Source organism: Rossellomorea oryzaecorticis (assembly GCF_038405515.1).
GTDB classification, from domain to species: domain Bacteria; phylum Bacillota; class Bacilli; order Bacillales; family Bacillaceae_B; genus Rossellomorea; species Rossellomorea oryzaecorticis_A.
The window spans coordinates 1-48,870 of sequence record NZ_JBBYAF010000035.1; the positions used below are offsets into that span (position 1 = coordinate 1).

52 protein-coding genes and 1 other annotated feature are annotated in these 48,870 nt (G+C 40.6%); of the genes, 40 read left to right on the top strand and 12 right to left on the bottom strand.

Annotated elements, in window-relative coordinates:
• Together AAEO50_RS21425 and AAEO50_RS15885 are read right to left on the bottom strand one after the other, a co-directional pair.
• Positions 1-193: transposase (locus tag AAEO50_RS21425; RefSeq protein WP_425383210.1), on the bottom strand; the 193-nt coding region annotated here is incomplete at its 3' end.
• Positions 194-361: 168 nt separating this feature from the next.
• The gene (locus AAEO50_RS15885; RefSeq protein ID WP_425383211.1) at positions 362-1,171 is read right to left on the bottom strand and encodes an undecaprenyl-diphosphate phosphatase; all 810 of its coding nucleotides are present in this window, start codon (positions 1,169-1,171) and stop codon (positions 362-364) included.
• A 197-nt stretch (positions 1,172-1,368) separates the two neighbouring features.
• Here AAEO50_RS15885 and AAEO50_RS15890 point away from each other — a divergent pair, with 197 nt between their 5' ends.
• The gene (locus AAEO50_RS15890; protein ID WP_032089181.1) at positions 1,369-1,548 is read left to right on the top strand and encodes a YjzC family protein; all 180 of its coding nucleotides are present in this window, start codon (positions 1,369-1,371) and stop codon (positions 1,546-1,548) included.
• 125 nt (positions 1,549-1,673) lie between these two features.
• Positions 1,674-4,271, top strand: a complete 2,598-nt coding sequence (clpB, locus tag AAEO50_RS15895) for an ATP-dependent chaperone ClpB (protein ID WP_341985279.1) — start codon at positions 1,674-1,676, stop codon at positions 4,269-4,271.
• A 303-nt stretch (positions 4,272-4,574) separates the two neighbouring features.
• On the opposite strand, the gene AAEO50_RS15900 is transcribed toward clpB, so the two are convergent.
• Positions 4,575-4,760 carry a YjzD family protein gene (locus tag AAEO50_RS15900; RefSeq protein ID WP_341985280.1) on the bottom strand — a complete coding sequence of 62 codons (186 nt, stop codon included), beginning with the start codon at positions 4,758-4,760 and terminating at the stop codon, positions 4,575-4,577.
• A 245-nt stretch (positions 4,761-5,005) separates the two neighbouring features.
• On the opposite strand from AAEO50_RS15900, the gene AAEO50_RS15905 reads away from it, so the two are divergent.
• The 8 genes from AAEO50_RS15905 to AAEO50_RS15940 all read left to right on the top strand — a co-directional run bounded on the left by AAEO50_RS15905 (position 5,006) and on the right by AAEO50_RS15940 (position 12,252).
• Positions 5,006-5,749 (top strand): hydrolase, encoded by a 744-nt coding sequence (locus AAEO50_RS15905; protein WP_341985281.1) that lies wholly within the window; start codon positions 5,006-5,008, stop codon positions 5,747-5,749.
• A gap of 21 nt (positions 5,750-5,770) precedes the next feature.
• Positions 5,771-6,490, top strand: a complete 720-nt coding sequence (locus AAEO50_RS15910) for a hypothetical protein (RefSeq protein ID WP_341985282.1) — start codon at positions 5,771-5,773, stop codon at positions 6,488-6,490.
• A gap of 126 nt (positions 6,491-6,616) precedes the next feature.
• Positions 6,617-7,585 (top strand): BMP family ABC transporter substrate-binding protein, encoded by a 969-nt coding sequence (locus tag AAEO50_RS15915; protein WP_341985283.1) that lies wholly within the window; start codon positions 6,617-6,619, stop codon positions 7,583-7,585.
• Positions 7,585-7,773, top strand: coding sequence for a ComZ family protein (locus AAEO50_RS15920; RefSeq protein ID WP_341985284.1), 189 nt, complete (start codon positions 7,585-7,587; stop codon positions 7,771-7,773). The genes AAEO50_RS15915 and AAEO50_RS15920 overlap by 1 nt, the downstream gene beginning before the upstream one ends.
• A 203-nt stretch (positions 7,774-7,976) precedes the next feature.
• Positions 7,977-8,909 carry a beta-ketoacyl-ACP synthase III gene (locus AAEO50_RS15925; protein WP_341985285.1) on the top strand — a complete coding sequence of 311 codons (933 nt, stop codon included), beginning with the start codon at positions 7,977-7,979 and terminating at the stop codon, positions 8,907-8,909.
• Between the two features lie 41 nt (positions 8,910-8,950).
• The gene (gene fabF, locus AAEO50_RS15930) at positions 8,951-10,192 is read left to right on the top strand and encodes a beta-ketoacyl-ACP synthase II (RefSeq protein WP_341985286.1); all 1,242 of its coding nucleotides are present in this window, start codon (positions 8,951-8,953) and stop codon (positions 10,190-10,192) included.
• 120 nt (positions 10,193-10,312) lie between these two features.
• Positions 10,313-11,116 (top strand): DUF2268 domain-containing protein, encoded by an 804-nt coding sequence (locus AAEO50_RS15935; protein WP_341985287.1) that lies wholly within the window; start codon positions 10,313-10,315, stop codon positions 11,114-11,116.
• Positions 11,117-11,502: 386 nt separating this feature from the next.
• Positions 11,503-12,252 carry a YjbA family protein gene (locus AAEO50_RS15940; protein ID WP_341985288.1) on the top strand — a complete coding sequence of 250 codons (750 nt, stop codon included), beginning with the start codon at positions 11,503-11,505 and terminating at the stop codon, positions 12,250-12,252.
• Between the two features lie 90 nt (positions 12,253-12,342).
• Here AAEO50_RS15940 and trpS read toward each other — a convergent pair whose 3' ends face one another.
• Both trpS and AAEO50_RS15950 read right to left on the bottom strand, forming a co-directional pair.
• Positions 12,343-13,344: a tryptophan--tRNA ligase gene (gene trpS / locus AAEO50_RS15945; protein ID WP_341985289.1), complete on the bottom strand. Its 1,002-nt coding sequence runs from the start codon at positions 13,342-13,344 to the stop codon at positions 12,343-12,345.
• A gap of 48 nt (positions 13,345-13,392) precedes the next feature.
• Positions 13,393-13,633, bottom strand: a binding site (T-box leader).
• A gap of 39 nt (positions 13,634-13,672) precedes the next feature.
• Positions 13,673-14,056: a DUF3899 domain-containing protein gene (locus AAEO50_RS15950; RefSeq protein WP_341985291.1), complete on the bottom strand. Its 384-nt coding sequence runs from the start codon at positions 14,054-14,056 to the stop codon at positions 13,673-13,675.
• Between the two features lie 510 nt (positions 14,057-14,566).
• On the opposite strand from AAEO50_RS15950, the gene AAEO50_RS15955 reads away from it, so the two are divergent.
• From AAEO50_RS15955 to AAEO50_RS15980, 6 genes are all read left to right on the top strand, one after another.
• Entirely contained in the window at positions 14,567-16,228 is a 1,662-nt protein-coding gene (locus tag AAEO50_RS15955; protein WP_341985292.1) for a peptide ABC transporter substrate-binding protein, read from the top strand.
• A 173-nt stretch (positions 16,229-16,401) separates the two neighbouring features.
• The gene (opp3b, locus tag AAEO50_RS15960; RefSeq protein WP_341985293.1) at positions 16,402-17,331 is read left to right on the top strand and encodes an oligopeptide ABC transporter permease; all 930 of its coding nucleotides are present in this window, start codon (positions 16,402-16,404) and stop codon (positions 17,329-17,331) included.
• A complete protein-coding gene (opp3C, locus tag AAEO50_RS15965) occupies positions 17,331-18,356 on the top strand; it encodes an oligopeptide ABC transporter permease (RefSeq protein ID WP_341985294.1) in 1,026 nt (341 codons plus the stop codon). Before opp3b ends, opp3C begins: the two co-directional genes overlap by 1 nt.
• 21 nt (positions 18,357-18,377) lie before the next feature.
• Complete coding sequence (locus tag AAEO50_RS15970; protein WP_341985296.1) at positions 18,378-19,451, top strand: ABC transporter ATP-binding protein; 1,074 nt, start codon at positions 18,378-18,380, stop codon at positions 19,449-19,451.
• Positions 19,451-20,386 (top strand): ABC transporter ATP-binding protein, encoded by a 936-nt coding sequence (locus AAEO50_RS15975; protein WP_341985297.1) that lies wholly within the window; start codon positions 19,451-19,453, stop codon positions 20,384-20,386. Before AAEO50_RS15970 ends, AAEO50_RS15975 begins: the two co-directional genes overlap by 1 nt.
• Before the next feature lie 255 nt (positions 20,387-20,641).
• Positions 20,642-21,844 carry a putative glycoside hydrolase gene (locus AAEO50_RS15980; RefSeq protein WP_425383212.1) on the top strand — a complete coding sequence of 401 codons (1,203 nt, stop codon included), beginning with the start codon at positions 20,642-20,644 and terminating at the stop codon, positions 21,842-21,844.
• A gap of 301 nt (positions 21,845-22,145) precedes the next feature.
• Here the strand turns inward: AAEO50_RS15980 and AAEO50_RS15985 are convergent, their stop codons facing one another.
• Positions 22,146-22,352, bottom strand: a complete 207-nt coding sequence (locus AAEO50_RS15985; protein ID WP_341985298.1) for a hypothetical protein — start codon at positions 22,350-22,352, stop codon at positions 22,146-22,148.
• A 72-nt stretch (positions 22,353-22,424) separates the two neighbouring features.
• Between AAEO50_RS15985 and AAEO50_RS15990 the strand changes: the two genes are divergently transcribed.
• From AAEO50_RS15990 to pepF, 6 genes are all read left to right on the top strand, one after another.
• Entirely contained in the window at positions 22,425-22,997 is a 573-nt protein-coding gene (locus AAEO50_RS15990) for a GNAT family N-acetyltransferase (protein WP_341985299.1), read from the top strand.
• A 313-nt stretch (positions 22,998-23,310) separates the two neighbouring features.
• Entirely contained in the window at positions 23,311-23,706 is a 396-nt protein-coding gene (gene spxA, locus AAEO50_RS15995; protein WP_032089161.1) for a transcriptional regulator SpxA, read from the top strand.
• Between the two features lie 743 nt (positions 23,707-24,449).
• On the top strand, positions 24,450-25,121 hold the full coding sequence (gene mecA, locus AAEO50_RS16005; RefSeq protein WP_341985301.1) for an adaptor protein MecA: 672 nt from the start codon (positions 24,450-24,452) through the stop codon (positions 25,119-25,121).
• A gap of 136 nt (positions 25,122-25,257) precedes the next feature.
• A complete protein-coding gene (gene cls / locus AAEO50_RS16010) occupies positions 25,258-26,763 on the top strand; it encodes a cardiolipin synthase (RefSeq protein ID WP_341985302.1) in 1,506 nt (501 codons plus the stop codon).
• 384 nt (positions 26,764-27,147) lie between these two features.
• Complete coding sequence (locus AAEO50_RS16015; RefSeq protein ID WP_341985303.1) at positions 27,148-28,335, top strand: competence protein CoiA; 1,188 nt, start codon at positions 27,148-27,150, stop codon at positions 28,333-28,335.
• Positions 28,336-28,422: 87 nt separating this feature from the next.
• The gene (gene pepF / locus AAEO50_RS16020) at positions 28,423-30,246 is read left to right on the top strand and encodes an oligoendopeptidase F (RefSeq protein WP_341985304.1); all 1,824 of its coding nucleotides are present in this window, start codon (positions 28,423-28,425) and stop codon (positions 30,244-30,246) included.
• 786 nt (positions 30,247-31,032) lie between these two features.
• Here pepF and AAEO50_RS16025 read toward each other — a convergent pair.
• The 4 genes from AAEO50_RS16025 to AAEO50_RS16040 all read right to left on the bottom strand — a co-directional run bounded on the left by AAEO50_RS16025 (position 31,033) and on the right by AAEO50_RS16040 (position 33,801).
• Positions 31,033-31,899: a ClpXP adapter SpxH family protein gene (locus AAEO50_RS16025; RefSeq protein ID WP_341985305.1), complete on the bottom strand. Its 867-nt coding sequence runs from the start codon at positions 31,897-31,899 to the stop codon at positions 31,033-31,035.
• A complete protein-coding gene (locus AAEO50_RS16030) occupies positions 31,892-32,293 on the bottom strand; it encodes a globin (protein WP_341985306.1) in 402 nt (133 codons plus the stop codon). The genes AAEO50_RS16025 and AAEO50_RS16030 overlap by 8 nt, the downstream gene beginning before the upstream one ends.
• Before the next feature lie 219 nt (positions 32,294-32,512).
• Positions 32,513-33,151: a lytic transglycosylase domain-containing protein gene (locus AAEO50_RS16035; protein WP_341985307.1), complete on the bottom strand. Its 639-nt coding sequence runs from the start codon at positions 33,149-33,151 to the stop codon at positions 32,513-32,515.
• 68 nt (positions 33,152-33,219) lie between these two features.
• Entirely contained in the window at positions 33,220-33,801 is a 582-nt protein-coding gene (locus tag AAEO50_RS16040; RefSeq protein WP_341985308.1) for a CYTH domain-containing protein, read from the bottom strand.
• A 128-nt stretch (positions 33,802-33,929) separates the two neighbouring features.
• Between AAEO50_RS16040 and AAEO50_RS16045 the strand changes: the two genes are divergently transcribed.
• The 4 genes from AAEO50_RS16045 to AAEO50_RS16060 all read left to right on the top strand — a co-directional run bounded on the left by AAEO50_RS16045 (position 33,930) and on the right by AAEO50_RS16060 (position 36,776).
• Entirely contained in the window at positions 33,930-34,301 is a 372-nt protein-coding gene (locus AAEO50_RS16045) for a hypothetical protein (RefSeq protein WP_341985309.1), read from the top strand.
• A gap of 72 nt (positions 34,302-34,373) precedes the next feature.
• Positions 34,374-35,039 (top strand): GTP pyrophosphokinase family protein, encoded by a 666-nt coding sequence (locus tag AAEO50_RS16050; protein ID WP_341985310.1) that lies wholly within the window; start codon positions 34,374-34,376, stop codon positions 35,037-35,039.
• A gap of 20 nt (positions 35,040-35,059) precedes the next feature.
• Positions 35,060-35,857, top strand: coding sequence for an NAD kinase (locus tag AAEO50_RS16055; RefSeq protein WP_341985312.1), 798 nt, complete (start codon positions 35,060-35,062; stop codon positions 35,855-35,857).
• The gene (locus tag AAEO50_RS16060; RefSeq protein ID WP_341985314.1) at positions 35,850-36,776 is read left to right on the top strand and encodes an RluA family pseudouridine synthase; all 927 of its coding nucleotides are present in this window, start codon (positions 35,850-35,852) and stop codon (positions 36,774-36,776) included. The genes AAEO50_RS16055 and AAEO50_RS16060 overlap by 8 nt, the downstream gene beginning before the upstream one ends.
• Before the next feature lie 69 nt (positions 36,777-36,845).
• On the opposite strand, the gene prpE is transcribed toward AAEO50_RS16060, so the two are convergent.
• Positions 36,846-37,583, bottom strand: a complete 738-nt coding sequence (prpE, locus tag AAEO50_RS16065) for a bis(5'-nucleosyl)-tetraphosphatase PrpE (protein WP_341985315.1) — start codon at positions 37,581-37,583, stop codon at positions 36,846-36,848.
• 235 nt (positions 37,584-37,818) lie between these two features.
• Here prpE and mgtE point away from each other — a divergent pair, with 235 nt between their 5' ends.
• From mgtE to AAEO50_RS16090, 5 genes are all read left to right on the top strand, one after another.
• Entirely contained in the window at positions 37,819-39,216 is a 1,398-nt protein-coding gene (gene mgtE / locus AAEO50_RS16070; protein ID WP_341985317.1) for a magnesium transporter, read from the top strand.
• Between the two features lie 21 nt (positions 39,217-39,237).
• Entirely contained in the window at positions 39,238-41,100 is a 1,863-nt protein-coding gene (locus AAEO50_RS16075) for a monovalent cation:proton antiporter family protein (protein WP_341985319.1), read from the top strand.
• A gap of 112 nt (positions 41,101-41,212) precedes the next feature.
• Positions 41,213-41,698, top strand: coding sequence for a DinB family protein (locus AAEO50_RS16080; protein WP_341985320.1), 486 nt, complete (start codon positions 41,213-41,215; stop codon positions 41,696-41,698).
• Between the two features lie 80 nt (positions 41,699-41,778).
• A complete protein-coding gene (fabI, locus tag AAEO50_RS16085) occupies positions 41,779-42,555 on the top strand; it encodes an enoyl-ACP reductase FabI (RefSeq protein ID WP_341985321.1) in 777 nt (258 codons plus the stop codon).
• 242 nt (positions 42,556-42,797) lie between these two features.
• A complete protein-coding gene (locus tag AAEO50_RS16090; protein ID WP_341985323.1) occupies positions 42,798-43,310 on the top strand; it encodes a CotO family spore coat protein in 513 nt (170 codons plus the stop codon).
• 67 nt (positions 43,311-43,377) lie between these two features.
• Here the strand turns inward: AAEO50_RS16090 and AAEO50_RS16095 are convergent, their stop codons facing one another.
• The gene (locus AAEO50_RS16095) at positions 43,378-43,818 is read right to left on the bottom strand and encodes a CotY/CotZ family spore coat protein (protein ID WP_341985324.1); all 441 of its coding nucleotides are present in this window, start codon (positions 43,816-43,818) and stop codon (positions 43,378-43,380) included.
• Positions 43,819-43,953: 135 nt separating this feature from the next.
• Here AAEO50_RS16095 and AAEO50_RS16100 point away from each other — a divergent pair, with 135 nt between their 5' ends.
• The 9 genes from AAEO50_RS16100 (at position 43,954) to AAEO50_RS16140 (ending at position 48,748) form a co-directional block, all read left to right on the top strand.
• Complete coding sequence (locus AAEO50_RS16100) at positions 43,954-44,310, top strand: DUF1360 domain-containing protein (RefSeq protein ID WP_341985325.1); 357 nt, start codon at positions 43,954-43,956, stop codon at positions 44,308-44,310.
• 271 nt (positions 44,311-44,581) lie between these two features.
• Entirely contained in the window at positions 44,582-45,049 is a 468-nt protein-coding gene (locus AAEO50_RS16105; RefSeq protein WP_341985326.1) for a sporulation protein, read from the top strand.
• A gap of 12 nt (positions 45,050-45,061) precedes the next feature.
• Positions 45,062-45,532: a stage V sporulation protein AC gene (gene spoVAC / locus AAEO50_RS16110; protein ID WP_341985327.1), complete on the top strand. Its 471-nt coding sequence runs from the start codon at positions 45,062-45,064 to the stop codon at positions 45,530-45,532.
• Positions 45,532-46,548 (top strand): stage V sporulation protein AD, encoded by a 1,017-nt coding sequence (gene spoVAD, locus AAEO50_RS16115; RefSeq protein WP_341985328.1) that lies wholly within the window; start codon positions 45,532-45,534, stop codon positions 46,546-46,548. The genes spoVAC and spoVAD overlap by 1 nt, the downstream gene beginning before the upstream one ends.
• 21 nt (positions 46,549-46,569) lie before the next feature.
• Positions 46,570-46,926, top strand: a complete 357-nt coding sequence (gene spoVAE, locus AAEO50_RS16120) for a stage V sporulation protein AE (RefSeq protein WP_341985329.1) — start codon at positions 46,570-46,572, stop codon at positions 46,924-46,926.
• A 15-nt stretch (positions 46,927-46,941) separates the two neighbouring features.
• Complete coding sequence (locus AAEO50_RS16125) at positions 46,942-47,640, top strand: DUF421 domain-containing protein (protein ID WP_341985330.1); 699 nt, start codon at positions 46,942-46,944, stop codon at positions 47,638-47,640.
• Between the two features lie 72 nt (positions 47,641-47,712).
• On the top strand, positions 47,713-47,826 hold the full coding sequence (locus AAEO50_RS16130) for a YjcZ family sporulation protein (protein WP_341985331.1): 114 nt from the start codon (positions 47,713-47,715) through the stop codon (positions 47,824-47,826).
• Positions 47,827-47,996: 170 nt separating this feature from the next.
• Complete coding sequence (locus tag AAEO50_RS16135) at positions 47,997-48,257, top strand: stage VI sporulation protein F (RefSeq protein WP_341985332.1); 261 nt, start codon at positions 47,997-47,999, stop codon at positions 48,255-48,257.
• A gap of 209 nt (positions 48,258-48,466) precedes the next feature.
• Entirely contained in the window at positions 48,467-48,748 is a 282-nt protein-coding gene (locus AAEO50_RS16140; RefSeq protein ID WP_341985333.1) for a hypothetical protein, read from the top strand.
• Positions 48,749-48,870: the final 122 nt, after the last annotated feature.

Below are 48,870 nucleotides of genomic sequence, written 5' to 3' on the forward strand. Positions count from 1 at the left end.
AAGGATAGTTTGTATAGGGAAAGGTAAAAGCTTGATCCCCGTGGTGACGAACTAACATCACCCAGTAACGGAGAATGGAATCATGAACACCTACTCGATTCGCTAGATCTCGATAACTGACTAATTCATTAAGGTAACGCTTGGCAACTTGAAGCTTAAATTCTTGGGAAAACTTAGCCCTTGGTGCGGGCACCTCCTATTGTTGGTTAGGTGTCCAACAATAGGGGTGCAGCACAGGTACGACCGAGGAGGCTCACAGGTCACCCGCGGAAAGCGAAGTCTTGCATGGAAATCAACTGCGGTATTTCACAGACTTAAAAATGCCCTTTTTCAATTGAAAAGGGGCATTTTTAATATCAGATCAAATAAATATAACAACCAATATTCCTACGATTAAGCAATAGAAAGCGAAATATTTTAAATTCCCCTTGGCCATAATATTCATGAACCATTTCAATGAGAAGTAAGAAGCAACCAATGAACCGAAAAATGCCAATATATAAGGCATTGTCATGGATGCAGCTGGCGGAGTTTCAATCAAATCTTTGATACCGAGCAGCATAACCCCGAAACTTACGGGGATATATAAAAGGAAGGAATAGCGCAAAGCTGTTTCTGCCTTCATTCCGCGGGCCATGGCAGCAACGATTGTTGCACCTGAACGGCTGATCCCTGGAATCAGTGCGACTGCTTGAGCGAGACCGATGATCAAGGCATCCTTGACGTTCAGATCTCCATCGTTTTTTCTTCCCCTAAGATTACGGATAAGCCATAATGCCGTACCGGTAATGATGAGAGTGATCCCAATCGTTACAACGGAAGAAAGGTGCTCTTCGATTACATCTCCGAATAATACCCCGATTACCCCGGCTGGAATCGTTCCGATGATAAGATACACAATAAAATGAAAATCGCGTTTGTTTTCTGGTGTTTTTTCTTTAAAGTAGCCTAATCCATTGACGATCAAACGCCAAATATCTTCTCGATACACTAATAATACTGCAAATAGAGAAGCTGTATTCACTAATATTTCGAAGGTCAATCCAGGTTCTTCAATTCCCAGGAAGTACTGAGCTAAAACAAGATGGCCGCTCGACGAAATGGGAATTGGCTCAGTGAAACCCTGGAAAATCCCTAAAAATAAATATTTCAATATCACATAAAAATCCATTACATATCCTCCAAGCATAATTTCTCCACATTTTTTTATTTAACACCAAATAGTGACAGACTGTAAAGACTTTTTCCGAATGTTAACCAAACCGTAATCTAATTATCAAGAAGATACCTTCATCTGGCATGCATGAACCTCGACATGAAGAAGAAAATAAAGAAGAAGCCATGGCTTCAAATAGAGGAGGTATCACAATGGGACAACCAAGACATTTCAGGGGCGGAGAAAAAGCTCCGAATAATGGGATCTATATTGAGATTGGTGAAACCGGAAGCAATGTAAACAATCCTCAAAAGTTGAAAATGAAAGCGGGAGATCGGTTTCCTGAGAATTCCAACCATAACCGCCACTGGACATACATGAGAAAACCTTAGGAGGTTTTTCAAGAACAAGGAATACCGCTTTTAGGTGATTCCTTGTTCTTTTTCTTTTTAATTATCGTGAAAAGGTTATATAATAGAAGAAAGGTCAATAAAGGTCAAAAAGAGGTGATGAAGGTATGAATTTTGATTCTATGACACAGAGCATTCAAGAAGGGCTGGCTGCAGCAGGACGACTTGCGAAAGATCATAGGCATACGGATATTCGAACATTGCACCTATGGAACGTTTTTATTGAGAACCGGGACGGTCTTCTTCCTTCCATCTATGAAAAAGCTCGGATAGACACGTCTGATCTTCATGATTTTCTTCACCAAAAGCTAAAGGATCTTCCTGCGGTAGAGGGTTCCGGGGTACAGTATGGACAATATATATCCAATGATGTTAACCGCCTGTTCCAAGAGGGAGAAAAGCTTCAAAGACAATGGGGGGATGATTACTTATCAATCGAACATTTAGTTCTTGCATTATTTGAGCAAACGGGACATCCCGTGACTAAATATTTGAAGAATAAAGGAATTACTAAAGAACAGCTGACAACGATCATTACATCCATTAGAGGAGGAAAAAAGGTGAACACACAAAATCCTGAAGTTACATATGAGGCGCTTGAAAAGTATGGCAGGGATCTTGTAGCGGAAGTTAAGTCCGGCAAACTTGATCCTGTTATAGGCAGGGACAGTGAAATCCGCCATGTCATCCGCATCCTTTCGAGAAAAACAAAGAATAATCCTGTGCTGATCGGTGAACCTGGCGTGGGCAAAACAGCAATCGTGGAAGGTCTGGCCCAGCGAATTGTAAGAAAAGATGTTCCGGAAGGGCTGAAGGATAAAACCATATTTGAACTCGATATGAGTTCACTCGTGGCAGGTGCAAAGTTCCGTGGGGAATTTGAAGAAAGATTAAAAGCTGTCCTTGCAGAAGTGAAAAAAAGTGAAGGGAAGATCCTTCTCTTTATTGATGAACTGCACACGATTGTCGGAGCGGGAAAAACAGAAGGTGCGATGGATGCCGGTAACATACTCAAACCGATGCTTGCGAGAGGTGAACTTCACTGTATTGGAGCCACTACACTGAATGAATACCGTAAATATATTGAAAAAGACCCGGCATTGGAACGCCGCTTTCAACAAGTGATGGTACAGGAGCCTGACGTGGAAGATACCGTCTCCATTCTAAGGGGATTGAAAGAACGATTTGAAATCCACCACGGAGTCAATATCCATGACCGCGCAATCGTTGCAGCGGCAAGGCTGTCCGACCGGTATATTTCAGATCGTTTCTTACCCGATAAAGCGATTGACCTGATCGATGAGGCATGCGCAATGATTCGGACGGAAATTGACTCGATGCCTTCTGAATTGGATGAAGTTACACGTAAAGTGATGCAGCTCGAAATTGAGGAAGCGGCCCTCACGAAAGAAAAAGATGAACAAAGTATGGAACGGTTGAACCGTATCAAGGAAGATTTGAGTAATTTAAAAGAAAAAGCTGATACGATGAAGCTTAAATGGCTAAAAGAGAAAGAGAGCATAGGGGTCGTCCAGGAAAAAAGGGAGGAGCTTGAAAAGCTGAGACGCCAGCTTGAAGAAGCGGAAAGCGACTATGATTTAAATAAAGCAGCAGAACTGAGACACGGCAGGATTCCTGCAATGGAAAAGGAACTTCAGGAACTTGAACAGGAAATGTTGAAGGAACAAGAGGGAAGGCTTGTCAGAGAAGAAGTGACGGAAGAAGAAGTTGCAAACATTGTAGCCAGATGGACCGGAATCCCTATAACAAAGCTGGTTGAAGGAGAAAGGGAAAAACTATTGAAGCTCGAAACAATCCTCCATGAACGTGTCATCGGGCAAGATGAAGCAGTCGAACTTGTCAGCGATGCAGTGATCCGTGCAAGGGCCGGGATCAAAGACCCGAACCGCCCAATCGGCTCTTTTATATTCCTTGGTCCTACCGGAGTGGGAAAGACAGAGCTTGCCAAAACACTTGCTCATACATTATTTGACAGTGAAGAACAGATGATAAGGATCGATATGTCCGAATATATGGAAAAACATGCGGTCTCAAGACTTGTCGGGGCACCCCCGGGTTATGTAGGCTATGAGGAAGGCGGTCAGCTGACAGAAGCCATCAGGAGGAAACCTTATTCCGTGATTCTGCTGGATGAAATCGAGAAAGCTCATCCTGAAGTGTTCAATATATTACTGCAAATGCTTGATGACGGACGCATCACCGATTCACAAGGAAGAACGGTTGATTGCAAAAATACAGTCATAATCATGACTTCCAATATTGGATCATCCTATTTATTGGATAGAAATAAAGGGGCGGAAGAAATTGATGAGGATACGAAAGAGCTGGTCATGAAGCAGTTGAGGGGTTCGTTCAGACCTGAATTTCTGAATCGTGTTGATGACATCATCCTTTTCAAACCGCTCAGTATCGAAAATGTCAAAGGGATTATTGAAAAGCTTCTTACAGAATTGCAGTCCCGTGTAGAAGAACAGCAGATCTTAATAAGCATGACTGAAAAAGCAAAAGAATTTATAGCAGAAGCCGCATACGATCCAGTATACGGAGCACGTCCTCTAAAGAGATACCTCCAAAGGGAAATCGAAACAAAGCTTGCAAGAGAACTGATTGCAGGCAACATCGGAACAAATAAAGAAGTGCTGATTGATACAGGTAATGAAGGGCTGAATTTTACGGTTATTTAGTAACTAGCTGTTGATTGGAGTGGAAGATGAAGACTCCTGCGGGAGAAGTGGCCAATTCGAAAAGCGGAAGGGCTTTGCTCAGAGGCGGTTGGCATAAGGCGAACCGACCTAGAAGGCGCTATTTGCCTTCTTGGACGGTTTGACTTATGACATGTGCCTCTAAGCCCTGCAGCTAGACATGTGAGACCCCGCAGGCGCAGCCGAGGAGGCTCAAGGGTCACCCGCGGAAAGCGAAGTCTTCCATGGAAATCAACAGCGGTATATAAAAGGTAAAATAAAAAGCAGCCTGTGACAGGCTGCTTTTTAATGATGATCTTCTACAGGGTCGTTCGGAATAATCGTCGTAATGACAAAAAGTAAAATCGTCACACCGATTGAAAGAATAAATCCTGTTTCAAAATGAAAAGCTGATCCATTCATTGAACTTACCACGTAAGTTAACATTTCTGTTAAAACAAATGCCCAGAAAAATGTCCAGAAAAATCTCACGCCAGTCACCTCATTCCTCTATATTCATCCATATGTAGATGGGTTTCAACCATTTTCAATCATTTTTATCATACCATACCCATAATAAATAATAAATGACGAATATGTGAAAGTGTAACCCTTATCATTCGCTTTGCAGCAGCAAATGACTTGTTCACATTTTTTCATTTAATAGGCAAATTTCCTTTCAAAAAATTTTCCTATACATAAACTGTAATGACTCACCATGTAAAAGGAGAATTTATATGAATCAGCGATTGTTTCAATTAGATCAAGAGTGGTGCATGATTCATTATCCTGAAAGACCAAATGGGTTTGCTGTAATGATTCTTGGTGATCATCACCAGTATGTAGATGAAAAAAACAGTTTTTGGGACCAGCACGAAGCCAGGAAGAAGTGGATTAAAGATCTAACGGCAAAAGGCTACATTGTTTTCTATAGCAATCTATATGGCGCCAATTGGGGTAGTGGTCAGGCAGTAGAGTTAGCCGGCAGGCTCTATCAATATGTAAAACGAACAGAGATCATCAACGCCAAGGTTCATATTTTGGCAGAAGGTATGGGTGCACTCGTGTTCAAAGAACTCTATTCCAGAATGGAAAACAATATACGGGGAGTCGTAATGCTCACACCCTGTCTCTCTCTATATGAACTTATTCAGCAGGAGAAGGAACAAAAGTTTTTTTATAAAAAGCTGGTGAAAGAATTAGCTCAATCGCGAGGAGTAAAGAAAGAAGATTTTGACCCGGCTTCCTTGCAGTCTGATAAGGATTATGAGGTGTTTAAGGACATCCCCATTCCGCTTTATATTGTTCAATCATATAACGTTAATCGTTATAAAAATCAATTCCCTCTCATAAAAGATATATATAAACATCGTTTAGAGAAAGGATTTTCAACCGAGCTCTTTTATGTACTGCCTGAAAAAAGATATTCACTTGGATTGAAATTTGCCTCTTACTTTTCTTTACACGAGAAAGAATTATAGTTTTGATTAGGAGTGAGTGATTTGAATCACGCAATTGTGATGGCTGCCCAGCAATTTTTGGGGTTTGAACTCTGTAGTGCACTGCTGGAAAGAGGATGGACTGTCACGGCCGTTGATGACGATGAAGAACCAAAGGATAAATGGATGGAAATAGGGAGAAACGCAAACATTCAATACGTTCCTTCACACGCATGGAATCGTGAACTGCCGGCTGAATGCAGACTGTTTCTCCCTTATTATGACCAATACAAAGGGAACAAGCTCGAATGCATTTCTTTGATCGACCATATTTATGAAAATAACGAAGATTTTCCGGAGATCGTTCAAATATTCTCCAATCTTACTGAAAGAACCAGGGAAATTAAATCCCGTAAAACTGCAGTGGCCACTTTTTATCTCCCAACACTTTATGGGGTGCATCAACCTTCACATTTCTTATTTTCTCAGGTACTGCAGGGAAGGGAGGATGAGGAACTTCATTATGCTGATGACCCAAGTGGTGCCATCTATGTAAAGGATGCAGCAAAATGTATCATTAAACATTCAGGGAAGCATGGAACATACTCCTTGAAACCCCTCTCAGATAACAGCTGGAAAGAAGCCCTTTCCTATATAACCGATGAAACAATCACACCATCTATGCAAGCAGGAAGGCTTAAAGGCGATTCAATCACTGTCCATCCTTCTAAATCACACGAATCCATTCTGAATGAACAGAAAGAAAGAATGAACGCATTGTGAAAATAGAATAAGAAAAATTTCTCTTTAATATGAATACCGATGAAGGTAAAATAGACATATTGATGTAATATTTTTCTATTGATTCTTTTTATCGGCGCTGCATGAGCTTTAAAGGAGTTGCTGCACATGAAAAAGAAACTGCACTTTCTCATTTTGGCGTTTTTAGCACTGGGAATAAGCGGATGTATGAATGGAAATGCATCCGGTGAATTAGAAAATGTGGGTTTGCTCGTCCCTGAAACAGTAAATGATGGTGTCTGGGGAACGAAAGGGTACAAAGGATTATTAAAAATACAATCAAATCACGATGTAGACGTATTTTATAAAGAGAGCATGATCAATGATACATCAATAGAACAGGCAATTAAGGAATATAAAAAAGACGATGTTAACTTGGTATTTGGTCATGGAAGTGAATATTCAGAGGTATTTAATCATTTAGCTGAAAAATATCCAGAATTCCATTTTGTAAGTTTTAACGGGGATGCTTCCGAGAAGAACACGACCAGTTTGAAGTTTAAAGGTTATTCAATGGGGTTTTTCGGTGGCATGATAGCAGCCCGTCATACGAAAACGGATAAAATTGGGGTAATTGCTGCATTTGATTGGCAGCCTGAAGTGAAGGGGTTTGTAGATGGTGCAAAGTATCAGAATAAAGATATTGAGATATTCGTAGAATACACAAGAGATTGGAACGACAAACCAAAGGCTCTGAAACGATTGGCATCATTAGTAAGTAAAGATACGGATGTTGTGTATCCTGCTGGAGATGGCTATAATGTAGGTGTAATCGAAGAACTTAAAGAGCGGGGATTATTCGCGATCGGGTATGTGTCTGATCAATCGGATTTAGGTGAGTCTACTGTTCTCACCAGCACTGTTCAGCATGCAGACAAGCTATATGAAGTGGTGGCGGATAAGTTTTCCAAAGGCGAGCTGCCTTCAGGGAACCTCGAGTTCGACTTTAAGGACGGGGTTATATCGATGGGGAAATTCAGTCCGTTAGTCCCTGAGGATTTCCAAACCACGATTAATCAGCATGTAAAACATTATATCGAAACAGGTAAATTACCAAACGGGAAGGAAGCAAAGTAATGAATCAAGACAAATCGATGGAATTTATGCAAATCGCAATGAAGTATTTACCACAAGCAAAGCAGACACTAGATGAAGCGGGAATTGAATTATCTCCTGAAATGCTCCAGCCTTTTATGACCCTTTTCACTCAGGTCATGGGAGAAGCATATGAATTAGGCAGGAAAGATGCCATACATAACGACTAATAGTAAAAAAGACTGTTCATTACTGAGCAGTCTTTTTTATTTTAAAGGATTGTACAAATATGGACGCAAGTAAAGATTATTGAGATCACAAAAACATTGCACAACTAAAGGAATTTCGTTAAAATTAGTACCAAGTCATAATAATTGATAATAAACTTATAGTATAGGAAGAGCGAAATTTAAAGAAAGCAGGGGATGCCAGTATGAATGCAGGAATAATCGGAATTGGGCGTTACCTTCCTGAGAAAGTTTTAACAAATGCTGATCTAGAAAAAATGGTCGATACTTCTGATGAATGGATTCGTACAAGGACCGGGATTGAAGAAAGACGTGTGGCCGGGGAGGATGTAAACACTTCTGATATGGCTTATGAGGCCGCAAAGAAAGCAATATCAGACGCCGAAATTTCAGCCGAGGATCTTGATTTGATACTAGTTGCTACGGTTACACCGGATCAGCCTTTTCCATCGGTGGCCTGCTTGCTCCAAGATAGACTGGGAGCAAAAAAAGCAGCGGCCATGGATATCAGTGCGGCCTGTGCAGGATTTATGTATGGTATGATTACCGGAAAGCAATTCATTGATAATGGTGTTTATAAAAATGTGCTCATTGTCGGGGTGGAAAAACTCTCGAGGATTACTGATTGGGACGACCGAAATACAGCTGTATTATTCGGTGATGCCGCAGGTGCTGCTGTCCTCGGACCTGTACCGGATGGAAAAGGAATTCTTGCCTTTGAATTGGGAGCGGATGGTTCTGGAGCAAAACATTTGTATCAAGAAGAAAACATTGTGATGAACGGCAGGGAAGTATTCAAGTTTGCAGTTCGCCAAATGGGTGAATCGAGCGTAAATGTAATCGAAAAAGCAGGTTTGAAGAAAGAAGATGTGGACTTCCTCATTCCCCATCAGGCAAATATCCGTATTATGGAAGCTGCCAGACAGCGATTAGAGCTGCCTGTAGAAAAGATGTCCAAAACGGTTAATAAATATGGCAATACATCAGCAGCCTCCATTCCTGTTTCACTTGTCGAAGATTTACAGGATGGAAGAGTTAAGGAAGATGATGTCGTGGTCATGGTAGGATTCGGCGGCGGCCTTACATGGGGCGCGATTGTAATGCGCTGGGGTAAATAAGAATGTATTCTTCTATAACTTGTTAAAAGGAGATGGACAATATGAACAATAAACGTGTAGTTGTAACTGGACTGGGAGCCGTTACACCATTAGGGAATAATGTAGAATCAACCTGGAAAGGCATCCTTGAAGGGAAAACCGGAATCGGGCCGTTGACAAGGCTGAATGCTGATGATTACCCGGCGAAGGTGGCAGCGGAGTTAAAGGATTTTGATATTGAAGAATATGTTGAACGTAAAGAAGCAAGGAAGATGGACCGCTTCACTCACTATGCGGTGGCAGCTTCAATGATGGCAGTAAAAGACTCTAATTTGGAAATCAGCGATGAAAATGCTCACCGGGTCGGGGTGTGGATCGGCTCAGGTATCGGTGGGATGGAGACATTTGAAAATCAATATGAAACATTCCAAAAACGCGGTTACCGCCGTGTGAGTCCATTCTTCGTACCGATGATCATTCCGGATATGGCAACGGGACAAGTTTCCATCATGCTGGGTGCCAAAGGTGTGAATTCCTGTACGGTGACTGCTTGTGCCACTGGTACTAATTCTATAGGTGATGCGTTCAAAGTCATTCAACGCGGAGATGCCGATGTCATGATTTCAGGGGGGGCAGAAGCACCAATCACGAAAATGTCCGTTGCCGGGTTCTGTGCCAATACTGCACTCTCAACTAATACAGATCCTGAGAAAGCTTCACGTCCATTCGATGCAAATCGTGACGGGTTTGTAATGGGAGAAGGAGCAGGGGTAGTCGTATTGGAAGAGCTTGAACATGCTTTAAAGCGCGGAGCGACCATCTATGCTGAAGTGGTGGGATACGGAAGCACAGGAGATGCTTATCATATCACAGCTCCTGCACCAGCCGGAGAAGGCGGGGCAAGAGCGATGAAAATGGCACTTGAAGATGGTGGAGTAACCCCTGAGGAACTTGATTATATCAACGCTCACGGTACGAGTACTCCATATAATGATAAATACGAAACAATGGCAGTCAAGGAAGTGTTCGGGGAGCATGCCTACAAACTGGCCATGAGCTCGACTAAATCCATGACCGGGCATCTATTGGGAGCAGCTGGAGGAGTGGAAGCCATCTTCACCGTATTGGCAATGAAAGACAGTGTCCTTCCTCCGACCATTAACCTTGATACTCCAGATCCGGATTGCGACCTTGATTATGTAGCGAATGAAGCAAGAAAACAAGACGTCAATGTTGCAATGAGTAACTCGCTGGGCTTTGGCGGCCATAATGCCACACTTGTGTTTAAGAAATATACAAACTAAAAAGTATTGAAGAAGCGTGCGGATGAATTCTCCGCACGTTTTTTCTTTATTGCCCGGATGACGCTGCGGTTACTAATTTCTCTTTTCCTACATATATATTTAAAAAAGAGAAAAAGAGGGATGAATGTGACAATCGCTCCTACCGATGACTGGCTGGCTCAGTCGCTGGATGATCCTTTAGCTATATTAAAGAAAACAAAACAGGGAAAATCAGACGTCGAATCCCTGTACCGTTACCTCATGAAGCATGGAATGTACCGGCCTGCACATAATGCTAAAAAAATTTATGAGTCCATGAAGGAAAATAAACTGTGGGATTTATTTATGAAATTTGAAAAAACATATAAAAATAAATGGAACGGTCCGGATGTTCCTGTATATTTGCTTCCGGTACAGGGAAAAAGAGGATTGTTTCAATCTTCAATGAAAAAATCAGGCGTTTGCTTCAAAGATGAAATCTATTTGTTTTTGAATAAACAGGAGGATTTAAAAGAATATGAATCATTATTCGTCCATGAGTATCACCATTGTGTAAGGATGGCCCGGTTGAAAAAGAAAGATGAAGACTATACTTTGATGGATTCCATCATTTTTGAGGGTCTGGCTGAACATGCTGTACGGGAGTACTGTGGAGAAGAGTACGTGGCATCGTGGACGACAGCTTATGAAGATAACAAGCTCTCATATTACTATGAAAAATGGATTCAGCCAAACCTTGACATTACAAGAGTGAATCCCCTGCATGATCATTTACTTCTTGGTCAAAAAAATTACCCGAAGATGCTAGGCTATGCTGCAGGTTATTATCTGGTCAAGAAAGCTCTTAAAGATAAGAAAAAGATCACGAATTTGTTCATCGGGAAACCCTCCACCTTCTTCATTCCGGAAAACAAACTGATGCGGCCGCTGAATAGCAATAGGTAAACACCCGTTTTCGTCATATATCCCTCTGTTGCACATAGACTAATATAAAAGGACAAGCAAAAAGAGGGTAGAGGCGGAAGGCATGGTGTTTCGTATGTTCATATTATTTATTGGTTTTGGACTTGCTGTTTCGGGAGGGGTAAGTCTAATCATTTATTTAAACCTTCTTACAACAGGAATGACCATTATGGAGTATCTCTTATTTGTATGTACACGAGTGGAATGTTATCTCTTTCTTGTCGGCATTCTCATCATTACCTTAACGATCTATTTACCTCGAAGGAAAAATAACAACTATCTATAAAAATGACGAATCAGGAATATTTTTACTCTTAACTGCCTATACTGATTGACAAATAAGATTGAAGCAAAGCGAGGGGTCAATCATGTTATATCTTCATGATGTATGGGTAAATTGGTTCGAAGGCGAAGAAAATGGCTACAATGTGTGTCATTTTCACGAATGGAGAAAAGAAGATGTCATTGAGTTATTAGATCAAGTTCCTTTAATGAAAGTGGATAACTCCCTTTTTCACTACATCGAGAATGATTTATCAGAATTACCTCAGCAATTGCTGAATGATGTATACCAAAAAGCATACTTAAGAAAGAATCACGAACGTATCCAGATGGACTATTGCTTTATTATTACAGATGGGACAGGCATTATGGCAGTCGATACTATTGGTTATACCGTACCTATTCGAAAAAGCAGGCTCATTCCAAGGCAGGAACAGCTTGTATTTGAAATGGTGGAAGGTCACGAAGCGACTCTTTATTCGATTGAGCATGATCTTAAACGGGAGAACGCCTACCACATTCTTTCCCCCAGTCCCTATATGATGAACGGATTGACAAGGAAGGAAAGACAATTGAAACAGTTGTTATTCATGGCGCTGGATCAGCTTCACGGCTCGAAAAACACGGCCGAGATCCGTTATTGGTATACGGAATGGGCTCCTGAACAGTATCGGGTCATTCAGGATATGGATTTTGAAGATGTCTGGAATATGCTGTATGAAGAAACGAAATATGGATGGTCAAATAAACATCTCTCCCTATGCGAAAATCTGATTAAAGGCCAGCCGTTTTTCGAAAAACTATGGGAAGTGGAAAACCGGCCTAAAGTGAATTAAGCACATTACCTTAAGTCTAAAAAGGACTTGAGGTTTTTTTATGGAGAAAAAACTCCCGGAGCCGCTTGGCACCAGGAGTTCCTTGTACATTTATTTTCTTTTTCTCTCTTTACGACCCAGTCCCATGGCCTTTTCCATTTTCATCAGCATCTTGCGCGCTGCTCGATTGGCTTTTTCAGCACCCCGGTCGAGAATGTCATCCAATTCATCTGAGTTAATCAGTTCATTATAGCGGTCCTGAATAGGTTTGATGGCGTTAATGACAACTTGAGCCAAGTCCCCTTTAAATTCTCCATAGCCTTTTCCTTCATATTTTTGTTCAAGTTCTACTATTGATATATCCTCTAGGATGGAATAGATGGACAATAAATTAGCGACGCCAGGTTTGTTTTCTTTGTCGTATTTAACAATACCGTCTGAATCCGTCACAGCACTTTTGATTTTCTTCTCGATTTGTTTAGGATCATCAAGCAATGTGATAAACGCTTTCTGATTTGCATCAGATTTACTCATTTTCTTTAAAGGATCCTGAAGGGACATGACGCGTGCACCGACTTTAGGAATCCTGACTTCAGGAACGGTGAAGATGTCATTGTATTTGTTATTAAAGCGTTCTGCCAGATTACGGGTTAATTCCAAATGCTGTTTTTGATCTTCGCCGACAGGTACTAAGTCAGTTCCATACAGCAGGATGTCGGCTGCCATTAATGGCGGGTAAGTCAAGAGACCTGCTGATACAGCTTCCTTACCATGGGATTTATCCTTGAACTGTGTCATTCGCTCAAGCTCGCCGATATAGGTTACACACTGCAGGATCCATCCTGCCTGTGCATGTGCAGGAACTTCTGACTGAATGAATAGTGTTGATTTTTCCGGGTCGATTCCGCAAGCGATATAAAGCGCGGCCAAGCTCTTTATATTTTTACGCAACTCCATCTTATCCTGCTGTACTGTAATCGCATGCTGATCGACGACACAGAAGTAACAGTTATACTCATTTTGCAATTCTGTAAACTGTTTCATAGCCCCGATATAATTGCCAAGTGTGATCGTACCGCTTGGCTGAATTCCGCTAAATATTGTCTTCATCACTTTTCCTCCTATATTTACACAAAATAAAAAACCCATTCATCCTTTTAATATAGGGACGAATGGGATTATATCCGCGGTGCCACCCTAAGTACTCAAAAAACTGAGTCAGCTTAGTCCATACATATCGCATGGGACCTCTGTAACGTGAGGTAAATCCGTTATTCGCTACTGGTACATTTCACAAATAAAGCTCAGAAGTCCATTCCCTAAAAAATGAATACTTGTTTACACCAGCCACAAGCTCTCTAGAAATCACTTTATAGGTACTACTCTCCATCAGCGCCGATACTTATCATCATAACTATTATATTGAATTGACAATCTTAATTCAAGTATAGAGAAGATAAGATAGAGCCAAAGAAATGACAAGAAGGGTACCTCCTATAATAAGCAGGGACCGGGTGATCTTATATGATCGGACCACAGTGTATTCTTCATGAGCTTCCCTAGTTGAATCAATGTCATCGAACTGAGAAAGGAACTTTCCCTGTGTGGTACTTTTTCTGAATCTCTTTAAAGCATAAACGATACCATTAAAGAAACCCTTCTGAAAGATATACATGAAAGCACCGCAGATCAGATAAATCATCCCTGTGACGAATAAGCCGTTAAGTAAGGAAAGAATGAAAGGATCACCCTGGGAAAGTGAAGAGACCAGGAAGATGATCAAAATCATAACCGCAATCAAATAAATAGATAATGTACGTTTCATAATACTCCTTTATTCCTTTTTTATAGAAAGTATACATGAAGCAGGCGTTGTATTTCAATTGAATTTCATATATATACACACCTTACGTCATTGTGTTACCCAAACAAACAATCATCTATAATACGCGTACACTATTGGAATTATTAGAAATATTTCCATTCAATAAAAAGCTCATTAGAATGAACAGATTTAATAAAGATACAAAAAAAAATATAAATATAATAGAAGAAAAGTACAATCTATTATTTATCATTATCTATGAAAGGTTAGTCGAGAAATATGTAAGTGGTTTATTGTAACAATTGTAATAGGACAAACACACTATAAATGGACACTCAAACCTTGTTATATCAATGTTTTAACGTCATATGACCTATTAAACTGATAATTTTGCAAAAAAACTGTTAAATTAATATTGCAAAAATTTCTCTATCATGTATAATAAGTAACAAATCTTCTGAAAATTAGAAGATAAATAAATATGAGATTTACGAGGAGGTCAATTTCAAGATGAAGAAAAAGTTTTCATTCTTGCTGGTTCTTCTTCTGGCTCTTAGTACTTTCTTAGCTGCTTGCGGCGGCGGAGACAGTGCTGGAGGGGACGAAGGAAAATCAGGTGACAACGGCGGCGATAAGCCTGCTGAAGGTAAAGAGCAAGTACTTAACTTGATCGAGGGTTCTGAGATCCCATCAATGGACTCTACACTGGCAACTGACTCTGTTTCATTCAACGTAATGAACAACGTATTCGAAGGTCTTTACCGTTTAGGTGAGAACGACGAAGCAGTTCTGGGAATGGCTGCTGAAGAGCCGCAAGTAAGTGAAGATGGTCTTACTTACACATTCAAACTGCGTGATGCTAAATGGTCAAACGGAGATCCCGTTACTGCTAACGACTTCGTTTACGCTTGGCAAAAAGCTTTAAATCCTGATACTGGTGCAGAGTATGCGTACATCATGTACGATATCAAAAACGCTGCTAAAGTTAATGCTGGTGAAGTTCCAGTTGAAGAATTAGGTGTTAAAGCGGTTGATGATAAAACATTAGAAGTAAACCTTGAAGGTCAAGTACCATACTTCAATGCATTACTTTCTTTCGCAACTTTCTATCCTCAAAACCAAAAATTCGTTGAAGAACAAGGCGAACAATATGGTCTTGAAGCTGATAAAGCACTTTATAATGGTCCATTCACACTTTCTGAGTGGAAGCACGAACAAAGCTTCAAATTAACTAAAAATGATGGTTACTGGGATGCAGAAACTGTCAAGTTAAAAGAAGTTAACTTCAACATCGTTAAAGACACTGCAACTGCAGTTAACCTTTATGAAACTGAAAAGGCAGATGTAACTGGTCTTTCTGCTGAATTCGTTGATAAGTACAAAGATGATCCAAACTTCAAAACTCTAGCGGATACTGCTGTTTACTTCCTTCGTTTAAATCAAAAGAACGAATTAATGGCTAACGTACACGCTCGTAAAGCAATCGATGCTGCTTATGATAAAAAAGGTATGGTTGAGGTTCTTATGAACAACGGTTCAATGCCTGCTTACTACCTAGTACCAAAAGATTTCGTTTCAGGTCCAGACGGAGCTGAGTACCGTGAAACTGTTGGCGATTTCGGCAGTTACGATACTGAAAAAGCTAAAGAACACTGGGCTAAAGCGAAAGAAGAGTTAGGTAAAGATACGTTCGAAATCGAACTATTAAACTATGACTCTGAAAGCTCTGGGAAAGTCGGAGAATTCATTAAAGAACAATTGGAAACAAACCTTGAAGGTCTAACTGTTTCTATCAAAGCACAACCGTTCAAGCAAAAGCTTGAATTAGAATCTAAGGGTGACTATGACTTCGCATTCGCTGGATGGGGTCCTGACTATCCAGATCCGATGACATTCATTGACATGTTCGTTACAGATGGAGCTCATAACCAAATGGCTTACTCTAACCCAGAGTATGACAAGTTAGTTGAGCAAGCTAAGGGTGAACTAGCTGATGATTTAGAAGCTCGTTGGCAAGCAATGATCGACGCAGAAAAGATTCTATTCGAAGATCAAGCGATCAGCCCAATGTACCAAAGAGGTAGTTCTTACCTAGAGCGTCCATACGTTAAAGGTATCCTTCGCCATTCATTCGGTGCGGATAATTCTTACAAGTGGGCTTCTGTTGAGTAAATCATAGCTCAATGAACAAACCTTAAAAGGGAGAGTGTATGCATGAGCATACGCTCTCCTTTTCCACTGAATGTCGAAAAAAGTCTAAAAAGTAAAAATAGATTGAAAATTTGTCGGATATCTATATAATTATCTATGTAATGAAAAAATAGACAAAAAAGGGGGGCTAAAGAATGGTCAAATATACAATTCAAAGACTCGTTTATATGATCATCACTTTGCTTATCATTGCTACCGCTACTTTCTTTCTGATGAAGCTCCTGCCTGGATCTCCACTACAAAATCAAGAAAGGCTGTCTCCGGAACAACAACAAATCATTTTGGATAAATACGGTCTGAATGACCCGCTGCCAGTACAGTATGTAAACTATATGACTGGACTTGCTCAAGGTGATTTAGGTTTATCATTCCAATACGATAACCGCCCGGTTACACAAATCATTGGAGACCGTATTGGACCTTCCGCACTTCTAGGATTCCAAGCTATGGTATTAGGAACGTTTTTAGGATTATTAGTAGGGATCATTGCAGCTATCAGACATAACACATGGCTGGATTATGGTTCAACAATAGTCGCTGTTTTAGGGATATCCATCCCGTCTTTCGTATTCGCGGCATTAATGCAGTATTATATTGGCGTAAAGCTCGAATGGCTGCCGGTTGCTCTTTGGGGAGAATATAAGCACACGATTCTTCCAACGCTGGCGCTTACTGTAGGTGTAGTGGCAACGATTGCGCGTTTCATGCGTACTGAAATGCTAGAGATATTAAACTCTGATTATATTTTACTTGCAAAAGCGAAAGGGATTTCAAAAGTCGGAACTGTAGTAAAACACGCAGTACGGAACGCAATGATCCCGATCGTAACAATTTTAGGACCGATGACTGTAGCCGTAATGACTGGATCATTAGTTGTTGAACGTATCTTTGCAGTTCCTGGACTGGGTGAGCAGTTCGTACTTTCAATTAATATGAATGACTATACAGTCATAATGGGTATTACATTATTTTTTAGTGCTTTATTCATTGGGGTAATCTTCTTGGTTGATATCCTATACGGGATTATTGACCCACGTATTCGTTTGGCTGGAGGGAAGAAATAATGGAATCAAACAAAAGAAAATTAGATCAGCTTAGTCCAGATCTCTTCCAGCATCATAAAGCTAGCGAAAGTGAAGCTGAAAGAATCGAAAGACCGAGTTTGAATTTTTGGCAAGACGCCTGGATCAGATTGCGTAAGAGTAAAGGTACAATTGTCGGGATGATCATCACGGCAATCATAATATTCTTTGCCTTATTTGGGCCAGGAATGAATGAACATAGTTTTAAAGATCAGGAAATCAGACATGCTAAGCTGCCTCCTAAAATTGAAGCGCTTTCAGGAATCAGCTGGCTTCCGTTCGACGGAAAAGATAAAGATGGATTTGATATGTACGAAGCCAGAGGTGTAGAAGTCAACTACTGGTTCGGTACAGATGATTTGGGAAGAGATTTATGGACCAGAACCTGGACAGGGACCAGAGTTTCCCTTTATATCGGTATTTTGGCAGCGATCATTGATTTCATCATCGGTATCTCTTACGGCGGTATCTCTGCTTACTATGGCGGTAAAGTCGATGATGTCATGCAGCGTATCATTGAGATTCTTGTAGGTATACCAAACTTGATTGTCGTCATTCTCTTCATCCTGATTTTTGAGCCTGGGATATTCTCGATTACCATGGCGATGGTAATAACCGGGTGGACCGGCATGGCCCGGATCGTTCGTGGTCAGGTCCTTCAATTAAAGAATCAGGAATTCGTCCTTGCTTCCCGTACTTTAGGGGCGAGCAGCAACAGATTGATTTTCAAACACCTGCTTCCAAACGTTATGGGACCTGTCATTATTACAACAATGTTCACAGTACCTGCAGCGATTTATACAGAAGCATTCTTAAGCTTTATCGGATTAGGGATTGCACCTCCAAGAGCATCATTGGGATCCTTGGTAAATGACGGGTACAGATCGATTCAGTCGTATCCACATATGATGTTAGTGCCTTCTGCAGTAATTTCATTAGTCATTTTAAGTTTTAACCTGATGGCTGACGGACTCCGCGATGCTTTGGATCCGAAAATGCGTAAGTAATGGAAGGGAGATTAGATTAATATGTCAAAAAGAATACTGGAAGTGAATAATTTACACGTCTCCTTCAATACGCATGGAGGAGAAGTTAAAGCTGTCCGCGGTGTAGATTTTCATTTAGATAAAGGTGAAACCCTTGCAATAGTGGGAGAATCAGGTTCCGGTAAATCAGTAACGACTAAGGCACTTATGAGACTGATACCGAATCCTCCCGGCTTTATTAAAGACGGAAGCATCATGTTTGAAGGGAGAGACCTTGCAAAACTTCCTGAAAAGCAAATGGAAAAAATTCGAGGGAAAGATATGTCGATGATTTTCCAAGATCCGATGACTTCGTTAAACCCGACGATGACGATCGGTAAACAGATCATGGAACCGCTTGTTAAGCACCAGAACATGAGTAAGAACGATGCGAGAAAACGAGCTATCGAGTTATTAAAGCTTGTGGGTCTTCCTAGCCCTGAAACTCGCTTTAAGCAATACCCGCACCAATTCTCAGGTGGACAGCGTCAGCGTGTTGTAATTGCCATTGCATTAGCATGCAATCCGAAGATTCTGATTGCAGATGAACCGACAACGGCACTTGACGTTACCATTCAAGCGCAAATCCTTGAATTGATGAAAGATTTACAAACGAAGATCGAAACATCCATCATCTTCATCACGCATGATCTTGGTGTGGTAGCGAACGTAGCTGATCGTGTTGCAGTTATGTATGGAGGTCAGATCGTTGAGTCCGGAACGGTAGATGAAATATTCTATGACCCGCGCCACCCGTATACATGGGGACTGATCGGATCGATGCCGACTACCGATACTGAAGGGGAGCAGGAATTGGTAGCCATCCCTGGAACGCCTCCAGATTTGCTGAATCCTCCTAAGGGAGATGCTTTCGCACTAAGAAGTGAATATGCAATGAAAATCGATTTTGAGCAAGAGCCGCCGTATTATAGGGTCTCTGATACTCATTTCGTAAAATCATGGTTGATGCATCCAAGTGCTCCACAAGTAGAGCCTCCTGAAGCGGTTAAATTGAGACATAGAAAAATGCCGTCAAACTACGCTGAGCCGGTACTTGTTGAGGAGGTTCGTTCATAATGGCAGAAAAATTACTTGAAATCAAAAATCTTAAACAATATTTCAACCCTGGAAAGCCAAATATGGTCAAAGCGGTTGATGATATATCGTTTGATATTTACAAAGGTGAAACACTTGGATTGGTAGGAGAATCCGGTTGTGGAAAATCGACTACAGGTCGTACAATCATCCGCTTATATGACGCAACTGATGGGCAGGTATTATTTAATGGGGATGATGTCCATGGCAAAAAAAACCGTTCCCAATTAAAGAAGTTCAATCGTAAAATGCAGATGATTTTCCAAGATCCTTATGCATCGTTGAACCCTCGTATGAAGGTTGAAGACATCATTGCAGAAGGTATTGATATTCATGGGCTGGCTTCTTCTAAAGAAGAACGTCGTAGAAAAGTTCATGAACTGCTTGAAACTGTCGGGCTGAACAAAGAACATGCTGGCAGATATCCACATGAATTCTCAGGCGGTCAGAGACAGCGTATCGGTATTGCTCGTGCACTGGCTGTGGATCCTGACTTCATTATCGCCGATGAGCCAATCTCGGCACTTGATGTATCGATTCAAGCTCAGGTCGTCAACCTGATGCAGCAGCTTCAAAAAGAAAAAGGGCTTACGTATTTATTCATCGCCCATGATCTTTCAATGGTTAAGTACATCAGTGACCGTATCGGAGTAATGTATTATGGTAAATTAGTAGAGCTGGCACCGAGTGATGCATTGTATAAAAACCCGCTCCACCCTTATACACAGTCATTACTTTCAGCTATTCCGCTGCCAGACCCTGAGTATGAGCGTACACGCAGAAGAAAAGAATACGATCCTGCCGTTCATAATTACACGGAAGAAGATCATCTGGAAATGCGTGAAGTCGCTCCTGGACATTTTGTATATTGCTCTGAAAAAGAATTTAATCAATATCAGGCTCAATATAAAGCTTAATCCTTTAAAAAGCCCCCTTGTTTGAGGGGGCTTTTTAAATTTCGGATAACCATTATATTTTTCCACCCATATGGGAGTATAAACATCTTCTTTTTTTATGAATTTTACATAACTTATTAATACAGGTTGATTTCCTCGGAAATCTGGACATTTTAGGTGTTTATTCCCTTTTCTTTCAAGTTATTTCCTTGTTAAAATAGTAACAAGTGTTACAATTTTTAGTAGATAGTTATTTTAAAAGGGGAGAGGTTCATTTTGAAATGGAGTAAGCTGGCGACATCACTATGTTTAATCACAATGTGTGTATTGCCCATTCAAACTGTAAGTGCCGAATCTGGAGGAAGTCCAGTAGAGAGTAATCATGAAAAGAGGAATCTTTCTCTGAGCAAAAAGGAAGTACCGGCTTCTGCGCCTCGATTTGTATACGATTCAGGCTATTCATTCAACTATCCGGATGCCATCAGGGGAGTATATGTCACAGGTCACTCAGCCGGTGGTGAACGCTTCAGTAAATTGACGGACTTAATCGATTCAACGGACTTGAATGCGATGGTCATTGATATTAAAGATGATCATGGATATGTTACATATGAACCGGACGCGTCTTCGCCGTATGCCGAAGTGGGTCAGCCTTATATAAAAGACCCTAAATCGCTGTTAAATACAATGGAAGAAAAACAAATTTATCCGATTGCCCGGATTGTGGTATTCAAAGATACTGTCCTCGCAAATAAAAAACCTGAGCTTTCTTATAAAGATGGAGGCAAGGTGTGGAAGAACGGCAGGGGAGAATCTTTCGTAAATCCGTTCCTTAAAGAAGTATGGGATTATAATGTCGGGATTGCAATCGAAGCTGCGAAGATGGGATTCCAGGAAATTCAATTTGATTACGTACGATTCCCGGAAGGGTTTGAAAAGAGGGATAAAGAACTTGAGTATAGTACTGGGGACTATACTGATAAAGGTAAGGACAATGTTCAGAAACGTGTACAGGCTGTGACTGACTTTGTCGAATATGCTCATGAACAGTTGGAACCGTACGGGGTGAAAGTCTCCGTTGATATTTTCGGTTATACGGCGACACTGCCGGAGGCGCCTGGTATCGGTCAAAACTTCTCAAAGATTTCTGAACATGTCGATGTCATTTCCTCGATGATTTATCCAAGTCACTGGACACCATACTTCGGTATTTCCAAACCGGACCTTGAGCCTTATGAGTTAGTGACAGAGTATGCGAAATTGGAAAATAAGAAATTGGCCGAGTTGAAGAACCCTCCAATCTCAAGGCCGTGGCTGCAAGACTTCACTGCTTCCTGGTTAGGCAGCGGAAATTATAAAGTATACGGAAAAGCAGAAATCGAAGCTCAAATCAAAGCATTAAACGATCAAGGAATCAATGAATTCCTGCTATGGGATGCAGGAAACTCCTACACAGAGGGCGTAGATTATACGCCTTAATAGAAAAAAAGAGGCTGGAAAAAAGTGTTTTAGTATAAGTTTAAGTAAAACCCGCCTTAATTGAATTCTAGGATTCAATTAAGGCGGGTTTTTTATTGGTTTTGTTCAAGTGTACGTTATGTTTTTAGCTTTTTCTAGCGGTTGATTGGAGTGCAAGACGAAGACTCCTGCGGGAAGAGTAGGTAATGTGAGACCCCACAGGGAGGTACGACCGAGGAGGCTCACGGGCTACCCGCGGAAAGCGAAGTCTTGCACGGAAATCATTAGCGGTATTGAGAGCCTTCAATTGTATTGTTCGTTCTTATTTTTGATGAATTTGTCCCAAGCTTTTTTTTGTTTTTACTATAGAAATAGTACCTACGGGGATAACATTTGACAATTCTCTTGATATTGTTATGATTAAATTGGTAACATTAACCGCTTTTAACCACTTACCCCCCTGTACAGGAGTCACTTCCTGTAGAACCGTATTTACATTACTTCCACTAAAAAGACTAACAACTAACATAAACCAATCAATTATGAGAAAAATAATTTTATCTCGTTAGTCAAGTGAAAATTCATTTAAAGGAGTAGATCCATGCACTGGTATGAAAAGTTAAATCAATATTTTCCTGTTGAGGAAATGAAATCGAAAGAACACCTTGAAACATTACTTAAAGAACGCAGTGATATCTACCATAAAGATGAAGGGCAGTATCACGTATTGATGTATGCTGAACTTGAGGATTTTATATTTATTGATTATCTGTTTGTTTCAAAAGATGCACGTGGCCAGGGACTGGGACATAAGCTTCTTGAAAAGCTTAAAAAAAAGAACAAAGCGATCATATTAGAAGTAGAGCCTGTTGACTACGAAGACACCGACACGGAAAAACGATTGAAATTCTACAAGCGTGAGGGCTTCGAGCATGCGGTCAGCATCGGATATGCAAGACGCTCACTGGCGACCAATGAAATCAACGAAATGGAAATTTTGTATTGGGCACCGAATGAAGAGGCGGAAGACTTAATCTTTGAATCCATGAAGAAAACGTATGAACTGATTCACACTTATAAAGATGAGAAGTTTTACGGCGCATCATATCAACCGGTTGATGAAGTCTTGAAAAAGGACGAAAAACGGGATGAAGATGTGTTAAAAGGTATTTAAGATATAAACTGAGAAAACCTTATTGTGATTCGCAATAAGGTTTTCTAAATGAAAATATTTAATCATTACAATAATGTTTAGTCTGTTAGTTGAGCGGGTATTTAAAGAAGTATAAACAGATTATATAGCTTATGTTAAACTAATGTGTAAGAAATTTGACAAATTCATTAAAAGTATGTTCAACGTCTCGCAATTCATGTATAATACATAATAGAGATTTCTTATTTAAACTTATTTTAAATAACGAACGTTTAAATATTAATACTCTATATACAATTCACTACTATAAAATATTTAAGGGAGTGTGAATGACGTGGTTACATTATTCACTTCACCTAGTTGTACATCTTGTCGGAAGGCAAAAGCTTGGTTAGAAGAGCATGAAATTCCATATACAGAGCGTAACGTGTTCTCTGAACCTTTAAGCATCGATGAAATCAAAGAAATCCTTCGCATGACAGAGGATGGAACGGATGAGATCATTTCTACCCGCTCCAAGACATTTCAAAAGCTTAATGTTGATTTAGAAACATTACCGCTGCAAGAATTATTTGAGCTTATCCAAAAAAATCCTGGATTACTTAGACGTCCGATCATCCTGGATGAAAAGCGTTTGCAGGTTGGATACAATGAAGATGAAATCAGACGCTTCCTTCCCAGGAAGGTTCGTACATTCCAACTTCTTGAAGCTCAACGAATGGTTAATTAATAAATCATTCACGTCTCTGCATCATTTCTCTTTGCCGGGAATATACAATTAAAAGGGGCTAACCCTTAAAGGACGTTTCGTTTCCTTGCGGGTTAGTCTCTTTATTTTTTGATATATACTGAAATAACAGATATTTCATTCAAGGTGATATAGCAATATTGTTTTGAAGATGCTCAAGCTTGACATTGTATTTAAATGGTTCCAGCTGTTGATTGGAGTGCAAGACGAAGACTCCTGCGGGAGAAGTGGCCAATTCGAAAAGCGGAAGGGCTTTGCTCAGAGGCGGTTGTCATAAGGCGAACCGACCTAGAAGGCGCCTTTGCCTTCTTGGACGATTTGACTTATGACATGTGCCTCTAAGCCCTGCAGCTAGACATGTGAGACCCCGCAGGCGAAAAGCCGAGGAGGCTCACGGGTCACCCGCGGAAAGCGAAGTCTTGCACGGAAATCAACAGCGGTATTTAAATTTCATGCTGAGTATTATCACTTGAATTTTCTGCAAATATTAGCTAAAATGTCAAAAACACATCATATAGGCCAATCTGCTTAAGTGAAAAATGGGTGCTGTTTTTATTCCATTTCAAGTGCTTATAACATAAAATAGAAGTACAAGGTACAAACTAACTAAAATGTATCTTCTGTCTTCACCAACAGTCTGGCACACCTGTTCAGACAGTCGGGCTTACGCAGCTCAGAGGGTGTAGTCCCTTCACTAACTTTATGCAAGAAGGGAGAGGTGTTAAATGGAAATCGAACGTATTAATGAAAATACTGTAAAATTCTATATTTCATATGGGGATATAGAGGATAGAGGCTTTGATCGCGAGGAAATCTGGTACAATCGTGAAAGAAGTGAAGAGCTATTCTGGGAAATGATGGATGAAGTCCATCAGGAAGAAGATTTCGGTATAGAGGGTCCATTATGGATACAAGTTCAGGCACTGGACAAAGGACTGGAAGTTCTTGTTACAAGAGCACAGGTTTCAAAGGATGGTCAACGATTTGAATTGCCGATCCCTGAAGACAAACTAAAAGAACTCCCTGTGGATGAACGTATTGAAGAACTGCTTGATCAACATTTTCAAATCAAACAGGATCAAGACGAAGATACAGAAGTTGCGTTGGATTTCACATTAAAGTTCAGCGACTTTGAAGATGCGATTTCTTTATCGCAGCGATTAAAGGATATGCCGGTCGAACATCTGACTACAAAGTTACTCGCTTTTGAAAATAAATATTTTCTTTATATTAAGTTTTCAGAGGAGCACTTCTCGGAAGAAGAGATTGACAATATGCTAAGCATCCTGCTCGAATACGCTGATGAGTCAAGAATGACCGTTCACCGTCTTGAAGAGTATGGGAATATCGTAGTTGATCAAAATGTGTTTGAAACACTAAGTGCATACTTTTCATAAGTTAGAATACCGGTTTCATCCTGAAATCGGTATTTTTTTATTTCTTAGTTTCTTTTATAAAAAATATAAAAGGACATAAGGTAACAGTAATAGAAGATATTAATGTACAACTTGAGTTCATGGGATGGTGTATTGGATGAAGAATACGGTGAAGGTGCTCTTGTTCATTGCAGTAATTGCAATTAGTTATTTTTATTTTTTGGATCAATATTTAGCAGGAATGTTAAAATACGTAAGTTTAGTTTTTACATTTTCAGTCATCATCATAGGTTTTTTAATATTTATTGAAAATCGTCATCCTACCCAGACTCTTACTTGGCTGGTTGTTCTTGGTGCTTTTCCGTTCCTGGGTTTTTTCTTTTACTTGCTCTTTGGAAGGAATTATCGAAAAGAGAAGATGTACAAGAAAAAGTATATTTTAGATAAGGAAACTTATAACAAATACGAACCGGGACCTAAAGATATGAATCCTGAGATGTTTGGATTATATCAGGAAAAGCACGTTCAACTTGCCCAGCGAATCGGTAACAGTGCCATTTCTTTTTCAAGTGAAACGAAAGTATTGACGAATGGACAGGAAACGTTTGGTGAAATACTCAGCTGGTTAAAAACAGCGAAGCATCATATTCATATGGAATATTATATCGTGCGTCATGATGATATTGGAAAACAAATCAAAGATGTTTTAATTGAACGAGCAAATGATGGGGTCAAGGTCCGTTTCCTTTATGATGCTGTAGGGGCATGGCAATTATCGCACGGATACATCAATGAATTAAAGGAAGCAGGCATAGAAGTCGTCCCATTTGGTCCTGTGAAAATTCCTTTTCTCAATAATAAATTCAATTTCCGGAATCACCGGAAAATCATTGTAATCGACGGGAACATCGGCTTTGTGGGCGGTTTAAACATAGGAGATGAATACTTAGGAAAAAATCCAACTTTCGGATTCTGGAGGGATACACATTTATTTGTCAAAGGAGAGGCGGTGCGGACGCTTCAACTAATATTTCTTCAGGATTGGTATTATATGACCAATGATGATTTCCTTACCCCTGGTTATTTAAGTCCGGATCCAGTAAGTCAAACCAATGATGGTGGAGTTCAGATGATTGCAGGAGGACCTGACAATGAACTCAGTGTACTGAAAAATATTTTCTTCTCAATGATTACGTCCGCCCAGGAAAGCGTCTGGGTAGCATCGCCGTACTTCATTCCTGATGAAGATATTTTCTCGGCATTGAAGATTGCTGCATTAAGCGGAATTGATGTCAGACTGCTGGTTCCGCACAAACCCGATAAACGAATCGTCTTTCATGCCTCCCGCTCTTACTTTCCTGAATTATTGGATGCGGGAGTGAGAATATACGAATATCAAAAAGGATTCATGCACAGCAAAATTGTTATCGTCGATAACGAACTGGCGTCTATAGGAACTTCCAATATGGATATGAGAAGCTTTCATTTAAACTTTGAAGTGAACGCATTCCTATATAAAACAAGCAGCACTCAATCGCTTGTGGAAGAGTATTTGCATGATCTGGAGGATTCGGTGGAACTTTCACATGATGAGTTCCAAAAGAGGCACATGGGCTATAGAATCCTTGAATCCACCTCCCGCTTAATGTCGCCGTTGTTATAAGATAGGTATAATATAAATTATTGTTTATTCAGAAAGGTTCCAGCTGTTGATTGGAGTGCAAGACGAAGAATCCTGCTAGAAAAGTGGCCAATTCGAAAAGCGGAAGGGCTTTGCTCAGAGGCGGTTGGCATAAGGCGAACCGACCTAGAAGGCGCACTTTGCCTTCTTGGACGGTATGACTTATGAAATATGCCTCTAAGCCCTGCAGCTAGACATGTGAGACCCCGGAGGCTCACGGGTCACCCGCGGAAAGCGAAGTCTTGCGCGGAAATCAACAGCGGTGATTAAAAACTGTAAGGCTCGAAGGATAAACTTTCCTTTGGGCCTTTATATTTGCAGGATTTTACAATCTTTTGTCGAATAAGGATTAATAGGAGGTGTTTCATGTTAACAGCTTTATTTAATCAGCATCCATTTACAACAATCCACTTTACAAAAGAAGAATTATTGAAACTAAGAGAAAGCTCACCACATTTTATCTGCCCTCATTGTTCATCCCCCTTAATCCTTCGCCTGGGCAATATAAAAATCCCTCATTTTGCCCACACTTCAAAGATATCCTGTGCATACGGCTCAAAGAAAGAAACACCCAATCACGTCTTAGGTAAAGCACTTTTGTATCAAAGGCTGTCAGAGCTTTTTGAGGATGTGAAGCTTGAATATTATGTAAAAGAACTGCAGCAGATACCAGATCTGCTCATCACTTCCAAAGAGGACCGTTTAGCTGTCGAAGTACAGTGCTCTACTATCTCACTTTCAGAGGTGAAGGATAGGACAGAAGGATTTAGAAGAGAAAAGATTCAACCGCTATGGTTATTATCCCAGCCCGTCATTTCCAAAATCCCTCTCAAATTAACATGTTTTCAACAAGGTTTCATTCGATATTCTCCTGAATTTCACTATTTTCTTCTCCACTTCAATCCAGAAAGAAAGTACTTTACCGTTTTCCCTCATCTTACTTCGGTCACCACTAATTCATTTCTCCTTTCGAAGCCGATCATCATCCCCCTCGAAAGGTTTATTATCCCGATTTCCATATCACCTCCGGAATGTCCATATCCCCATATTTTAAAAAACTGGAAACAATATCGACAGCAATGGATGCAGAACAAAATAAACTACAACTCATCTCGTTATGACAAGTTTTTAGGAGAAGTATATGAAGAGGGTGACACGTTTATATATTTACCTCAGTTTATTGGGGTGCCAGTCATTCCGCATACTGCATTATGCAAGACTCATCCAGTAGAATGGCAATATTATATGTGGAAAGATGTGATGAAGAAATATCCTCATTTTACAATGGAGATGATTAATCATGCTTTTTTACGACGCGTTTCAAAAGGAGATATTGAATTGAGAGAGTTACCGTTGTTATCAGCAGGCACCGGCACGAAAAAGCTCATTCATGACTACTTTAAATTGCTGAAAATATTAGATCTTATCAAAAAAGGTGAGGGAAAGTATTATCGATTATCATTTGGATGGGAATCACCAAAAACCTTCAACGAATTTCAGCAGCATGAACGTGATTTTTTTCCTAAATGGAAGCATATATTAAAAAAGGACTAAGAAAGCTTGTTTTCTTGCAGGAATATTCAGGATAAGAGAGAATGTAACTATAAGGAATAGTCTGTAGATTCAGAATGGAGGATGTATATGTCAAAAGACACAGTAACGAAAAGCCTGCCAGCAAGAGATGAAGTGGAAGAGGGCTTAACATGGAGATTAGAAGATATTTTTGAAAGCGATGAATCTTGGGAAAAAGAATATAAAGAAATTAAAGATTTAGCAGGGAAAGCTGAAGAATTTAAGGGATCCCTGGGTGAAAGCGCCGAGCAGCTTTATAAAGCACTAAGCTTTCAAGATGAGATAATGGAAAGAATGGGTAGGGTTTATACATATTCACATATGCGTTATGACCAGGATACAACGAATTCGCATTACCAGGGTCTTGATGACAGGGCCAAGAGCTTATACACGCAGTTGGGAAGTAAATTTGCTTATTTAGTTCCTGAAATCCTTTCCATCGAGGAAGAAAAACTTAAAACATTCCTTGAGGAAAAAGAAGAACTGCAAAAGTATAAGCACGCCTTGGAAGAGATTAATCTGCAGCGGCCACATGTATTATCTGCTGAAGAAGAGGCACTCCTCGCTCAAGCTTCCGAGGTATTCAGCGCAGCGGGCAATACATTCGGAATGCTGAATAATGCTGACCTTGAATTCCCCAGCATCAAGGATGAGAATGGGGAAGAAGTGGATATTACTCACGGACGTTTCATTCGCTTCCTGGAAAGCAGTGACAGACGTGTTCGTGAAGAAGCGTTTAAAAAGGTGTATGAAACATATGGGAAGTTTGAAAATACGTTTGCCTCAACGCTTAGCGGAACTGTGAAGAAAGATAATTTTGTGGCAAATGTCAGGAACTATGATTCAGCCCGTCACGCAGCCTTATCAAATAATAATATTCCAGAGCAGGTTTATGACAACCTGGTGGAGACAGTGAACAAGAATCTCCATCTGTTGCAACGCTATGTAAAGCTCCGTAAAAAAGTACTAGGTCTTGATGAAGTTCATATGTATGATTTATATACGCCGCTTGTTAAAGAAGTGAAAATGGAGATAGGTTATGAGGAAGCGAAGGATATGATCCTAAAAGGCCTCGAGCCGCTCGGGGATGATTACGCCAATGTACTTCAAGACGGGTTCGATAACCGCTGGGTGGATGTAGTCGAGAATAAAGGAAAAAGAAGCGGTGCTTATTCTTCAGGAGCCTATGGAACAAATCCATATATCCTTATGAACTGGCAGGACAATGTGAATAACTTATTTACACTGGCGCATGAATTCGGTCATAGTGTGCATAGTTATTATACAAGATCTGCCCAGCCATATACGTATGGTCATTACTCGATTTTTGTAGCAGAAGTCGCTTCTACTTGCAATGAGGCATTGTTAAATGATTATTTATTAAATACGATTGACGATGAAAAGAAACGTCTTTACCTTTTAAATCATTATTTGGAGGGTTTCAGGGGCACTGTGTTCCGACAAACGATGTTTGCGGAATTTGAACACTTGATTCATAAGAAAGCACAAGAAGGAGAAGCGTTGACTTCTGACTTTCTTACTAAAGAGTATTATGCTCTCAATAAGAAATACTTTGGTGAAGACATTTCAATCGATAAGGAAATTGGTTTGGAATGGGCCCGTATTCCTCACTTCTATTATAATTACTATGTATATCAATACGCTACAGGCTTCTCGGCTGCAACAGCCTTGAGCAAACAAATCCTTGAAGAAGGAGAACCGGCTGTTGAGCGCTATATCGAATTCCTTAAAGCAGGAAGCTCGGATTACCCGATTGAAGTATTAAAGAAAGCAGGCGTCGACATGACTACCTCCAAACCGGTGGAAGAAGCATGCAAAGTCTTCGAAGAAAAACTGAATGAAATGGAAGAATTATTGGAGAAGTTTCAATAATTAAAAGGGGCTGGAACAAAAGTGTTTTAGTCTAAGTAAAACCCGACCTTATTGAATTCTAGGATTCAAATTAGGTCGGGTTTTTTTGGATTTGTTCAAGTGTGTTTTTAGTTTTTAACAGGTTCCAGCGGTTGATTGGAGTGCAAGACGAAGACTCCTGCGGGAAGAGTAGCTTTTGTGAGACCCCGCAGGCAAAGCCGAGGAGGCTCACGGGCTACCCGCGGAAAGCGAAGTCTTGCACGGAAATCATTAGCGGTAATATAATCCTATACTGAAATTGTTCGTCTTTAGGTTGTTGTTTATACCCTTTATCCCAGGCTCTATCTTTATGTCTTAAACCCTTTAAACTTCTTCCTATTACCGAAGGAATATATAAAGATCAACAGCGATAGAAATAAAATCGGGGCAGTGATAATGAGCGGAATAAGATTCATTAATCCCAATATATTAATGAGAAAACTGATAATGATTAAAAAAACAAGAAGCAAAAATTTTATATTTATTCTCATGATCGATCCCTCCGCGGGCGGTTTAATACACTATATGACAAGCTGAAGGGGTTCATTCATGGATTTTGACAATATTGTGAAATACCATACAAACAACTTGCCAATACAAGTTGATGCATGTTATATTATCAGTGTGAAGTTGATCACAAGCAAACATATACCCCTTTGTTTGACCGTGAAAAATTTCTCCCATCCCCTTTGTTCGTATTGAAAAGCCGATGTTGGCAACAACATCGGCTTTTCTTGTTTATACGGGTATTTAATTATTTCACAATAGTTAATCAGCAATATATCTCCAAAACGTTCCGTGCTTGGCAGGTATTTTCCTGACTTTCTGCTGCAGGGTCCATTTCTTCATTTGCTTTTCTACCTCTTCAATGGATAAATCGTATACTACGGCAATTTCTTTAGACGCTACCAGCCGATAGTATCTCATGAACTCTTCAAGCGAAGGTAAGGGTTTCTTTTCGGGCTTTATTGTCAACATCTCTTCAATGATATGAACATATACCTCGTAGGAATAGAGACCTGTTACCTTTAATCCCTCATCTTCAATATTTTCATTAAAAAAGACCAGGGTAGGAATTTCATCGACTTCCATTTCCGTCGTGATTTTAATATCACATTGAAACGCTTTTGAGGCAGAGTATGAATGGATATCATTCATAAACTCATTAAGGTCGAGCTTTGCTTCCTTAGCGCACTCCTTAAGTACATCAAAATTCGATATATCTTGTTTTTGAAGGAATAACCTTTCCTGCAAGTAGCGTAAAAACCGTATTCCCGAATGCTTTCCTTGAAGCTCTGCGGCTTTAATAGCAAAAGAGGCGATATAAGGTGAATATATCGGTTTGTCGATCCATAAGCTACCGTCACATGACATTCCTGAACGGCTGGCTGTTTTCTCCCATTGCTGAGCTAAATCTTCCTGCTTTCGCTTTGATACAATATTTAATGAAGAAAGCTGCCCGCTTAATATATATCGGATTCGAAAATACTGACCGTATTCAATCCTGAGTTTTTTTAATATAGGCTCCAGTGCCCAGCATTCAGGACATAGCGGGTCTACGAACATATAGATTTCCAGTGGTTTTTTTTCGGCTCCACAACTATTCAGCGGGCTTGAGTTATTTAAACTAGTCAATGTTGTTTCTCTCCGGTGTCTCCGTATTTACCATATGATGGGCGGTTAAAACAAGTCTGTGATAGAAGTCTTCTCTTACTTGCCCCTCAAGCTCCACTTCATCCATTGCCTCATCCATACAGCTCAGCCAAGCCTTCGCTCTTTCTTCTGTGATCGGGAAGGGAAGATGCCTGGCCCGAAGCATAGGGTGACCATGTTCTTCGGTATAAAGAGGGGGGCCGCCTAAATATTGTGTAAGAAATTGTTTTTGTTTGCGAGCCGTCTCTGTTAAATCTTCTGGAAAAATAGGTGCCAACAATTCATGTTTAGACACTCTATAATAAAATGCATCAACGAGCATGGAGAGTTTCTTTTCGCCGATTAAGTTATAAGGCATTTTTGGTTTCTCGACCATAAGAAGGACTCCTTTTTACTTAGAATGTAAGTTTATTCTAGCAAGCATTCATTTATATCTCAAACAAATAGCCTTGCATCAGTCCGATCCTTAACACTATTGTTGCCAGAACGCTTTTGGATATCCTTTAAAGTACGTTCAGTCGATAGCCCCGGAAGCTTTGCACAAAAAAAGCTGTACAAGGTTAATGTACAGCTTTGTTTCAGCTTATTAAATTTCTTAAGCATGAAATGTATCCGTTACTTTTTTTACATAGGCAGTAGTCTCTTTGAAAGGGGGGATTCCATTGTACTTATCAACATTGCCGGGTCCCGCATTATATGCAGCAAGTGCCAGGTCGATGTCCCCGTTATATTTATCAAGCATCTGTTTTAAATATTTGGTGCCTGCAAATACATTCTCTTCCGGGTCGAAGATATCGGACACTCCCAATCCACGAGCAGTCGCAGGCATCAGCTGCATCAAACCTGAAGCCCCTGCGGGACTGACAGCATCAGGTTTGAATCCTGACTCATGATGAATTACAGCCTGTATTAGTTTTTCAGGGAGTTGATACCGGTCGGCCGCTTTGGAGATAATCTCTTCTAATGACTTAGGAGTCTGGTACTCGGTTTTGCTTAGTGCAGAGAGAGACCGCGGCGGCTGGGAAACTGTAAAAGAAGGATGCATATCAAGCATGCTCTTAACGGCTCCTAAGGTATTGGTGCCTGTCGGCAGTCCTCCGCTATTGTTTAAAGCCTGGGTGAATAGCTGCTGAAATAAGTCATTGCTTTGATTCCCGGTGTTCATAGAAGAAACGGAACCCAGTTTATTGAGTGCCTGAAGTTCCATCATCGTTTTTAATTGTTGAACATTCATACTAACGGCTCCTGTCTATTTAAGGGGTGTCATTATTCTATATATCGGAAAAAGTGATTAGTGTTTTATCATTGGTGCCTGACTTTTTCCCTGTAAAAGCGTTTTATTTTATTTTCCGTCTCCCTGTGAGGGATCTCATGTGCTTTCAATAGATCAAAGAAGATTTTTTCTCCAAGCTTAAAATCCTTTACTTCATATTCAAGTTCATAGTCCACTTTATTGAAATATGAACTTTCATCAAATACGAGCGATCCGCCACGGAATTCCATTTCTGCTCTCTTTGTGGTTAAAGAGCCAAAGTGTAGAAGGGAAGTGGTTGAAATACCCGCATTTTGCAGGGACTCTTTAACTTCTCCGTCAGGGAAATCCCCTTGTTTCAACAAGTCATCTGCTTCCTGTGCTGAAAGGCCTTGGTTGGTTTCCAGCAGTCCTTCTTCAAGTGGTGTTTTCAGCGTCAGCGTGAAGGAATTCTTTTTCCGGCGGATCCTCAATGCCGATTGCAAGTTCTTCAGTTGAAAGTCAGGGGTATCAAAGTAATGGTTGACCTGGCTTTCAAACTCAGTATCTTTTATCATAAAATGCCTGGTTAATTTCAGGAATTCTTCTTCAGTCAACAGGTTCTTAAATTCAATCTCGATCTCTTGTGACATAGAAAAGCACCCTTTCATTGCTTGCTACTTGTATTATCTCTTTTATAGAAGGGAACTTCAATGTTTAGATGTAAATCGTGTCTTATGATAAAATAATAGTGATTGTTTTATGGAAGGATGAATATAACATGAGAAAAATCGTTCAATTTAATGAGGCAAAATTTGATAATGGGTTTTTATACTTACATACGGAACAAAAGGATTTGATTAAAGGAATCAAGCCCGCTTGTCAAATCATTGCAGACTCTGATCGTTACGCCTTTGTTTATCTGGCGGAAAATGAAGAAGAATATGTATATCTCTACTTAGAAGAAGGAATCTGGGGGGAGTTAAAAAAAGCGATTGAAGAAAAAACTTCAGTCATCATAATAAGTGATGATGAGTCATTGGAGCTGGATCAGTTCCATGAGGAATTAAGTTATCTAATCAGCAATATAGAAGGAAACGGGAATTACGGAGAAGAAATGGTTAAGAAGGTTGAATCTGCTTTTATCGATTGAATCCCTTTTAAAAACCAGTTGTTTATAACCTGAAAGAAAGAAACAGAGATGTTTCAAACGAGGTGAGGGGAAATGAATCATTGGGAACAATTTCTGGCTCCCTATAATCAAGCCGTAGATGAACTTAAAGTGAAACTGAAGGGAATGCGTGGGGAGTATGAGTTTAAGCATACGCATTCTCCGATTGAATTTGTAACGGGGCGGGTAAAGCCGATTGCCAGCATCCTGGATAAAGCGAACCAAAAAGGGATTGCGCTATCAGACATTGGGACAGAGATGCAGGATATCGCAGGTCTAAGAATGATGTGTCAATTCGTGGAAGATATTCATGTAGTGGTTGAACATCTCCGGTCACGAAAGGATTTCACTGTGATCGAAGAAAGGGACTATGTCACGAACAAAAAGCCAAGCGGATACAGATCCTATCATGTTGTCGTTGATTATCCGGTCCAGACGATTCTAGGAGAGAAAAACATCCTTGTGGAAATTCAAATCCGTACGCTATCGATGAATTTTTGGGCAACGATTGAGCATTCTTTGAATTATAAATACAGCGGCCAATTTCCCGAAAGAATTCGAATGCGGCTCCAAGGTGCTGCTGAAGCTGCTTTTCGGCTGGATGAAGAAATGAGCCTGATTCGGGAAGAAATCCAGGAAGCTCAGGCTATTTTCACTAACAAGATGGAAAAAGATAAAAGAGGCAGCGGCAAAACCGATAAAAGAATTCACAAACAGTGAGACGAAGGGGGTCAAAATGAATGAAGTTTGCAATTACGTCAAAGGGCGACTCAAAGTCAAATACATTGATGCACAAAATGAGAACCTATCTGCAGGATTTCAATTTGACATATGATGAAGAACAGCCTGATATCGTCATTTCGGTAGGGGGGGACGGGACGTTACTGTATGCCTTTCACCGTTATCGATCCAGACTTGATAAGACCGCCTTTGTAGGGGTGCATACGGGTCATCTGGGGTTTTATGCCGACTGGGTGCCCGAAGAAATCGAAAAGCTTGTCATTGCCATAGCCAAAACCCCTTATCAAATAATCGAATATCCATTATTGGAAACAATCATCCGGTATCAGCACGGGGGAAGGGAAACGCGTTATTTGGCCCTGAATGAATCTACAGTGAAGAGTGTTGAAGGCACACTCGTCATGGATGTGGAAATCAGGGGACAGCATTTCGAACGTTTCAGGGGGGATGGGTTATGTTTATCAACCCCTTCGGGCAGTACGGCGTACAATAAGGCGCTTGGCGGCGCAATCATCCATCCGTCTTTGCCGGCTATTCAATTCGCTGAAATGGCATCCATTAACAACCGAGTTTTCCGTACGATCGGATCTCCTCTTATCTTACCGGCGCATCATACATGTATGCTGAAGCCTGTTAATGGACCTGATTTCCTGGTGACGATTGATCATCTTTCCCTTTTGCATAAAGACGTTAAGTCCATTCAATACCGAGTTGCAGATGAGAAAATCCGTTTTGCCCGATTCCGGCCTTTTCCTTTCTGGAAGAGAGTCCATGACTCTTTTGTGGCGGATGAATAAAAGTTATTCAATTCAGTGGGAAATCTCTTCTGAGTATGAAGGCATACTCTTAAGGGAATTCCTGATTGATCAGAAGATTTCTAAACGTACGCTGACCTCAGTCAAGTTTGATGGAGGAGCGATTTTCGTCAATGACACTGAAGTAAATGTGCGTCATTTATTGAAGGTGGGCGACATTGTCAAAATCAATTTCCCTCCTGAAACAAGAAGTGAACAATTAATAGCGGAAGACCTGCCGTTGAAAATCGTATATGAAGACAGAGATGTCCTGATTGTCGATAAGCCGTGGGGAATGAATACAATCCCGTCAAATGATCATCGTACAGGGAGTCTTGCGAACGGGATTGCCGGTTATTACAAACAATGCAGCCTGGCGTCTACTGTTCATATCGTAACCAGGCTCGACCGGGATACTTCCGGACTTGTATTGGTAGCCAAGCACCGGCACGTGCATCATTTATTCAGTCTTCAGCAGCAGGAGCAAGGGGTTTCCAGGACATATGAAGCTTTGTCTGAAGGAGTAATGACCTGTGAACAAGAGGTCATCGAAAAGCCGATCGGCCGCAAAGACACGAGTATTATTGAAAGAGAAGTCCGGAATGACGGACGATATGCCAAGACGGCATACCATGTACTGTACCAATACCCTCAAGCCGCTCACATATCCTTGCGTCCCGAAACGGGAAGGACACATCAAATCCGTGTCCATATGGCTTCGATCGGACACCCTCTCTTGGGTGACGATTTGTACGGAGGGAGCAGACAACTTTTGAAGCGGCAAGCACTCCATTGCAAGACTCTTTCTTTTTATCATCCAATGAATAATGAAAGGATGAAGTTCGAGAGTCCGCTGGCAAGTGATATGAAAGGCGTATTGGATATCTTAGGTGCTGTAGAAAAAAGAGATTCCTTGTGTTGATCTGCACAAGGAATCTCTTTTTGATTGGTTCTGTTTAAAGGGTTTGAGAAAATAAAGCTGATTTAATATTTATGGGAATGTCCGGAATTTTTCTTTTACAAATGGCATGGTCGATGGCACGCTTACCAATTCCATTTCAGGATAACGGAACGCGGTCAACTTCCCGCCGAATACTGCACCTGTATCGATATTGACCGTATTGTTGATCATTCTCGGTTCTAATACTGGAGTATGTCCATAAATAATCCAGCCGTCACCCTTGTATTCCTTCGCCCAATCTCTTCTGACCGGTGTACCGTCATCATTTACTTCACCTGTAATATCACCATATAGAACGAAGGTTTTTACACGCTTGTTGTTCTTTCCTATGTACTCTTCCTTGATTCCTGCATGTGCAATGATCAATTTACCATCATCGAGTACCTGATGGAGGGGTGAATCTTCGTATAAATTGATAAATAGAGTTCTATACTCTTTCCTTTCTTTTTCTGAAAGAGCACTTAATTCTGCGGCGGTAGTTTCAAGACCATGCAGGATTTTCACTTTGTTCCCTAAGAAATAACGATAAAGCTTATTACAGTGATTCCCTGGGACATAGTAAGCCTCTTTTTCTTTTCGCAGGGACGCGACAACCGAAATCGTTTTTAAAGAATGCGGCCCCCGGTCAGTCAAATCCCCCACAAATGCAAGCTTTCTTCTCCCGGGATGGCGCGGGAGTCCTTCCCTCCAATCATAACCGAGTTTTTCAGTAAGCTTCCTGAATTCTTCAAAACAACCGTGAATATCTCCAATGACATCAATCTTCATTATGCACCTTCTTTCTTTTCGGTAGAAACTTTTTTCTTTTCATTTCGTTCGTTTTGTGACATATTAATGTTTCAGTGTTTGAAAAAACGGGTTTGTATATTCACTATTTTATGTAGAATATTTTATAGAGGCAAAGATAAGTAAGATGTGCTGACTTGACGGGCGACATTTTAAAAAAGATTTGCTAGTATTATTACGACTATATGGGATTAACATAAAGGGAGGGTGTGCCTTAATGAGTGAAGCGACCAAAGAACAATTGAATGAAAAAGAAAAGCAGGAAAAAGAAATGTATGATGAGGAGCTTCTCATTAGAGCCCTTCAACAAGAAGATTTAGATTTATTCCGCTCAGAGTTTATTCAATTGCACTCCTACGATCAGGCTAAATTTTTTTCCAAGGTTGAGGATGAACTGAGAATCCGCCTTTACCATTATCTTTCCCCAGAAGAAATGGCTGAACTGTTTGAAAGTCTTGATATAGACGAAGAAGATTATCAGGATTTGCTCGCAGAAATGAATCCCTCATATGCAGCTGAAATGCTTTCCAATATGTACGCAGATGATGCGGTAGACGTATTGAATGAACTTGATAAAGAACAGGTTGTCAGCTATTTAACCATCATGGATGTTGAGTCCGCTAAAGAAATCAAAGAGCTCCTTCATTATGAGGAGTACACTGCCGGAAGTATCATGACTACTGAATTTGTCGCCATTTCACAAAATCAGACAGTTCGGTCGGCAATGTACATTCTTAAGAATGAAGCTCCGAATGCAGAGACGATCTATTACATTTATGTGGTGGATGATGACAAGAAATTGGTGGGAGTCATCTCCTTGAGGGATCTCATTATAAGTCATGATGATGTCATGATTTCTGAAATCATGAGCGACAGAGTGATGTCAGTCGGGGTGAGCGAGGATCAGGAAGCGGTAGCCAGACAAATGAAAGATTATGATTTCTTGGCATTGCCGGTTGTCGATTTTCAACATCATCTGCTCGGAATCATTACAGTAGATGACATCATGGATGTAATGGAAGAAGAAGCGTCCGATGACTATTCCAAGCTCGCAGGTATTGCTGACTTGGATTCAATTGACAGAAACCCTTTCCATGCAGCCAAAAAACGTCTGCCATGGTTGATTGCTTTATTATTCCTCGGAATGTTTACGGCGAGTCTTATCGGCCGTTTTGAAGCGACACTCGATAAAGTAGCTATTCTTGCTGTCTTTATTCCGCTTATCGCCGGAATGGCCGGGAATACCGGTACGCAGGCACTGGCAGTTGCTGTAAGAGGTATTGCTACGGGTGATTTGGAAAAAGAAAATAAACTTAATCTCATTATACGCGAAGCAGGAACAGGACTCATTACTGGCACGACATGCGGGATTGTTGTCAGTATGATTGTGTATGTTTGGAAAGGAACTTTTTTCCTCGGGATCTTAGTCGGTGTTTCAGTGATGATTTCATTATTTGTCGCTACACTGGCTGGTACACTAGTCCCTCTTTTAATGCACAAATTGAAAGCCGACCCAGCCGTAGCATCGGGTCCTTTTATTACAACAATAAACGATATAATAAGTATTTTAATTTATTTTGGATTAGCTACATTGTTCATGAATTATCTTATATAGAAAGAAAAGGGGGAGAGCATTATGGAACAGCATGCCTCTGTAACATCACTGGTGATCGTCATCATTGTCGCTTTTTTGACTCCTATATTGCTGCATCGTTTTAAATTGAATTTTATCCCTGTGGTCATTGCCGAGATCATCATGGGATTGGTGATCGGGAAGAGCGGATTCGATCTTGTCCATCAAGATATGTGGCTTGAAACCTTATCCACCTTCGGGTTCATCTTCTTAATGTTTTTAAGTGGTCTGGAAATTGATTTCAAAGCCTTCTCAAACAGCAAGAAGAAGAAAGAAATCCTTCCGAGCGGCAAGGAAGAACCTAACCGCCTGAAAGTGGCAACCATCATTTTTATAGGGATATTCTTTGTTTCTCTCGGACTTTCTTATTTGTTTGTCCTATTTGATTTGATAGAAAATGCCTTTTTGATGACATTGATCATCTCTACCATTTCACTGGGGGTAGTTGTACCGACTCTGAAAGAAGCCCATATATCAAAGACTGCGATTGGCCAGATTATATTGTTGATTGCTGTCATTGCAGATTTGGTGACGATGATATTGCTTGCAGTATTCGTTTCACTCTACGGCGAAGGGCACGGGAATATGTGGCTGCTTCTTGTTCTGTTTGTTGTGGGGATTCTTCTCTATCTTCTTGGGAAACGAATGAAAAATAATAATTTCATTAAGAGTTTATCGACTGGTACAGTACAAATAGGAACAAGAGCGGTATTCACTCTCATCATCTTATTAGTTGCGGTATCAGAAACAGTGGGTGCAGAAAATATATTAGGAGCCTTTCTGGCAGGTGTATTAGTTTCTTTATTGGCACCGAATCAGGAAATGGTACAAAAGCTGGATTCATTCGGTTACGGCTTTTTAATCCCTATTTTCTTCGTAATGGTTGGAGTGGAGCTGGATCTTCAGTCTTTACTGAGCGATAAGAAGATGTTGCTCTTGATTCCACTGCTCCTTGCTGCATTCCTGATCTCTAAAATATTGCCCGTTTACTTGTTAAGGATCTGGTATGATACAAAAACCACATTAGCTTCTGCATTCCTGCTTACATCAACTCTTTCACTGGTGATAGCGGCAGCGAAAATCGCTGAAAGAATGGAAATCATAACTTCACAAATGAGTGGTACCCTGATACTGGTAGCTGTCATAGCATGTATCATTACACCAATTATCTTTAAAAAGCTGTTCCCACGGGAAAGCGCGAAAGAAAAGAAATTGAAAGTAGTGTTCTTGGGAGCCAACCAGATGACTATGCCGGCATCCAGGGAATTACAATCCTCATTATATGAATCTGTCCTCTATCATACAGTTCAAGATAAATCGGATAAAAACATTGCTGATTCTTTATTCAAGATCAATGAAATTGAGAATTATTCGCTTGATACTTTAGAAGAGTTCAACGTTTTTGATGCAGATATCATAGTAATTTCAACCGGTGATGAAGAGGTGAATGCGACCCTTTCTATCACTGCAAAAGAAAGAGGAGTAGAACGTGTCATTGCAAGAGTTGAAAGCCCTGATATGCATGAAACCCTAAGAGAACAGGGAATAGAAGTATATTCAGTATTCCTCTCAACCAAAGCACTATTAAGAGCCATGATTGAATCACCGTCAGTAATGAATATCCTCACAAACCAGGAAATGTCGTTGTACGAAATCAAAATGATGAACAGCCAGTTTGAAGGGATGACATTGAGAAAATTCCCGTTTACCGGAGATGTCATCTTTGTCCGTATATTCAGGGGCAAAGATTCGATTGTACCTCATGGTGACACAGAACTTCACATGAATGATCGGTTGATTGTTACCGGATCTAAAGAATATGTTGATGAATTGAAACGCGAACTCGAATTCTGCGAATACTGTTAAAAAGAACTCCCCGGTCTGCCGGGGGGTTTTTCTTTAGACAATAATTTAGAGGATTTTCACTGATAGATACCTAATTAGTTATAGAGGCAGAACAAGAAGGAGATGGCTATAAATGTGGGAAACAAAAGTAATGGCTATAAGAGAACGGCTGAAAGAAAGTCTGGATGGGATCTCTGTGGAAAAGATCAATAAAAAACCTTCCCGGGGTGAGTGGAGCATCGCCCAGATCGTCCTGCACCTTGCAGGGGCAGAGACACGCTTTATGAAATTGGCGTTGGAAGCCGCGCAAGGAGAACCGGCTGTAAGTGGAGGTGCAGTGGACTTGAGTGTGTTTGATGATAAAAGCAAGAAGCTTAAAGCACCCGTCGACCCGCCTGAAGAACCTCACACCATAGATGAATTATTGGTTGCCCTCCAAACGTCAAGAAACTTAACAGATGAATTTATAGAGAAGTACTCTGAAGTTCAATTGCAGCAAAAAACGATGAATCATCATCGATTTGGAATCATGCCAGTCTGGCAGGTCCTCGAGCTCCTGGGAAGACATGAAGAGCGTCATATTGATCAAATTGAAGAGACGAAAAAGAAGATATCATAGAATTGTACCTTTTCTTTTTTTGTTGTTTCATGTAGAATTAGTAGCAGGTACTAATAACTTGTAACAATAGGAGGATTACAATGACTCTTTCATTAGAAGGCAAGACATTTATTGTCATGGGTGTTGCCAATAAACGAAGTATTGCATGGGGGATTGCCCGTTCCCTTCATCTGTCGGGGGCACGATTGATTTTTACATACGCAGGCGAACGTTTTGAAAAAGGCGTTAGAGATCTTGCCGGTACATTAGAAGGCGGAGAGGACTCTCTTGTACTTCCTTGTGACGTAACAAGTGATGAAGATATAGAAAAATGCTTTTCTGCAATCAAAGAAGAAGTGGGAACGATCCACGGTATTGCGCACTGTATCGCATTCGCCAATAAAGAAGAGCTTGCCGGAGATTATATGAATACGACAAGAGATGGATTTCTGCTTGCCCACAACATCAGTTCTTATTCGTTAACTGCGGTGGCGAAGGCTGCTAAAGATTTAATGACTGAAGGCGGAAGCATTGTTTCCATGACGTATCTGGGCGGAGAAAGAGTAATGCAGAATTATAACGTAATGGGAGTGGCAAAGGCATCACTTGAAGCAAGTGTAAAATACCTTGCAAGTGACTTAGGAAAGCACGGCATCCGTGTAAATGCCATTTCTGCCGGTCCGATCCGTACACTTTCTGCTAAAGGAGTAGGGGACTTTAACTCCATCCTTAAAGAAATCGAAGAGCGTGCTCCGCTGCGCCGCAATACAACCCAAGAAGAAGTCGGCGACACGGCCGTGTTCTTATTCAGCGACCTTTCAAGAGGAATCACAGGGGAAAATCTTCACGTGGATTCCGGTTATCATATTCTTGGGTAATGATAATATACAGTAATCCCGCTGGCCAAAAATGGCCGGCGGGATTTTTTATTAGTATATGCATAGGTAATGGCTTTTCTTTTGTATGAACCAGGATCTAGCTGGTGATTGGAGTTGAAGACGAAAACGCCAATCAACAGCCGTATTTAATATAGAGGTACAAAAATATTCCTAACAAAAATGAAACTGACGTGCACCTTTTGCATACATATAAAAGTGGAGAGGAATTGGAGGTGTGCTTCATGAAAAAAGAAAAAGCAACGAGCAAGGAACCCCTGTTATATATTCAGCAGCCAAAACTGCAGGAAGTGAAAGGGAATATGCAGGTAACATATCGGTCGACGAAATCAAAAGAGAAAAAAGAAAAGCTTTCCGCCAAACCAATCGAAACTCAAATAGAAAAACCTCAAGACAAAGCAGAGCCGTCAATATTAAAAAAACCTGAAATCGAGGTTAAGGAGGAAATTAAAACTCATCAAAAGCCTTCAGGGGAAGAACCCCAGTCTGCTATCCACTCATTCAGAAGGCTGAAACCATTCAAAGAACTGAACCTGGACGAAAAGCTGGAGTATATTACGGCCAGCATCAACGGTAAAGTCCCTTTTCCTTGTGAATTCAGTACCGGTACTGCTGCCTATAAAGGCGTGCTTATCTCTATGGACGAATCCACTATAAAAATCAAAACATTCCGCGGCGATGAAGAAACGATTCCAAGGGACTCCTTGAAATCGATTAAGATGATAGGTTTACAATAAAAGAAGCCAGGCGGGATCTCCCGGCTGGCTTTTCTTACAAGTTCAGTCTGTCACTGATACCTGAGTATTAATCTTCACATAATTCAACGAATACGTCTTTGATACATTGAATCGCACAGAAGCAATCCAGGTCAACCGTCACGCAATCGCCTGTTAGTTCCCAATCATCCATCGGGTCGTTTGGATCATCGTTCTTATTCGGTATGACTACTTGTAGAGTAGCACAGCAGTTGTCAAAGATTTCTTTTACCCGGAAATATGGTGATTTCGACTTGCTTCCTTTAACGTGAACTTCGAATGTATCACCGTTTTTCAGGTATAGCTTGAAGACACGGGTATTTACACGGTTAGCAGGGCTAACCATCGATCCCAGCGGCTCAAGGAAACAGTCATTTCGGCATTCGTTGCACTCGTCACCAGCGTCTTGAATATCTTTAATAGCGCGAACTGCTTGACATACACAGCCGAGATCTTTTTTTCCAAAATCTCTATCTCTTCCGCAACCCATAAAAAGTTCCTCCTTAAAATAAATTTCATTTACATTACTAACATATTGTGGTGTAGGCGATTAGGTAACGGACATCTGCCCTCTTTTAGAAATTTGGGCTTGTATATATTTATAAATGGAGAAAGGAAGATCTAAATGGAGTTGACTTTCGTCCAACTTACAACTCTCGGCTTTGCTATTTTTCGACTGACTCATTTAATCGTTTTTGATAAGATAACTGAATTTCTACGATCGCCTTTCTTTGATGAAATTGTAGAGGAAGAAAATGGGGTGGAAGAGGTTTACCTTATTCCCAAGAAGGAAGGTTTCAAAGGCTTCGCAGGCCGGCTGTTATCCTGCTACTGGTGTACTGGCATATGGGCAAGTATGTTTTTGTACGGTGGTTACATGTGGTTTCCTGCTATTTTTGCACCATTTATTACACTGCTCGCTGTCGCAGGTGTAGCAGCCGTCATTGAATCGGCAGTCCAGAGTGGGAATGGACTAAATTAGTAGGTAATTAGTGGAAACAAGCATGCCCCTTTTCACATATAATGAACTATCCACATGTGAAGGAGGCAAAGAAAATTGATAAAATACAATGGGAATAACGTGATTAAACCAACAAAAACACCAACAAATTATAAGAAGAAAAAAGACTGCGGCTGTGGATCAAAAATAAAGAAAAATTAGATCGCTCATTAGGAGCGGTCTTTTTTTTTCATAAATTTAGACTTTATGAAAAAAATAAGGAGTGAGTATAAATAAAAATGAGGGATAGTGTATGAAGAAATATTTATGTGCAGGAGTCATTACCTCTTTACTAATTGCAGGCTGCTCCAACAAGGAAGATGGAAAGGACAGCAAAGTTGCGCTCATTAAGACAACCGATCCGCCCCCGATCGAGCTGGTGGACAATCCTGAAACAGAGAGTTTTGGACATGCAATAAAAAAAGAGCTCGCTAAAAAGAAGGAATTGTATGATGTTGCAGTCATTCAAAGTAAAGAAGAAACGTTGGTCGTTTATAAAGTGAAGCATTTGCAGCGCTTTAAAATGAAAAAGATCGAAAAGGATATGGAGAAGTATCTTGAGGGGAAATATCCCGATGAAGATTTCGTCTTATCAAGCGATTACAAGATCTTTCTCGAAACAGTCCGCTTAAAAGAAAAAATCCAGCACAAGTCAATCTCCAAAAAGAAGGCTAAAAAAGAATTTAAGGATATTATCGAGTTACAAAAGGAAAAGACATAGGAGGCATACGTTGTGGGAAAAACACCGAAAACCCCCGAACAGCAGAAATATGAAAAACTCGAAAAGCAATATGAAACCAAAAGGCCGCTTTTGAAGAATGTCATCAAGGCGTTCTTTGTAGGAGGGGCAATCTGCCTGGTGGGTCAGGCAGTGAGTTATTTCTATATTTATTTCTTTAATTTCACAGAGCAGACAGCTGGAAATCCAACAGTCGCCACGATGGTGTTTTTTGCCATGATTCTTACAGGCTTTGGTATTTATGATCATTTAGGCCAGTTTGGTGGGGCGGGAAGTGCAGTTCCTGTCACGGGATTTGGTAATGCCGTAATATCTGCAGCGATTGAACATAAAACAGAGGGCTATGTATTGGGTGTGGGAGGCAACATCTTTAAATTGGCAGGATCCGTTATCGTGTTCGGTGTATTTGCCGCCTTTGTGGTTGCATTAATTAAAACGTTATTAATTCAATGGGGGGTTATCTGATGCTTAAGGGATCGAGATCATGGGTCTTCCCTGCACAGCCGGCGATTCTCTCTACCGGAGTGGTCGGCGGCCCTTTCGAAAAAAAAGGAAAACTGGCAGCGGAATTTGACCGGTTTTACGACGATTTATGGATGGGCCAGGACACATATGAAAAAGCGAATCGGGTCCTTATTGAAGATGCGGTGCAGATAGCACTTGAGAAGCAGTCTCTTCAAAAGGATGATGTACAATTCTTTTTAACCGGAGACCTGATCAATCAAATTACTCCTTCAAGCTTTGCGGCACGCTCAAATGCCATTCCTTATTTCGGCTTATTTGGTGCATGTTCCACATCAATAGAAGGTCTTGCACTGGCAGGCTTTTTAGTGAATTATCAGGGAGCCGATAAAGTAATAACCGGAGCTTCAAGTCATAATTCTGCAACCGAGAAACAGTTTCGTTACCCAACTGAATATGGCGGGCAAAAACCACCTACCGCGCAATGGACAGTTACTGGAGCCGGTTATGCAGTAGTGGGGAATGGTGCGGGTCTTACAACCCCTGGTCCCAGGGTCACCTCCGCAACGATTGGAAAAGTGATTGATTTGGGCTTAACAGATCCATTTAATATGGGAGGTGCAATGGCTCCTGCAGCAGTAGATACGATAGCTGGTCACTTTCAGGACCTGGGGAGAGACCCCTCTTATTACGATTTAATTGTAACCGGGGATCTTGCTGCAATCGGAAGACAGACGGCCATGGAAATGCTGAAGGAAAAAGGATACACCTTGTCTGACCGGCAATACCAAGACTGCGGATTACTCATATATGGGGAAGATCAGCCCGTCCAGTCGGGGGCGAGCGGTCCTGGTTGCTCAGCAACCGTTCTCTATGGACACTTATTAAATGAAATGAAAAAGGGCACTTACAAACGGATACTCGTCGTGGCCACAGGTGCGTTGCTATCACCACTTACGTTTCAGCAAGGGGAAACGATTCCTTGTATTGCCCATGCGGTGTCTATTGAATTTTTGTAATTTAAAGGAGGGAGCTTATATATGATAGCAATGTTCTTTTGGTCATTTGTGATAGGAGGAATCATCTGTGTGATTGGACAGTTAATGTTTGATGTAGCGAAATTGACTCCGGCACACACGTTAAGTTTTTTAGTGGTGGCCGGCGCTATACTATCAGGATTTGGATTATATGAACCTCTAATCGATTTTGCAGGGGCAGGGGCAACCATACCGATCACGAGTTTTGGGAATGCACTTGTAAATGGTGCGATGCAAGAATCACAGGAGCACGGCCTGGTGGGTGTATTAACGGGAATGTTCGAAGTAACTAGTTCCGGTATATCAGCTGCGATCGTTTTTGGCTTCATAGGTGCACTCCTTTTTAAACCAAAGGGGTAAAGGGAGGATAGGGTTATGCCTGAATACTTGCAAGTAGCAGTTAGAAGCTTGTTCATTCTTCTATCTTTATTTATCATTACAAAATTACTGGGAAAGAAACAACTGTCAAAATTATCATTTTTTGAATATATTACCGGCATTACAGTAGGCAGCATTGCAGGTACACTTTCAATGGATCTCGGCCTGCCGTTAAGTGAAGGTCTTATGAGTATCTTCCTGTGGTTCTTGTTTCCTCTGATGTTTTCTTACCTTTCACTGAAAAGCAGTAGATTCAGAAGGTTTGCAGAAGGGAAGCCTTCTGTTTTCATTAAAGATGGAAAAATAGATGAAAAAGCACTGAAGAAAGAACAGTACTCCATTGATGAACTTCTTGAGCAATTAAGGAAGAAAGATGTATTTCGCGCCGCGGATGTTGAATTCGCCACTTTAGATACAAACGGGGATCTGAGCGTATTACTGAAGAAAGAAAAGCAGCCTCTGCTTAAAGAAGATATGATGACTGTGTTTCAGCGCTCGACTCCTCCCCAGGCGGTCATTACAGACGGAAAAATTGATGAAGCTGCTTTGAAGGAAGTAGGATTTCCAGAGCCCTGGCTCCTAAAAGAACTATCAAAAAGGCAGCTGAGTGTCGAGGCGATCTTTTTGGCACAGTTAGATAAGGAAGGGAACCTCACCTTTGATTTATACAATTGGACAAATACACAACAAAATTAAAAAAAGCCCATACGGATTAACCCTCATTTACATATGTTATAAATGACTAAAGGTAAAGTGAGGTGATGCTGAATGCCTTACGGATATGGTTATGGCTGCGGATATGGCGGAGGTTATGGTTCTACTTTTGTATTAATCGTCGTCTTATTCATCTTGTTAATTATCGTTGGAGCTAGCTTCTGCTAATTTAGAAGCACAATTAAAGGCAGAACCCTCGAATAGAGGGATCCTGTCTTTTTTAGGTTGAGGGATCAAGGATGGAAAAGCAGCAGAATGCTAAGGATCTCCAAAGAAATAATCACGCTCTCCATTTTTTTACATATGATGCTTATAGTTAAGAAGGAGGCGTATTACTAATGAACAACAACTTTTTTAAGAATTTGGAACAGAAGACAGGCGTCAACATGAATGAAGTGTTAGAGCTTGCCAACTCATTACAAAATGCAAATTTTAAAGATGAAGCCACCGTGAGAAAAGTTATCAAGCGTGTTTCTAAAATAGCCAATAAACCTGTAAGTAAAGAAATGGAAGAAAAAATTGTAAAGTCCATTGTGAATGACGGGAAACAGCTGGATTTCGGGACCATTTCCAATATGCTTAACAAAGGAAAAAAATAATCTTTTTAATAGAGAATGGACATAAAGGGGTGAGAACTCACGTACTTTATGTTAATTCTCTTTTATTTTTTACAATGTCAGTCAGAAGTTCCAGCCGGGATTGATACTGTATTTTAGCATATCCCAATTAAAAATGAACAAAATTCAACTGTTAGATGTTTTAACCAGTCGTAAATCCGGGTAAAAAAACATATAAGGAGGTAATCTAAATGGGATACATTGCTCCAATTCCCCACCATCAATATAAACAGTATCAGGAAAGGGATATCAAAGTAGACAAACATCCTTTTCGCTTCATTCCGGTACAACCCATCAAAGCATTGAAAAATAAATCAAAACAAACCGATCATGAAGAAATGAATATCTACCCTGATAAAGTACCTTCAAATCAATATATAACCCACACAAGAAGACTTCCAACAACCTCCATCCCCTCCGGATTAATAGCTGAAGTAACAGGAAAAGGTACCTACTTTAACGAATATGTATAAAGAAAAGCGAAGGCGGCTTGCTCAGGTCCGACAAGCATAAGGTGAACATACCGAAAAGGCTGGTTTTTGCCTTTTTGGTATGTTTGACTTATGACCTCGAGGGACTAGCCGCCGCAGCTGGA

What these genes read in the sequence shown, in the direction of transcription:
- AAEO50_RS15985 (WP_341985298.1), bottom strand. Translation starts at nt 22,352, where the DNA reads ATGTTAGTTGTTAGTCTTTTTAGTGGAAGTAATGTAAATACGGTTCTA.
- prpE (WP_341985315.1), bottom strand. Translation starts at nt 37,583, where the DNA reads ATGAAGATTGATGTCATTGGAGATATTCACGGTTGTTTTGAAGAATTC.
- AAEO50_RS15955 (WP_341985292.1), top strand. Translation starts at nt 14,567, where the DNA reads ATGAAGAAAAAGTTTTCATTCTTGCTGGTTCTTCTTCTGGCTCTTAGT.
- spoVAD (WP_341985328.1), top strand. Translation starts at nt 45,532, where the DNA reads ATGCTTAAGGGATCGAGATCATGGGTCTTCCCTGCACAGCCGGCGATT.
- AAEO50_RS16105 (WP_341985326.1), top strand. Translation starts at nt 44,582, where the DNA reads ATGAAGAAATATTTATGTGCAGGAGTCATTACCTCTTTACTAATTGCA.
- AAEO50_RS15905 (WP_341985281.1), top strand. Translation starts at nt 5,006, where the DNA reads ATGAATCAGCGATTGTTTCAATTAGATCAAGAGTGGTGCATGATTCAT.
- fabI (WP_341985321.1), top strand. Translation starts at nt 41,779, where the DNA reads ATGACTCTTTCATTAGAAGGCAAGACATTTATTGTCATGGGTGTTGCC.
- AAEO50_RS16045 (WP_341985309.1), top strand. Translation starts at nt 33,930, where the DNA reads ATGAGAAAAATCGTTCAATTTAATGAGGCAAAATTTGATAATGGGTTT.
- AAEO50_RS16130 (WP_341985331.1), top strand. Translation starts at nt 47,713, where the DNA reads ATGCCTTACGGATATGGTTATGGCTGCGGATATGGCGGAGGTTATGGT.
- spoVAE (WP_341985329.1), top strand. Translation starts at nt 46,570, where the DNA reads ATGATAGCAATGTTCTTTTGGTCATTTGTGATAGGAGGAATCATCTGT.
- AAEO50_RS16135 (WP_341985332.1), top strand. Translation starts at nt 47,997, where the DNA reads ATGAACAACAACTTTTTTAAGAATTTGGAACAGAAGACAGGCGTCAAC.
- mecA (WP_341985301.1), top strand. Translation starts at nt 24,450, where the DNA reads ATGGAAATCGAACGTATTAATGAAAATACTGTAAAATTCTATATTTCA.
- AAEO50_RS15915 (WP_341985283.1), top strand. Translation starts at nt 6,617, where the DNA reads ATGAAAAAGAAACTGCACTTTCTCATTTTGGCGTTTTTAGCACTGGGA.
- AAEO50_RS15970 (WP_341985296.1), top strand. Translation starts at nt 18,378, where the DNA reads ATGTCAAAAAGAATACTGGAAGTGAATAATTTACACGTCTCCTTCAAT.
- AAEO50_RS16100 (WP_341985325.1), top strand. Translation starts at nt 43,954, where the DNA reads ATGGAGTTGACTTTCGTCCAACTTACAACTCTCGGCTTTGCTATTTTT.
- AAEO50_RS15885 (WP_425383211.1), bottom strand. Translation starts at nt 1,171, where the DNA reads ATGGATTTTTATGTGATATTGAAATATTTATTTTTAGGGATTTTCCAG.
- AAEO50_RS15925 (WP_341985285.1), top strand. Translation starts at nt 7,977, where the DNA reads ATGAATGCAGGAATAATCGGAATTGGGCGTTACCTTCCTGAGAAAGTT.
- AAEO50_RS16095 (WP_341985324.1), bottom strand. Translation starts at nt 43,818, where the DNA reads ATGGGTTGCGGAAGAGATAGAGATTTTGGAAAAAAAGATCTCGGCTGT.
- AAEO50_RS16050 (WP_341985310.1), top strand. Translation starts at nt 34,374, where the DNA reads ATGAATCATTGGGAACAATTTCTGGCTCCCTATAATCAAGCCGTAGAT.
- opp3C (WP_341985294.1), top strand. Translation starts at nt 17,331, where the DNA reads ATGGAATCAAACAAAAGAAAATTAGATCAGCTTAGTCCAGATCTCTTC.
- AAEO50_RS16035 (WP_341985307.1), bottom strand. Translation starts at nt 33,151, where the DNA reads ATGAATGTTCAACAATTAAAAACGATGATGGAACTTCAGGCACTCAAT.
- AAEO50_RS15990 (WP_341985299.1), top strand. Translation starts at nt 22,425, where the DNA reads ATGCACTGGTATGAAAAGTTAAATCAATATTTTCCTGTTGAGGAAATG.
- AAEO50_RS16060 (WP_341985314.1), top strand. Translation starts at nt 35,850, where the DNA reads ATGAATAAAAGTTATTCAATTCAGTGGGAAATCTCTTCTGAGTATGAA.
- AAEO50_RS16140 (WP_341985333.1), top strand. Translation starts at nt 48,467, where the DNA reads ATGGGATACATTGCTCCAATTCCCCACCATCAATATAAACAGTATCAG.
- AAEO50_RS16090 (WP_341985323.1), top strand. Translation starts at nt 42,798, where the DNA reads ATGAAAAAAGAAAAAGCAACGAGCAAGGAACCCCTGTTATATATTCAG.
- pepF (WP_341985304.1), top strand. Translation starts at nt 28,423, where the DNA reads ATGTCAAAAGACACAGTAACGAAAAGCCTGCCAGCAAGAGATGAAGTG.
- AAEO50_RS16080 (WP_341985320.1), top strand. Translation starts at nt 41,213, where the DNA reads ATGTGGGAAACAAAAGTAATGGCTATAAGAGAACGGCTGAAAGAAAGT.
- AAEO50_RS15975 (WP_341985297.1), top strand. Translation starts at nt 19,451, where the DNA reads ATGGCAGAAAAATTACTTGAAATCAAAAATCTTAAACAATATTTCAAC.
- fabF (WP_341985286.1), top strand. Translation starts at nt 8,951, where the DNA reads ATGAACAATAAACGTGTAGTTGTAACTGGACTGGGAGCCGTTACACCA.
- opp3b (WP_341985293.1), top strand. Translation starts at nt 16,402, where the DNA reads ATGGTCAAATATACAATTCAAAGACTCGTTTATATGATCATCACTTTG.
- AAEO50_RS16030 (WP_341985306.1), bottom strand. Translation starts at nt 32,293, where the DNA reads ATGGTCGAGAAACCAAAAATGCCTTATAACTTAATCGGCGAAAAGAAA.
- AAEO50_RS15920 (WP_341985284.1), top strand. Translation starts at nt 7,585, where the DNA reads ATGAATCAAGACAAATCGATGGAATTTATGCAAATCGCAATGAAGTAT.
- AAEO50_RS16055 (WP_341985312.1), top strand. Translation starts at nt 35,060, where the DNA reads ATGAAGTTTGCAATTACGTCAAAGGGCGACTCAAAGTCAAATACATTG.
- mgtE (WP_341985317.1), top strand. Translation starts at nt 37,819, where the DNA reads ATGAGTGAAGCGACCAAAGAACAATTGAATGAAAAAGAAAAGCAGGAA.
- clpB (WP_341985279.1), top strand. Translation starts at nt 1,674, where the DNA reads ATGAATTTTGATTCTATGACACAGAGCATTCAAGAAGGGCTGGCTGCA.
- AAEO50_RS16075 (WP_341985319.1), top strand. Translation starts at nt 39,238, where the DNA reads ATGGAACAGCATGCCTCTGTAACATCACTGGTGATCGTCATCATTGTC.
- AAEO50_RS15940 (WP_341985288.1), top strand. Translation starts at nt 11,503, where the DNA reads ATGTTATATCTTCATGATGTATGGGTAAATTGGTTCGAAGGCGAAGAA.
- AAEO50_RS15950 (WP_341985291.1), bottom strand. Translation starts at nt 14,056, where the DNA reads ATGAAACGTACATTATCTATTTATTTGATTGCGGTTATGATTTTGATC.
- AAEO50_RS16015 (WP_341985303.1), top strand. Translation starts at nt 27,148, where the DNA reads ATGTTAACAGCTTTATTTAATCAGCATCCATTTACAACAATCCACTTT.
- AAEO50_RS15890 (WP_032089181.1), top strand. Translation starts at nt 1,369, where the DNA reads ATGGGACAACCAAGACATTTCAGGGGCGGAGAAAAAGCTCCGAATAAT.
- AAEO50_RS16125 (WP_341985330.1), top strand. Translation starts at nt 46,942, where the DNA reads ATGCCTGAATACTTGCAAGTAGCAGTTAGAAGCTTGTTCATTCTTCTA.
- cls (WP_341985302.1), top strand. Translation starts at nt 25,258, where the DNA reads ATGAAGAATACGGTGAAGGTGCTCTTGTTCATTGCAGTAATTGCAATT.
- AAEO50_RS16040 (WP_341985308.1), bottom strand. Translation starts at nt 33,801, where the DNA reads ATGTCACAAGAGATCGAGATTGAATTTAAGAACCTGTTGACTGAAGAA.
- AAEO50_RS15935 (WP_341985287.1), top strand. Translation starts at nt 10,313, where the DNA reads ATGAATGTGACAATCGCTCCTACCGATGACTGGCTGGCTCAGTCGCTG.